The sequence below is a fragment of the Methylobacterium ajmalii genome, assembly GCF_036448855.1.
Classification (GTDB): domain Bacteria; phylum Pseudomonadota; class Alphaproteobacteria; order Rhizobiales; family Beijerinckiaceae; genus Methylobacterium; species Methylobacterium ajmalii.
Map to the genome: position 1 here is coordinate 57,106 of NZ_JAZFXT010000028.1, position 53,834 is coordinate 110,939.

Annotated in this window: 57 protein-coding genes, 1 tRNA gene and 1 pseudogene (1 of these 59 running past the window's edge); 28 read left to right on the forward strand and 31 right to left on the reverse strand. The window is 70.4% G+C overall.

Annotation, left to right across the window (positions count from 1 at the left end; translation table 11 throughout):
- Positions 1-131 carry the 5' end (the start) of a methyl-accepting chemotaxis protein gene (locus V3T34_RS13725; protein ID WP_060847000.1) on the reverse strand. Its footprint begins 1,351 nt before the window's first position, so the window shows 131 of its 1,482 coding nt (coding positions 1-131); the start codon lies at positions 129-131; the stop codon falls past the left edge of the window.
- A 210-nt stretch (positions 132-341) separates the two neighbouring features.
- On the opposite strand from V3T34_RS13725, the gene V3T34_RS13730 reads away from it, so the two are divergent.
- The 5 genes from V3T34_RS13730 (at position 342) to V3T34_RS13750 (ending at position 3,787) form a co-directional block, all read left to right on the forward strand.
- Positions 342-812 (forward strand): PAS domain-containing protein, encoded by a 471-nt coding sequence (locus tag V3T34_RS13730; protein ID WP_060849340.1) that lies wholly within the window; start codon positions 342-344, stop codon positions 810-812.
- Between the two features lie 114 nt (positions 813-926).
- Positions 927-1,919, forward strand: coding sequence for a DUF808 domain-containing protein (locus V3T34_RS13735; protein WP_091882106.1), 993 nt, complete (start codon positions 927-929; stop codon positions 1,917-1,919).
- 267 nt (positions 1,920-2,186) lie between these two features.
- Positions 2,187-2,450 (forward strand): hypothetical protein, encoded by a 264-nt coding sequence (locus V3T34_RS13740; protein ID WP_091881668.1) that lies wholly within the window; start codon positions 2,187-2,189, stop codon positions 2,448-2,450.
- Between the two features lie 9 nt (positions 2,451-2,459).
- The gene (locus tag V3T34_RS13745; RefSeq protein ID WP_305076953.1) at positions 2,460-3,170 is read left to right on the forward strand and encodes a DUF2169 domain-containing protein; all 711 of its coding nucleotides are present in this window, start codon (positions 2,460-2,462) and stop codon (positions 3,168-3,170) included.
- A complete protein-coding gene (locus tag V3T34_RS13750) occupies positions 3,167-3,787 on the forward strand; it encodes a hypothetical protein (protein WP_305076952.1) in 621 nt (206 codons plus the stop codon). The genes V3T34_RS13745 and V3T34_RS13750 overlap by 4 nt, the downstream gene beginning before the upstream one ends.
- Here V3T34_RS13750 and V3T34_RS13755 read toward each other — a convergent pair.
- Positions 3,784-4,014 (reverse strand): DUF6471 domain-containing protein, encoded by a 231-nt coding sequence (locus tag V3T34_RS13755; RefSeq protein WP_305076951.1) that lies wholly within the window; start codon positions 4,012-4,014, stop codon positions 3,784-3,786. The genes V3T34_RS13750 and V3T34_RS13755 overlap by 4 nt on opposite strands.
- A gap of 106 nt (positions 4,015-4,120) precedes the next feature.
- On the opposite strand from V3T34_RS13755, the pseudogene V3T34_RS13760 reads away from it, so the two are divergent.
- Positions 4,121-5,100 (forward strand): annotated as a pseudogene (locus V3T34_RS13760) (IS1595 family transposase).
- The gene (locus V3T34_RS13765) at positions 5,100-5,546 is read left to right on the forward strand and encodes a hypothetical protein (RefSeq protein WP_305076950.1); all 447 of its coding nucleotides are present in this window, start codon (positions 5,100-5,102) and stop codon (positions 5,544-5,546) included. Before V3T34_RS13760 ends, V3T34_RS13765 begins: the two are co-directional and overlap by 1 nt.
- A gap of 496 nt (positions 5,547-6,042) precedes the next feature.
- Here the strand turns inward: V3T34_RS13765 and V3T34_RS13770 are convergent, their stop codons facing one another.
- Together V3T34_RS13770 and V3T34_RS13775 are read right to left on the reverse strand one after the other, a co-directional pair.
- A complete protein-coding gene (locus tag V3T34_RS13770) occupies positions 6,043-6,444 on the reverse strand; it encodes a hypothetical protein (protein ID WP_305076949.1) in 402 nt (133 codons plus the stop codon).
- A 19-nt stretch (positions 6,445-6,463) separates the two neighbouring features.
- Positions 6,464-6,547 (reverse strand) — tRNA-Gly (locus V3T34_RS13775).
- 257 nt (positions 6,548-6,804) lie between these two features.
- Between V3T34_RS13775 and V3T34_RS28575 the strand changes: the two genes are divergently transcribed.
- The 5 genes from V3T34_RS28575 to hisN all read left to right on the forward strand — a co-directional run bounded on the left by V3T34_RS28575 (position 6,805) and on the right by hisN (position 13,339).
- Complete coding sequence (locus V3T34_RS28575) at positions 6,805-7,083, forward strand: DUF6881 domain-containing protein (RefSeq protein ID WP_407942708.1); 279 nt, start codon at positions 6,805-6,807, stop codon at positions 7,081-7,083.
- A gap of 4 nt (positions 7,084-7,087) precedes the next feature.
- Entirely contained in the window at positions 7,088-8,131 is a 1,044-nt protein-coding gene (locus V3T34_RS13780) for a hypothetical protein (protein WP_305076948.1), read from the forward strand.
- 111 nt (positions 8,132-8,242) lie between these two features.
- Entirely contained in the window at positions 8,243-10,279 is a 2,037-nt protein-coding gene (gene pbpC / locus V3T34_RS13785) for a penicillin-binding protein 1C (protein WP_305076947.1), read from the forward strand.
- 123 nt (positions 10,280-10,402) lie between these two features.
- On the forward strand, positions 10,403-12,469 hold the full coding sequence (locus tag V3T34_RS13790) for an AI-2E family transporter (protein ID WP_060846993.1): 2,067 nt from the start codon (positions 10,403-10,405) through the stop codon (positions 12,467-12,469).
- An 84-nt stretch (positions 12,470-12,553) separates the two neighbouring features.
- Complete coding sequence (gene hisN, locus V3T34_RS13795; RefSeq protein WP_060846992.1) at positions 12,554-13,339, forward strand: histidinol-phosphatase; 786 nt, start codon at positions 12,554-12,556, stop codon at positions 13,337-13,339.
- 35 nt (positions 13,340-13,374) lie between these two features.
- Here the strand turns inward: hisN and V3T34_RS13800 are convergent, their stop codons facing one another.
- Together V3T34_RS13800 and V3T34_RS13805 are read right to left on the reverse strand one after the other, a co-directional pair.
- Entirely contained in the window at positions 13,375-14,139 is a 765-nt protein-coding gene (locus tag V3T34_RS13800; RefSeq protein ID WP_091881646.1) for an HD-GYP domain-containing protein, read from the reverse strand.
- Positions 14,140-14,236: 97 nt separating this feature from the next.
- Positions 14,237-15,286 (reverse strand): alpha/beta hydrolase, encoded by a 1,050-nt coding sequence (locus V3T34_RS13805; protein ID WP_060846990.1) that lies wholly within the window; start codon positions 15,284-15,286, stop codon positions 14,237-14,239.
- 200 nt (positions 15,287-15,486) lie between these two features.
- Between V3T34_RS13805 and V3T34_RS13810 the strand changes: the two genes are divergently transcribed.
- Positions 15,487-15,951, forward strand: a complete 465-nt coding sequence (locus tag V3T34_RS13810; protein ID WP_060846989.1) for an Hsp20 family protein — start codon at positions 15,487-15,489, stop codon at positions 15,949-15,951.
- Between the two features lie 109 nt (positions 15,952-16,060).
- On the opposite strand, the gene V3T34_RS13815 is transcribed toward V3T34_RS13810, so the two are convergent.
- Positions 16,061-16,363: a carboxymuconolactone decarboxylase family protein gene (locus V3T34_RS13815; RefSeq protein WP_060846988.1), complete on the reverse strand. Its 303-nt coding sequence runs from the start codon at positions 16,361-16,363 to the stop codon at positions 16,061-16,063.
- A gap of 148 nt (positions 16,364-16,511) precedes the next feature.
- Positions 16,512-16,988, reverse strand: coding sequence for an RNA polymerase subunit sigma-70 (locus tag V3T34_RS13820; RefSeq protein WP_091881641.1), 477 nt, complete (start codon positions 16,986-16,988; stop codon positions 16,512-16,514).
- A 249-nt stretch (positions 16,989-17,237) separates the two neighbouring features.
- Here V3T34_RS13820 and V3T34_RS13825 point away from each other — a divergent pair, with 249 nt between their 5' ends.
- The 3 genes from V3T34_RS13825 (at position 17,238) to V3T34_RS13835 (ending at position 19,138) form a co-directional block, all read left to right on the forward strand.
- The gene (locus V3T34_RS13825) at positions 17,238-17,537 is read left to right on the forward strand and encodes an antibiotic biosynthesis monooxygenase family protein (RefSeq protein WP_060849338.1); all 300 of its coding nucleotides are present in this window, start codon (positions 17,238-17,240) and stop codon (positions 17,535-17,537) included.
- Between the two features lie 100 nt (positions 17,538-17,637).
- Positions 17,638-18,573 carry a hydroxymethylbilane synthase gene (gene hemC, locus V3T34_RS13830; RefSeq protein ID WP_305076945.1) on the forward strand — a complete coding sequence of 312 codons (936 nt, stop codon included), beginning with the start codon at positions 17,638-17,640 and terminating at the stop codon, positions 18,571-18,573.
- A gap of 127 nt (positions 18,574-18,700) precedes the next feature.
- On the forward strand, positions 18,701-19,138 hold the full coding sequence (locus V3T34_RS13835) for a DUF4174 domain-containing protein (RefSeq protein WP_305076944.1): 438 nt from the start codon (positions 18,701-18,703) through the stop codon (positions 19,136-19,138).
- Positions 19,139-19,206: 68 nt separating this feature from the next.
- On the opposite strand, the gene V3T34_RS13840 is transcribed toward V3T34_RS13835, so the two are convergent.
- On the reverse strand, positions 19,207-19,734 hold the full coding sequence (locus tag V3T34_RS13840; RefSeq protein ID WP_060846984.1) for a hypothetical protein: 528 nt from the start codon (positions 19,732-19,734) through the stop codon (positions 19,207-19,209).
- A 137-nt stretch (positions 19,735-19,871) separates the two neighbouring features.
- On the opposite strand from V3T34_RS13840, the gene V3T34_RS13845 reads away from it, so the two are divergent.
- The 5 genes from V3T34_RS13845 (at position 19,872) to V3T34_RS13865 (ending at position 22,742) form a co-directional block, all read left to right on the forward strand.
- On the forward strand, positions 19,872-20,666 hold the full coding sequence (locus V3T34_RS13845; protein ID WP_305076943.1) for a phosphodiester glycosidase family protein: 795 nt from the start codon (positions 19,872-19,874) through the stop codon (positions 20,664-20,666).
- A 73-nt stretch (positions 20,667-20,739) separates the two neighbouring features.
- Positions 20,740-21,243, forward strand: coding sequence for a pantetheine-phosphate adenylyltransferase (gene coaD, locus V3T34_RS13850; RefSeq protein WP_048430190.1), 504 nt, complete (start codon positions 20,740-20,742; stop codon positions 21,241-21,243).
- Between the two features lie 29 nt (positions 21,244-21,272).
- The gene (locus V3T34_RS13855) at positions 21,273-21,821 is read left to right on the forward strand and encodes a peptidylprolyl isomerase (RefSeq protein ID WP_060846983.1); all 549 of its coding nucleotides are present in this window, start codon (positions 21,273-21,275) and stop codon (positions 21,819-21,821) included.
- Positions 21,822-21,825: 4 nt separating this feature from the next.
- The gene (locus V3T34_RS13860; protein WP_305076942.1) at positions 21,826-22,290 is read left to right on the forward strand and encodes a hypothetical protein; all 465 of its coding nucleotides are present in this window, start codon (positions 21,826-21,828) and stop codon (positions 22,288-22,290) included.
- On the forward strand, positions 22,287-22,742 hold the full coding sequence (locus V3T34_RS13865; protein WP_203157461.1) for a peptidylprolyl isomerase: 456 nt from the start codon (positions 22,287-22,289) through the stop codon (positions 22,740-22,742). The genes V3T34_RS13860 and V3T34_RS13865 overlap by 4 nt, the downstream gene beginning before the upstream one ends.
- A gap of 55 nt (positions 22,743-22,797) precedes the next feature.
- Here V3T34_RS13865 and V3T34_RS13870 read toward each other — a convergent pair whose 3' ends face one another.
- From V3T34_RS13870 to V3T34_RS13900, 7 genes are all read right to left on the reverse strand, one after another.
- The gene (locus V3T34_RS13870) at positions 22,798-23,559 is read right to left on the reverse strand and encodes a hypothetical protein (RefSeq protein WP_305076941.1); all 762 of its coding nucleotides are present in this window, start codon (positions 23,557-23,559) and stop codon (positions 22,798-22,800) included.
- 169 nt (positions 23,560-23,728) lie between these two features.
- Complete coding sequence (gene mobA / locus V3T34_RS13875; RefSeq protein ID WP_305076940.1) at positions 23,729-24,328, reverse strand: molybdenum cofactor guanylyltransferase MobA; 600 nt, start codon at positions 24,326-24,328, stop codon at positions 23,729-23,731.
- A 35-nt stretch (positions 24,329-24,363) separates the two neighbouring features.
- Positions 24,364-25,497 carry an Mrp/NBP35 family ATP-binding protein gene (locus tag V3T34_RS13880; protein ID WP_060846981.1) on the reverse strand — a complete coding sequence of 378 codons (1,134 nt, stop codon included), beginning with the start codon at positions 25,495-25,497 and terminating at the stop codon, positions 24,364-24,366.
- Between the two features lie 324 nt (positions 25,498-25,821).
- A complete protein-coding gene (locus tag V3T34_RS13885) occupies positions 25,822-26,595 on the reverse strand; it encodes an ABC transporter ATP-binding protein (protein WP_305076939.1) in 774 nt (257 codons plus the stop codon).
- Positions 26,592-27,623 carry a FecCD family ABC transporter permease gene (locus tag V3T34_RS13890; RefSeq protein WP_305076938.1) on the reverse strand — a complete coding sequence of 344 codons (1,032 nt, stop codon included), beginning with the start codon at positions 27,621-27,623 and terminating at the stop codon, positions 26,592-26,594. Before V3T34_RS13890 ends, V3T34_RS13885 begins: the two co-directional genes overlap by 4 nt.
- Entirely contained in the window at positions 27,620-28,642 is a 1,023-nt protein-coding gene (locus V3T34_RS13895) for an iron ABC transporter substrate-binding protein (protein ID WP_407942704.1), read from the reverse strand. Before V3T34_RS13895 ends, V3T34_RS13890 begins: the two co-directional genes overlap by 4 nt.
- 238 nt (positions 28,643-28,880) lie before the next feature.
- Positions 28,881-29,090 carry a TOBE domain-containing protein gene (locus tag V3T34_RS13900; RefSeq protein WP_305076936.1) on the reverse strand — a complete coding sequence of 70 codons (210 nt, stop codon included), beginning with the start codon at positions 29,088-29,090 and terminating at the stop codon, positions 28,881-28,883.
- A gap of 218 nt (positions 29,091-29,308) precedes the next feature.
- Between V3T34_RS13900 and V3T34_RS13905 the strand changes: the two genes are divergently transcribed.
- The 3 genes from V3T34_RS13905 to V3T34_RS13915 all read left to right on the forward strand — a co-directional run bounded on the left by V3T34_RS13905 (position 29,309) and on the right by V3T34_RS13915 (position 32,476).
- Positions 29,309-29,818, forward strand: a complete 510-nt coding sequence (locus V3T34_RS13905) for a pyridoxamine 5'-phosphate oxidase family protein (protein ID WP_058619404.1) — start codon at positions 29,309-29,311, stop codon at positions 29,816-29,818.
- A gap of 144 nt (positions 29,819-29,962) precedes the next feature.
- Entirely contained in the window at positions 29,963-31,255 is a 1,293-nt protein-coding gene (gene pncB / locus V3T34_RS13910) for a nicotinate phosphoribosyltransferase (protein ID WP_060846978.1), read from the forward strand.
- 207 nt (positions 31,256-31,462) lie between these two features.
- Positions 31,463-32,476, forward strand: coding sequence for an NADP-dependent oxidoreductase (locus tag V3T34_RS13915; RefSeq protein ID WP_331369194.1), 1,014 nt, complete (start codon positions 31,463-31,465; stop codon positions 32,474-32,476).
- Between the two features lie 228 nt (positions 32,477-32,704).
- Here V3T34_RS13915 and V3T34_RS13920 read toward each other — a convergent pair whose 3' ends face one another.
- The gene (locus tag V3T34_RS13920; protein WP_305076934.1) at positions 32,705-33,451 is read right to left on the reverse strand and encodes an RNA methyltransferase; all 747 of its coding nucleotides are present in this window, start codon (positions 33,449-33,451) and stop codon (positions 32,705-32,707) included.
- A 291-nt stretch (positions 33,452-33,742) separates the two neighbouring features.
- On the opposite strand from V3T34_RS13920, the gene V3T34_RS13925 reads away from it, so the two are divergent.
- Both V3T34_RS13925 and V3T34_RS13930 read left to right on the forward strand, forming a co-directional pair.
- A complete protein-coding gene (locus V3T34_RS13925; RefSeq protein WP_058618808.1) occupies positions 33,743-34,957 on the forward strand; it encodes an NADP-dependent isocitrate dehydrogenase in 1,215 nt (404 codons plus the stop codon).
- A 96-nt stretch (positions 34,958-35,053) separates the two neighbouring features.
- Entirely contained in the window at positions 35,054-35,851 is a 798-nt protein-coding gene (locus tag V3T34_RS13930; RefSeq protein WP_305076933.1) for a DNA-binding transcriptional response regulator, read from the forward strand.
- Between the two features lie 282 nt (positions 35,852-36,133).
- On the opposite strand, the gene V3T34_RS13935 is transcribed toward V3T34_RS13930, so the two are convergent.
- From V3T34_RS13935 to glgX, 4 genes are all read right to left on the reverse strand, one after another.
- Entirely contained in the window at positions 36,134-37,750 is a 1,617-nt protein-coding gene (locus V3T34_RS13935) for a hybrid sensor histidine kinase/response regulator (protein ID WP_060846976.1), read from the reverse strand.
- Between the two features lie 371 nt (positions 37,751-38,121).
- A complete protein-coding gene (locus tag V3T34_RS13940) occupies positions 38,122-40,038 on the reverse strand; it encodes an AI-2E family transporter (RefSeq protein WP_305076932.1) in 1,917 nt (638 codons plus the stop codon).
- Between the two features lie 29 nt (positions 40,039-40,067).
- Positions 40,068-40,445, reverse strand: a complete 378-nt coding sequence (locus V3T34_RS13945; protein WP_060849333.1) for a response regulator — start codon at positions 40,443-40,445, stop codon at positions 40,068-40,070.
- Positions 40,446-40,606: 161 nt separating this feature from the next.
- Positions 40,607-42,892, reverse strand: coding sequence for a glycogen debranching protein GlgX (gene glgX, locus V3T34_RS13950; RefSeq protein ID WP_407942705.1), 2,286 nt, complete (start codon positions 42,890-42,892; stop codon positions 40,607-40,609).
- Between the two features lie 272 nt (positions 42,893-43,164).
- Between glgX and V3T34_RS13955 the strand changes: the two genes are divergently transcribed.
- Positions 43,165-43,569 (forward strand): CBS domain-containing protein, encoded by a 405-nt coding sequence (locus V3T34_RS13955; RefSeq protein ID WP_091882097.1) that lies wholly within the window; start codon positions 43,165-43,167, stop codon positions 43,567-43,569.
- On the opposite strand, the gene V3T34_RS13960 is transcribed toward V3T34_RS13955, so the two are convergent.
- From V3T34_RS13960 to cobD, 3 genes are all read right to left on the reverse strand, one after another.
- Positions 43,544-43,849, reverse strand: coding sequence for a hypothetical protein (locus tag V3T34_RS13960; protein WP_060846973.1), 306 nt, complete (start codon positions 43,847-43,849; stop codon positions 43,544-43,546). The two genes, V3T34_RS13955 and V3T34_RS13960, sit on opposite strands and share 26 nt — an antisense overlap.
- Positions 43,850-43,967: 118 nt before the next feature.
- Positions 43,968-45,272, reverse strand: coding sequence for a capsule biosynthesis protein (locus tag V3T34_RS13965; protein ID WP_305076929.1), 1,305 nt, complete (start codon positions 45,270-45,272; stop codon positions 43,968-43,970).
- Between the two features lie 93 nt (positions 45,273-45,365).
- On the reverse strand, positions 45,366-46,370 hold the full coding sequence (gene cobD / locus V3T34_RS13970) for a threonine-phosphate decarboxylase CobD (RefSeq protein ID WP_305076927.1): 1,005 nt from the start codon (positions 46,368-46,370) through the stop codon (positions 45,366-45,368).
- A 25-nt stretch (positions 46,371-46,395) separates the two neighbouring features.
- Between cobD and cbiB the strand changes: the two genes are divergently transcribed.
- Positions 46,396-47,388: an adenosylcobinamide-phosphate synthase CbiB gene (gene cbiB, locus V3T34_RS13975; protein WP_305076926.1), complete on the forward strand. Its 993-nt coding sequence runs from the start codon at positions 46,396-46,398 to the stop codon at positions 47,386-47,388.
- 110 nt (positions 47,389-47,498) lie between these two features.
- On the opposite strand, the gene V3T34_RS13980 is transcribed toward cbiB, so the two are convergent.
- The 7 genes from V3T34_RS13980 to V3T34_RS14010 all read right to left on the reverse strand — a co-directional run bounded on the left by V3T34_RS13980 (position 47,499) and on the right by V3T34_RS14010 (position 53,742).
- Positions 47,499-48,761 carry an MFS transporter gene (locus V3T34_RS13980; RefSeq protein ID WP_091882094.1) on the reverse strand — a complete coding sequence of 421 codons (1,263 nt, stop codon included), beginning with the start codon at positions 48,759-48,761 and terminating at the stop codon, positions 47,499-47,501.
- Between the two features lie 280 nt (positions 48,762-49,041).
- Positions 49,042-49,959 (reverse strand): efflux RND transporter periplasmic adaptor subunit, encoded by a 918-nt coding sequence (locus V3T34_RS13985; RefSeq protein ID WP_060846968.1) that lies wholly within the window; start codon positions 49,957-49,959, stop codon positions 49,042-49,044.
- A gap of 12 nt (positions 49,960-49,971) precedes the next feature.
- A complete protein-coding gene (locus V3T34_RS13990; RefSeq protein ID WP_091746708.1) occupies positions 49,972-50,175 on the reverse strand; it encodes a DUF1656 domain-containing protein in 204 nt (67 codons plus the stop codon).
- Positions 50,175-52,214 carry an FUSC family protein gene (locus V3T34_RS13995; protein WP_305076925.1) on the reverse strand — a complete coding sequence of 680 codons (2,040 nt, stop codon included), beginning with the start codon at positions 52,212-52,214 and terminating at the stop codon, positions 50,175-50,177. Before V3T34_RS13995 ends, V3T34_RS13990 begins: the two co-directional genes overlap by 1 nt.
- Positions 52,214-52,678: a MarR family winged helix-turn-helix transcriptional regulator gene (locus V3T34_RS14000; RefSeq protein WP_305076924.1), complete on the reverse strand. Its 465-nt coding sequence runs from the start codon at positions 52,676-52,678 to the stop codon at positions 52,214-52,216. The genes V3T34_RS13995 and V3T34_RS14000 overlap by 1 nt, the downstream gene beginning before the upstream one ends.
- 399 nt (positions 52,679-53,077) lie before the next feature.
- Positions 53,078-53,416 (reverse strand): hypothetical protein, encoded by a 339-nt coding sequence (locus tag V3T34_RS14005; RefSeq protein WP_305076923.1) that lies wholly within the window; start codon positions 53,414-53,416, stop codon positions 53,078-53,080.
- 95 nt (positions 53,417-53,511) lie between these two features.
- Positions 53,512-53,742 (reverse strand): hypothetical protein, encoded by a 231-nt coding sequence (locus tag V3T34_RS14010; RefSeq protein WP_060846960.1) that lies wholly within the window; start codon positions 53,740-53,742, stop codon positions 53,512-53,514.
- Positions 53,743-53,834 lie beyond the last annotated feature (92 nt).

Genomic DNA, 53,834 nt, shown 5'->3' on the forward strand with positions numbered 1-53,834 from the left:
CGGTGCAGCGCCGGGTTCATGTAGGTGATGTTCATCTCCGCGTCGGCGATCATCACGTTGGTGCGCAAGGCGGCGAGCGCCGCGATCTCCAGGCCGTTCTTGGTCGCCCCGCGCTTGAACAGCGATCTCATGACGCCTCGCCTCATCCCGATCATCACGTCGCGGGCGGACACGGTCTTCGATGCACGCCAGCCGATACTTGCGGACACTTGGCGGAAAAGCCTAACGATGTCCTAATTCGGGCCCCGGGGCCCGGGATGTCACGGTTATGGGCGGCCGCGCCCCGGTGAGGAGACGTTAACAAATCCTGATTATCGATGGTGCGCCACGGAGCCGGAGCCATGACCGTCGTCGATCTCGTCCGCCTGTTCGCCGAGAGCCTGGAGATCGGGGTGCTGCTGACCGATGCGCGGCTGGACCGCCCGGGGCCGTGCATCCTGTACGCCAATCCGGGCTTTGCCCGGATGAGCGGCTACGCGGCGTCGGAGGTGGTCGGCCTGACGCCGCGCCTCCTCCAGGGGCGGGGGACGAGCCGGGAGGGGACGCGCCAGGTGCAGCGGGCCCTGCGGGCGGAAGGCCGGTTCCTCGGCTGCCTGCAGAACTACCGCAAGGACGGCGAGGCCTACCTGTGCGAGATCGACGTGCGGGCGATCCGGCGGCTCGACGGCGCGCCGGAGGCCTACATCGCCTTCGAGCGCGAGGTCGTCCGCCGCCGCGGCCGCCCGACCCGCGGCGGGGCCGGCCGCTACCGGCCCGTCGCGGACGCGCCCTCCCCCGTCTTCCCGCCGGACGGGTCCGCCATCTTCGCGTGACGCCGCGACGGCGGGCCGGCCGGAGCTTGACGGCGGCGAGGATCGAAGACCACCCTGGCGCGTTTCCAGCGTCGCTGTCGGAAACAGCGGGAAACCACGGGCCCGGGGGAATTCGTGAGCGTCGGATTGTTGGCCCTGCTGGACGACGTCGCCTTCATGGTCAGGAGCGCGGCGGCCTCCCTCGACGACGTGGCGGCGCAGGCCGCGCGCGCCGGGACGAAGGCCGCCGGCGTCGTCATCGACGATGCGGCCGTGACGCCGCGCTACGTCGTCGGCTTCGCGGCCGAGCGCGAATTGCCGATCGTCGGCAAGATCGCGCTGGGATCGCTGCGCAACAAGCTGCTGTTCCTCTTGCCCGGCGCCCTCGCGCTGAGCGCCTTCGCGCCGTGGGCGATCACCCCGCTCCTGATGCTGGGCGGCGCCTATCTCTGCTACGAGGGCGCCGAGAAGGTCTACGAGGCCCTGTTCCCGCATGCGTCGCACGGGGACGAGGAGGCGCAGCCGGCCGGCACCGGGCACGACCCGGCCCTTGAGGAGCGCCGGGTGGCGGGCGCCATCAAGACCGATTTCATCCTGTCGGCCGAGATCATGGCGATCACCCTCGCGGCCCTGCCGGAGGGCAGCGTGTGGATGAAGGCGGCGGTCCTCGGAATCGTCGGCGTCGGCATCACGGTCGGGGTCTACGGCGCCGTCGCCCTCATCGTGAAGGCGGACGATGCCGGGCTCGCCCTCGCCCGCAGCCGGGCGGGCGCGCCCTTCGGCAACCTCATCCGGGGGATCGGCCGCTTCGTGGTCCGGGGCATGCCGGTCCTGCTCAAGGTGCTCGCCGTCGTCGGCACGGCGGCGATGGTCTGGGTCGGCGGCGGCATCCTGATGCACGGGCTCGAGGGCTACGGCCTGTCGGCCCCGGCGCACGCGGCGCATGCCGCGGCGGAAAGCCTGGGCGCGCTCCTTCCACCGGCCAGGGGCGCCATCGAATGGCTGGTGACGGCCGCGGCCTCGGGCCTCATCGGCCTCCTCGTCGGCGGGGTGCTGATCCCGGTGGTGAACGGCGTGTCGGGCCTGCTGCGCCGTCGCGACGCTTCCGCCGGGAAGCATCCGGCATAGACCGGGGCGTGATCGCCAGCGCGGCGGTCCGGCCCCCGACTTCGGCGGCTCGCCGTTCTCCTCCCGCGACGTCGCCGGAAGGCGTGGCGGCGGCGTCGCCAGGACATGGGCGTCGGCGAAGGGCCGGATCGGTCACGATCCGAGGCGATGGTCTTGCCTTCCTCTAGGTCCTTCAGGCTGTATCGACCTCCTCCCGCAGCGAATGTAGGTCGCAGCCTCGGCCGATCGACAGCCGTTGCGGCCGGCCGGAGGCGGGAGAGCACGGCCATGAACCAGATGCGCCACGACCTGGCGGGCGCGCATCCGCTCGACCCCGCCGGGGCGCCGCCCGGCGAGGCCCCGCCCGCCGATCTGGCGGCCCTCGCCCGGATGGTGCGCGTCGACGCCGCCACCGGCGACCTCGTCATCGCCAACGGCATCGCCCGGCTGGTGCTCAAGCGCGACGGCACCATCCGGGTCGACGGCGTGCGGATCGTCGGGACGGCCGACGAGACGATCGCGCTGCGCGCCGCCGTGATCGACCTGAACTGAGCCGCCGTCATGTGGGCGGTGGACAACCGCACCCCGTTCGCGGCGCAAGGCTCGTTCCTGCGCGATCGGCACGGGGTGGAGCACTGGGTGGTCGCGGTGCGCGCCTGCTTCTCGCTGCGCGCCGACGGCCTTCTGGACGTGGCGCCGGAGCCTCCACCGGTCCGGCTCGTGGGCGAGTACGTCGACGGGCAGGCCCGCGAGATGAAGGCCGCTGCCGACATCGCGCCGTTCCGGCCGGCGGCCGACATCCTGGTGCGGGGCATCGCCTGCGCCCCCGGCGAGGCGGTGCGACGGACCTGCGCCGTGCGCGTGCGCGTGGGCGCGATCGAGAAGCGCGCCCGCGTCAGCGGCCGGCGGGTGTTGCGGCGCACCGGGGGCCGCCGCGGCCGCCTGACCCTGGACGGCCCGGAGGACTTCGCCGGCGTGCGGCTGGTCTGGCGCGCCGCCCTCGGCGGGGTCGATCCGTTCGCGGAGCCCGGCAGCCCCGCCGCCGCGCCGCACCCGCACAACCCCGTCGGGCGGGGCTGGACGGCGCGATGGTCCGACCCGGCCTTATGGAGCAAATGCACCACAAACGATGGCATGGGTCGCCATCTGCGGTGCAATGCCTTCGTAGGGCCGGGTAGGAGACTATCTGGTGAAGTACGAAAGCACTACACACGAGCCGTCGCGGTCGGCATTGTGCCGAGATGCCGAAGCCCCGCACTCCGTTTTTCGTGACCCTGATCGCGAGCTTGATTGCTGCGATAGGCGTCAAGCTGATAGGCGCCGCAATAAAGGCGATATACGACGTAACCGTTCAAGACTTTTGGAAAGATACAATATCCCCATATCTCTCCCATCATGTCGGTCCGTGGAGTACCGCCATGATTGAGATGATTGGACCTTATTTGGCGGGATTTTGCTCTGCGCTTGCGCTTATGTTCGTTGTCGAAATGATCTTTGCAATTCGTAGGTCGAACAATGCAAAGCAGATTGAGAACATCAAGGATGCGTCGGAATACGCTCATCGTGCGTTAATTCGCTTGAGATTTTCTGGAAAACTTGAACCGCCGGACGCTATTTATTTAGAAAACATTCAAAGCTGGTTTACATACTGGTCGCCTGGCGTCGGAGTTAAGGACCAAGATGGGCGGATTTTGGTGGAAGCGCCGCCCTCTTGGGCCATCTTTCTTGTATTTGAGAAGCCTGTTGATTACAGTCAGATTTTGGCGAACTTCACTGGCGGATCACCGCAAGCTTGGCAGCCCCGACAAGCACTAAGAAATGTATGTGTTGTCACTATGGAAGGAAGTGTGCCAGCCTGTGAAATGGAGATAGTGACCAAGAAAATCTAGTCCAATTTTATTTCCCTTACACCAACTGCTGTCATGACTTGTACGAAGAATACCGCTGTAAATTTACCGCGCGCCAGCTTGTTGCGAATATTGGGTTCTGTATCTTTAACTCCGATTGCGTCCAGTTTTTCAACAAGCTGCGCGTAGGTGATCCCTTTGCGTTTAAGCTCAGCCTTAAGGATCCCCTTCACACGCGAGTCCCAAGCTTCTTCCACGCCCTCGGCCATGATGCACTCCATACGCTTGCGATTGTCATCATAAGCGATGCAATTTCCATTGAATACGATGCTGATTGCCATCATATGCGATGCATAGGCATCGGGCGCAATGGCAATGGCTCAACACTTCCTCCTCTCGGCCCAGGCCCGCACCCTCTCGCTCAAGGCGATCTACAAGGGTGGCGAAGACAAGGCTTACGCGACCTTCCGGCGCCTTCGCTGGCCCGAGACGGATGGCGAGCCCGCGTGCCCGCGCTGCGGCTGCCTGGACCACTACGACATTCCGACCCGCCGCCGCTTCAAGTGCGCTGGCTGCCGTCACCAGTACTCGGTGACGAGCGGGACGATTTTGCCTCACGCAAGCTCTCGTTCATGGACCTCTGTACTGGCATCGCGATCTTCGTGAACGCCGTAAAGGGCCTTTCAGCGCTCCAACTCGGCCGTGACCTCTCCGTCTCCTACAAGACGGCTTGGATCCTTGCGCACAAGCTGCGTGAGGCGCTGTCGGCTGAGATGAAGGGCTTCGGCCTAGAGGGCGAGGTTGAGATTGATGGCGCCTACTTCGGCGGCCACGTCCGGCCTGAGAACCGCAAGGAGGACCGCAAGGATCGTCGCCTCAAGGAGAACCAGAGCGAGGAGCGCCGGGTCGTCATCGTCATGCGCCAGCGTGCCGGCCGGACCCTGACGTTCGTTGAGCGCAAGGAGGCCGCTGGCGTAGCCCTGGCGGCTCAGTACGTCGCCCCGGGCTCCAAGGTGTTCGCCGACGAGGCGAGCCATTGGGATGCCCTCCACGGCCACTTCCCCGACGCGGGCCGCATCAACCACTCTCAGGCGTACTCAGAGGACGGCTGCAACACGAACCAAGCCGAGAGCTTCTTCGCCCGCCTGCGCCGCATGGTGAGCGGCCAGCACCACTTCGTCTCGGCCCGTTACCTCTACCAGTACGCCAACGAGGCGGCCTGGAAGGAGGATCACCGCCGCCTCGACAACGGCAAGGCGTTCTCTCGCATCCTGCGCCTCGCCATGGTGTCCGGTAAGTCGGCCAGCTTCCGCGGCTACTGGCAGCGCCACCGCCTGCCGAAGGGGGTGAAGTGATGGCTCTCCCTCAGGTCGTCACCAACCTCCGAGCCAAGCGGGATGAGATAGAAGCTCACATTGCCGAACTACGGCGGCAGCTCGCCGTTGCAGAGCGCGACCTGTCCAGCGTGACGGCCGTTCTCGCGCTCTATGACCTCTCTCCTACCACGCAGACGCGTTTCCCAGCCTACGCCCATCTCAACCGGCTGTTCGCATATGGCGAGATGTTCAATCTGTCCAAAGCTGCGCTTGAGGAAGCCGGGCGTCCGCTCTCAACGCGGGAGCTAGCTGCGGCTGTGATCCAAGCGAAACAGTGGGACGAAGGGGACGCCATGCTCCGGCGGGCTGGGGCCTACCGCCTTATCCAATCGCTCGGGAGGGCCGTGAAGCAGGGGCGAATTTTTGATGCCGGGCGACGGAAGGGCGTGCGGGTCTGGTCTGTCGTCGCCGTGAAGTTCACCTAAACGCCTGCCTGCGCTTCTGTTTTCATGTTCTCGCGCGACAGCGCAATTTGCTTTCCGATTGCGCAATTTGCAAACGCGGATGGACGTGCGGCAAAAAGGGCTTTGAATTCGTAAACGCTTTCGTACTCTTGGAGGTGGGATTGGTGACCTGTCCCGGGAAGGCGCCGCGAAAGCGGTCTGCGTCGCCAATGCCAAGACGGCCCGGAGCTTTCGCCCCGAGCCGCCCGGTCAATCAGTCGGTCTTAGGTATGTCTCGCTCTGGTTTCTTGCGAACACGGATGCGGAAAGCCTGAAGTCCGTACTGACTGGCAAAGATCCGTTTCCCGTTACGGAGGCGGATCGATCGGGTGAAGATGGTGTGCAGGGTTTCGTCCGGCATACCATTGCTCCTCTTTTCAGAGGCTGCACCGCTCCCTACGCATTCGGCCTGGAAAACTGTCTTGCGTAGGGAGCGGCCTTCAGTGGGGAGCGCCTGAATAGCTTGCTCCCATGAAGCTCAGTGGAGCAAATCGGCTACTGCATCGGCCGGCTGTGTTTTGGCGGCGCGAGACACTAAACGATAAACAGAGCCGTCATGGTTGACGACCCCATCGTTTTTGAGCCTGCTCAGAAGACTTGAAACTGTCGTTTTCTCCAAGGTGATGCCGCGGGACTGAGCCATATCAACAGCGATGCCAGGAGTAATTCCCAAATCAGGCCGCTCTTGCAGCAAGCCTATTACAATGCCTTTGACGTTCTGTCGTCTTTTACCGCCCGTGTCGACCTGCTGAGGGTCGGGCTCACCTTTTGCCTTGCGTATCATCCGTTCAATAGTTTGTATCTCATTGTCTAGTAGAGACCTTTTGAACCTGAGTTCTGACAACTCGTCTTCAAAATCACGGATTATCTTCCTAGACATATGCATCTCCTAAGATCGGTGACCTCGGTGGGGCTCGAACCCACACGCCCGGGAAGGCTACGGATTGGAAGTCCGCTGCGTCTGCCAATTTCGCCACGAGGCCCAGGCTAAAGCTCGCCTAGAGTAGCGGCGGAGTCAATCCGAGGACACTAAGACTCCGTAAAGGCGGAGCATTTGCATTCGTGCAAATGCCAAACCGGGCTCACTAATTTGGCATCCGCGACCGGAGGACCACGCACCGCTCAGCATACCGATTTTTCTAAGCTTGGCCTTAAATTGGCAAAAATATTTTGGAATTTTATTTTAATCGACTTCGGGAACCGTTTGATAAGTAAGAATATAATCCTTATCCATTCGATTATGCACCTCCGTCGCACGCATCTGATAAAGTTGCGAAAGTGGCGATATTGTTTGCAAGCGCCATCATCCGTGGTGCATCTGCTCCATAAGGCCGCACATTTCCCCGACAGGCGCATTGAGCGCGCCTCGGAAGAGACGGAGACGCGCGACACCCGACTCTCCGTCCCGACCCTCGACGAACTCCGTGCTCACGGCGCATCCGAGTGGACTGCCCGGTTAATCACCAAGGAAGAGTTCGAGGATCTCTGGACGGAGGCGTGCGCGCGCCAGACACGATAGCATCATGCCCACCGACCGCCTCCCCGCCATCCTCGCCGTCGGCCTGTGCAGCCCGCTCGGTGCCACGTTCGCCGAGACCGCCCGGCGCTACGCCGCGGGCGAGCGGGCACAGCGGTTCGAACGCGCCCTCGTCGGCGCGGACGGGCTGCCGCCGACGCTCGCCCAGGCGATCCCGATCGCCGAGTGCCGCGACTACGGTCGGCGGCTGCGGCGCCTGCTCGCCGCCGCGCTCGCCGATTGCGCCGGCCGGGTGCCGCCGCCGCCGGGCGGCTGGCTCCTGCGGCTCACGGTGCGGCCGGAGCTCTGCGAGCATCCCGACCGGGACGCGTTCCGCGCTTCCCTGCTGGAGCCGCATGCCGGCCTCCTACGCGACCTCGACCTCCTGCCGGGCGGGCCGGCCGAGGCCCTGTCCGACCTCGCCCACGCCGCCGTCGCGGTCCGGGACGGGGCCGAGGACCACGTCCTGGTCGGTGCCCTCGACAGCGCCATCCATCCGCTCCTGCTCGACCGCCTCGCGGTGGAGGAGCGGATCCTGATGCGCGGCAATCCCTGGGGCCTGATCCCCGGCGAGGCCGCTGTCGTGATGGCCCTCGGCCTCGAGACCGGGGAACCGGCCCACGGTCCCGGGCGCGGTGCCGTGCTCGGCGTCTTCCGCGGCGTCGAGGAGGAGGACGTGGCCGCGCCGCGGGGCCTGATCGGGCGGGGGCTCGCCAAGGCCTTCGCGCGCGGTGCCCGCTTCCTACCGCCGGACCGCCTGCTGGCCGACCTCACCGGCGAGCGCTGGCGGGCCGAGGAGTTCGGCGTCGCGGTCGCGCGCGCCGCCGCGCCCGAGGCCGGCATCGCCGCGCTCGCCGCCGATCCGGAGACGCCCGCGCTGCACCTCGGCGATTGCGGCACGGCGGCGGGCCTGCTGCTCCCCGCCCTCGCCCTGGCCGACCCGCCCCCCCGCGCCGCCGCCGGGCCGGTCGCGATGGTCTCGGTGAGCTCCCGGGAGACCGGCGCCCGCGCGGTCGGCTTCGTCGAGCGGTGCGGAGCGGGTGCCGCGTAGGGCCGGACCGGTCCCCTGCCGGCGGGGATTGCCCCGGCTCCGGCGCGGGGGCACAGTCGCGGCGGGGTCGGATTCCGCATGGCAGCAGGCAACGGGTCGACGGTGCGACGGATGGCATGGGGCTTGGTAGGCCTCGTCCTCGCGGCCGCCGTCTGGCTCGGGTCTGCCCTCGCGCATCTCCCGCCCCTCGACCTCGCCGCGGCGCAGGCCCGCTCGACCGTCGTCCTCGACCGGTCCGGGACCCTGCTGCGCCCCTTCTCCACCGCCGACGGGCGCTGGCGGCTGCCGCTCGAGCCGGCGGCGACCGATCCCCGCTTCCTCGCCCTGCTGACCGCCTACGAGGACCGGCGCTTCCGCGAGCATGCCGGCGTCGATCCGCGGGCGCTGCTGCGCGCCGCCGGGCAGTGGCTCGCGGCGGGGCGGATCGTGTCGGGGGCCTCCACCCTGTCGATGCAGGTGGCGCGCCTCGTCGAGCCGCGGGGCGAGCGCTCGCTCACGGCCAAGCTGCGCCAGATCGCTCGGGCGGTCGAATTGGAGCGGCGGTTGGGCAAGGACGGGGTCTTGCGGCTCTACCTCGCGCTCGCCCCCTATGGCGGGCCGGTCGAGGGCCTGCGGGCGGCGAGCCTCGCCTATTTCGGGCGCGAGCCGGCGCGGCTCACCCTCGCCGAGGCCGCCCTGCTGGTGGCGCTGCCCCAGGCGCCGGAGGCGCGCCGGCCCGACCGGTTCCCGGAGGCCGCTCGCCGGGCCCGCGACCGGGTGCTGGCGCTCGTGGCGGCCCGCGGCGCCATCCCGGCGGCCGAGGCCGAGGCGGCCCGGGCCGAGCCGGTGCCGCACGGGCGAAAACCCTTCCCGATGCTGGCCCCCCACGCCGCCGAGGCCGCCCTGGCGCAGGAGCCTGGCCGGGCGGTGCATCGCCTGACCCTCGATGCCCGGCTCCAGGCCCGGCTCGAGCCGCTGGCGGCCGAGCGGGCGGCGGCGCTCGGGCCCGGCCTGTCGGCGGCGCTCCTCGTCGTCGACAACGCCACCGGCGAGGTGCGGGCCCAGGTCGGCAGCGCCGGCTACCTCGATCCGGCCCGCGCCGGCGCCATCGACATGACCGGAGCCGTGCGCTCGCCGGGCTCGGCGCTCAAGCCGTTCGTCTACGCCATGGCGTTCGAGGCGGGCCTCGCCCATCCCGAGACCCTGATCGAGGACCGACCGTCCCGGTTCGGCGCGTCCTACGCACCGGAGAACTTCGACCTCACCTTCCAGGGCACGGTGACGGCGCGGCGCGCGCTGCAGCTCTCCCTCAACGTGCCGGCGGTGGCGCTGATGGAGGCGGTGGGCCCCGCCCGGTTCATCGCCCGCCTGCGCGGCGCCGGTGCCGCCATCGCCCTGCCGCGGGACGCCGCCCCCGGCCTGCCGGTGGCGCTCGGGGGACTGGGCATCACGCTCACCGACCTCGCGCGGCTCTATGCCGGGCTCGCCCGCGGCGGCGAGGTGCCGGTGCTGATCCGGCGCCTCGACGGGCCGGCGCCGCCCGAGGCGGTGCTCCCGCGCATCGCCGAGCCGGTGGCGGCCTGGTACGTCGCCGACACCCTGCGGGGCACGCCCCCGCCCGAGAGCGCCCTGCCCAACCGCCTCGCCTACAAGACCGGCACCTCCTACGGCTACCGCGACGCCTGGGCGGTGGGATTCGACCGCCGGGTCACCGTGGCGGTCTGGATCGGGCGGCCGGACGGGGCCGGGGTGCCGGGCCTCGTCGGGCGGGTCGCGGCCGCCCCCCTGCTGTTCGACGCCGTGGCGCGGATCGGGGGCGAGCCCGAGCCGGTGCCGCGCCCGCGCGACGCCCTGGTGGCGGCGACCTCCGCCCTGCCGCCGCCGCTGCGCCACCTCTCCCGCGAGGCCGGTCCCGTCGACCGCCTGCGCATCGCCTACCCGCCGGACGGGGCGCGGATCGACCTCGGCGCCGCGGAAGGCCCGCCCGCCGGCCTCGCCCTCAAGGCGCTCGGCGGCACCCCGCCGCTCACCTGGCTCGTCGGCGGCCTGCCGGTGACCGAATCCGACCGCCGCCAGGCCGAGTGGCAGCCCGACGGCGCCGGCTTCGTGCGGATCTCGGTGCTCGACGCGACGGGCGCGAGCGACAGCGTGATGGTGCGGATCGAGTAGCCCGATCACGTTTTCGACAGATTGGCCCAGGGTCAGCGGGGGATCGTTTCGCCCCCCGCCCCGTTCCCCCCTGGTGGAAGCGTGGCGGAGCGTGGGCGCCGCGTGGGGTTGGAGGCGCGTCGCATGGCGGATCGGCGAGACGATCGCACGCAGATCTTTCCGGTGAAGCCGGCCCGGGTCCAGGCCGCCGAGACCCCCGGGGACGGCCTGGCGGCGCCGCTCGTCATCGCGGCGGTGATCGTGGCGGCCCTGTATTTCGGCCGCGAGATCCTGATCCCGATCGCCATCGCGGTTCTGCTCAGCTTCGTGATCGGTCCGCTCGTGGCGCTGCTGCGCAAGCTGCGCCTCGGCCGGCTGCCCTCCGTCGGCGTCGCGGTGCTGCTGCTGCTCGCCGTGGTGGCGGGCTTAGGCGGGCTCATCGGCATGCAGCTCGCCGACCTCTCGACCGGGCTGCCGCGCTACCAGCGCACCATCGCCCAGAAGGCCGAGAACCTGAAGGCCGGCCCGCTCGGCGACGTCGCCGGGTATCTGCGCAGCATCAACCACCAGATCCAGCAGGCCGGCGCGCCGGAGCAGAAGCCGGAGGAGAAACCCGAGACCAAGCGCGCCGCGCCGCCCGCGGTGCAGAACCCCGACAAGCCGGTGCTGGTCGAGATGCGCGACCGCGAGCCCGGCCCGGTGGAACTGGCCGAGAAGGTGCTGGCGCCGGTGCTCTCGCCGCTCGCCACGCTGGGCATCGTCTTCGTGGTGCTGCTCTTCATCCTGGTCCAGCGCGAGGACCTGCGCGACCGGATGATCCGCCTCGTGGGATCGAGCGACCTGCACCGCACCACCGTGGCGATGGACGACGCGGCGCTGCGCCTGAGCCGGTTCTTCCTGGTCCAGCTCGCCCTGAACGCCGGGTTCGGCCTCGTCATCGGCGTCGGGCTGTGGCTGATCGGCGTGCCGAACCCGATCCTGTGGGGCATCTTCTCGGCGCTGATGCGCTTCGTGCCCTATATCGGCGCCTTCCTGTCGGCCCTGCTGCCGCTGGCGCTCGCCGCCGCGGTCGATCCGGGCTGGAACATGGTGCTGGCCACCGCCGCCCTGTTCATCGTGCTCGAGCCCCTGGTCGGCCAGTTCATCGAGCCGCTGCTCTACGGCCACTCGACCGGGCTGTCGCCCTTCGCGGTGCTGGTCTCGGCCCTGTTCTGGACCTGGCTGTGGGGACCGGTCGGGCTCCTCCTTTCGACGCCGCTCACCGTCTGCCTCGTCGTGCTCGGCCGCCACGTCGACAAGCTCGAATTCCTCGACGTGCTGTTCGGCGACCGCCCGGCCCTGACCCCGGTCGAGAACTTCTACCAGCGCATGCTGGCCGACGACCCCGACGAGGCGCAGGAGCTGGCCGAGGCGATCCTCGCCCAGTGCTCGCTCTCCTCCTACTACGACGAGGTGGCGCTGAAGGGCCTCCAGCTCGCCGCCACCGATGCCCGCCGCGGCGTGCTGACCGAGAGCCAGCTCGACCGCATCCGCGTCGGCATCGCCCAGCTGATCGAGGACCTGTCGGACCGCGACGACGCCGCGCCGGAAACGAAGCCGACGCTTGCCGGGCGCCTCCTGTCGGGAAGCCGCGACGAGGAAGTGCCGTGCGAGGCCGCCCCCGCGGTACCGGACGCGCCGGCCCCCGACGCCCTGCCGGAGGCGTGGGCGCGCGAGGGCGCGGTGCTCTGCATCGCCGGCCGCGGCCCCCTCGACGAGGCCGCCTCGATGATGCTGGCCCAGCTCCTGGGCAAACACGGCTTCGGCACCCGGGTGGTGCCGTTCGAGGACGTCACGCGCTCGCGGATCGGCACCCTCGACGCCGAGGGCGCCCAGATGGTCTGCATCTCCTACCTGGAGATCAGCGGCACGCCGGCCCATCTGCGCTACCTCGTCCAGCGGCTGCGCCGCCGCGCCCCGGAGGCGCAGGTGCTCGTCGGCCTGTGGCCGGCGGACGACGCGGTGCTGACCGATCCGGGCGCCCGCGCGGCGCTCGGGGCCGACCACTACGCCGTATCCCTGCGCGAGGGCGTCGAGGCCTGCCTGGAGGCGGTGCGGGACGCGCCGCGCTCCGCCGCCCCCGGCGAAGCGGCCCACGCGCCGCCCCATGCCGCGCCCCCCGGGGCCGCCCTGCCGGCTCCCGGCCGGGAGCCGGTGCCGGCCGAGGCCTGAGGGCTTGACGCCGGGGCCCCGGCACCCTTTCGATCCGGGGCATGCCGGCCCTCCGGGCCGGGCGAGCGGGAAGCGGGGACAAGCATGAGCGTGGTGGATTTCGCGCGGTTCGTGGACGAGCTCGCCACCCAGTCGGGCCAGGCCATCCTGCCCTTCTTCCGCGCCGCCTTCGCCACCGAGGACAAGGCCGCGGGCCATGCCGCGTTCGACCCGGTCACCGAGGCCGACCGGGCCGGCGAGGCGGTGATGCGCCGGCTGATCGCCGCCAGCTTCCCCGACCACGGCATCCTGGGCGAGGAATTCGGCGCCGAGCGCGCCGATGCGGACTACGTCTGGGTGCTCGATCCGATCGACGGCACCCGCGCCTTCATCGCCGGCCTGCCGACCTGGGGCACCCTGATCGGGCTCACCCGGGGCGGCGTGCCGTGCTACGGCCTGATGAACCAGCCCTTCACCGGCGAGCGCTTCTACGGCGACGGCGAGGCCGCGCATTGCCAGGGCCCGCACGGCACCCGCCGCCTGCTCACCCGGCGCAAGGGCGAGCTGTCGGAGGCGGTCCTGCACACCACCGACCCGCGTCTGTTCGGCCCCGGCGACCGGGAGGCCTACGACCGGGTCGAGGGCGCCGTCCGCCTCGCCCGCTACGGCGCCGACTGCTACGCCTACGCGATGCTGGCGGCGGGCCATATCGACCTCGTGGTCGAGGCCGGGCTGAAGCCCTACGACATCGTGGCGATGATCCCGGTGATCGAGGGCGCCGGAGGCGTCGTCACCACCTGGGAGGGCACCTCCGCCGCCAAGGGCGGGCGGATCGTGGCGGCCGGCGACAAGCGGCTGCACGCGGCGGCCCTGGCGCTCCTCAATTCCTGACGTTCGGTGGCGCGAGCGGGAGGCGCGCCGGCGGCTCACCAGCCGCCGTCGCGCGGATCGCTCCGCATGGTCGCCGGGGCGGCGGGGAACGCGCCTCCGCGCATCGCCTGCGGCGGCGCGAGCGAGGCCTCGAACGCGTCGACGAAATCCGGGTCCAGCCGGTCGGGCGCCATGCCCCGCAGGATTCCGAGCGCGTCGGCGTGGGGCATCGCCGGGCGGTAGGGTCGGTGCTCTGTCAGCGCCGCATAGATGTCGCAGACCGTCATCAGCCGGACGAGGTCCTTGACCGCCTCCTTGGCCAGGCGGTCGGGGTAGCCGGACCCGTCGAGCATCTCGTGGTGGTGGCGCGCCGCCTGCAGCACGACCGGATCGCGCATCCCGGAATCGCGCAGGATGTCGTAGCCGATCGCGGCGTGCCGGCGGACCAGGGCCATCTCGTCCTCGGTGAGCGCGCCGGGCTTGGCCAGGATCGCGGCCGGGATGCGGGCCTTGCCGATGTCGTGCAGCAGCCCGGCCCGGACCAGGGCGACGCAATCGCAGGCCGGCAGCCCGAGATGGTGGCCGAAATTGGCCGCGAGGCCGGCGACGTGCATCGCATGCTGGACGGCGTCCTGGCTCGGATGGCCGTGGACCAGGGCGAGCCAGGCCTGGACGCCGCCATCCTGGAGCACGCGCATGACCGGGTAGACGAGGTCGTCCACCGGAGCGAGGGCGATGCGTCCGCCGGCTGCCTCGTCGAACAGGCGTGACACCCCCGCCCGCGTCCGCTCGAAGATGCGGCCGAACAGTAAAGCGCTCATCCTGCAACTCCCCGAGGCGCCTGCGCGGTCTCCGTCGGCCGGTGGGCGCGATCCTAGATCGGCCCGTCGCGCATGGACAGCGGGTTCCGGGCCGCCGTCAGGCCACGGCGGCCCTCGGCTCGCCCTCGGTCTCCGGCGCCGTATCCGGCAGCGGGGCCGCCGTGCCCGGCACGAACGCGTCGAAGGCGGCCCAGAACTGGGCGCGGATCGCGTCGCGCTCCATCAGGATCTCGTGGCGGGCGCCGCGCAGGGTGATGGTGCGGCCGGCGGCGAGCCGGGCCGCGAAGCGCTCCGCCGCCGGGGTGCTGCAGACCGGATCGGCCCCGGCCGCCACCACCAGGACCGGCAGGCGGATGCCAAGGGCGTAGCGCGGATCCTCGAAGCGGCGCATCGCCCGGAAGGCGGCGGCGAGCCAGCCGACCGTGGGATCGCCGATGGCGCCGGCCCCGACCGCCAGCGCCGCGGCGGCGTTGCGGGCGTAGCGGACGGGATCGGCGGTGAGCCGGTTGTTCGGAAACGGCTTGGTGGCGATCGACACCGCCGAGCCGCCCGGCACGTAGCGACGGCCGAGGCCGAGGAGCCGCAAGGCGGCGGCGAGGCGCATCGCCGCCTTGGGCCACCGGATCATGCAGATCGCCACCATCGGGGCGAGGGCCACCAGCCGGTCGAAGGGCAGCCAGCCCTCCCGGGCGGCGGACAGGCAGATCGCGCCGCCCATCGAGTGGGCGAGGCCGAAGAACGGGCGCGGCATCCGCCCCTCGAGCACCTGCGCCTCCACCGCCGCGAGGTCGAGCCGGTACTCGGCGAAATCGTCGACGTGGCCCTTGTGCGGGTCCTCGACGGTGCGGTCGGAGCCGCCCTGCCCTCGCCAGTCGAAGGCGACGACGTGGAAGCCGCGCCCGCGCAGTTCCGCCACGGTCTCGAAGTACTTCTCGATGAACTCGGCCCGGCCCTGCACCAGGCAGACCGTGCCGTGCACCACCCGCGCCGTCGGCGCCCAGGTGGCGACCCGCAGGGACAGGCCGTCGGCGGTCCGCACCGACAGGAGCGTGGCGCCCGGCGGGATCGGGTTGTCGGGCGTGGCGAGCAGCGGCACTGTCACGAGAGGGCCTCTGAAGCTGTCATCCGCCGCATCCTGGCACGGCATCCCCTAATAAGTGGGGCAGAACCTGCGCCCGTCCGGGCCTCCCGAAAAAATTCGCGAAACCCAGTCGGCGCCGGCCTTGACCAGTCTAGAGGCCACCCCAATATGCGAGGGGCGCCGGCCGATACGGCGGCGCGCAGACCGGGACCGGCCCTCGCGGCGGTCCTTCAAGACTACATATTGCTTCAGACGGAGAATATGTCATGCGTCAGTTCGATCTCGCTCCCCTGTACCGCTCGACCGTCGGCTTCGACCGCCTGTTTTCGGCGCTCGACCAGTTCGTGACCTCGGATGCGGCCCCGACCTATCCGCCCTACAACATCGAGCGCACGGCCGAGAACGCCTACCGGATCACCCTCGCGGTGGCCGGCTTCACCGACCAGGACCTGTCGATCGAGACCCGCGAGAACGCGCTCACCGTGAAGGGCGAGCGCAAGGGCGAGGCCAAGCAGGCCGAGTTCCTGCACCAGGGCATCGCGGCCCGCGGCTTCGAGCGGCGTTTCCAGCTCGCCGACCACGTCCAGGTGACGGGTGCGGTGCTGGAGAACGGCCTGCTCCACGTCGACCTCGTCCGCGAGATCCCGGAGGCCAAGAAGCCGCGCCAGATCCAGATCGCCTCGGGCTCCCGCCCGCAGTCGATCGAGGGCAGCGTCCAGCAGGCGGCGTAAGCCGTCCCGCCCGCCGACAGGAGGAGCGCCCCGGCCGCCCGGCCGGGGCGCTTCGCCGTGTCCGCACTCCCGGCGCACGGAACCGCTCCGTCGTCCGGGACAACGTGCGTTAGGGCAGCAGGTGGGTGCCGTGGGTCAGCGCCGCGCCGGCCCGCAGGGCGACCGCGACGAATACCGTCTCGGCGATCTCCTGCTCGGTGGCCCCGGCCTTCTTGGCGGCCTCGCGGTGCACTTCGAGGCAGTACGGGCACTGGGTGGTCAGCGCCACCGCCAGCGCCATCAGTTCCTTGTACTTGCGCGGGATCGCGCCGTCGGCCAGCGCCGCCTTGTCGAGGGCCTCGAAGGCGCCCATCGCCTCGGGGGCGAGGCTCTTGAGGGCGGGCAGCTTCTTCAGGTTCGCGGCATCGTACATCGGCGTGCTCTCCTCCCGGCCTGCCGGGTCCGCCGGCCGCCCTCGATCGGGGCGGCTTCGGCACCGGAAGTGGTAGAGCATCGCGAGACCGCTGCCCAATGGGCTGCGGTCATGCCTGGCCTGCCGGGCCGGGGATCCTCTTTCGGGGTCAGAGGTCCCCGAAGGCGAGCTGGGCCGTCGCCGGGCGCTTGGAAGGCTTGCCGGTGCCCTTGTCCCCGCCCTTGCCCGCTCCCTTGGCGCTCCTGGCCGCGCCGCTCTTGGCCGCGGGCCGGCGCGCTCGCTTCGGCTCGGTGCCCTGGATGCGCGCCTTGCCCTTGTCGCGGGCCACCGCCTCGGGGGCGGCCTGGTCGCCCGAGAGCCACTTGCCGCGCTTGATCACCTCGTTCACCCGGCCCTGGTTGACGCCGAGCTTGAAGGCGATCTCCTGCTGGGTCATCTCCGTCGAGCCGTGCAGCTCGAGGATCTCGCGGGCCAGCTCCGGCGTCATCTTCTTGCCGACGATGCGGCGCCCCGGCTTCACCACGCGGTTGGCGCGGTCGCGCTCGCGCAGGCGCTCGAGAATCGCCAGCGCCATCTGCATGCCGTTCTCGCGCAGGGCTTCCTCGAATTCCTTCAGCGTCGCCATCAGGACCGAACTCCGCTGTCACGCTCCGGCAGGAAAACGGCGCCGGTCGGGGCTGGTTGCCACCGTGCACAGGTCATCCACGGTTTGTGCGCGTCCTGTTCCGGGTTGGCAACCGCCCGCCGGGGGCCATCCACCGCTCTCGCGCCGGCGGGTTGGACAAGGCCGGCGGCTTCGCGCATGGCTGTCGGCACCGGCGTTTTCGCGCATGGCCGCCGCATGCGGCCTTGGCACCGCGGCAAGGGGGACGGGATGGTTCTGGAGATCGCGCAGATCGAGGTGAAGGCCGGGCACGAGAGCGCCTTCGAGGCCGGCGTCGGCCGGGCGGCGGAGCTGTTCCGCCGCGCCAAGGGCTGCCGCGGCATGGAGCTGCAACGCTCGGTCGAGGTGCCGACCCGCTACCGGCTGATGGTCCGGTGGGAGACCCTGGAGAACCACACCGTCGACTTCCGCGAATCGGCCGACTTCCAGGCCTGGCGCGCCCTGGTCTCCGAGCATTTCGCCGCCCCGCCGCAGGTCGAGCACACGGTGCTGGCGGTCCAGGGCTTCTGAGGAAGCCGGCAGCCTGTGGGGGCCGTGACACGGCGGCCCCGACTCGCTACTCGCGGATGTGACGCTTCTCGTACCCACGGCACCCGAGATGGCCCGACCCATGGCTCGACGTCCCCTGCGCATCGGCACCCGCGGCAGCCCGATGGCGCTCGCCCAGACCGGGATGGTGCGCGACCGCATCGCGGCCGCCCATCCCGACCTCGCCGAGCCCGGCGCGATGGAGCTCGTCGTCGTCACCACGGTGGCCGACAAGGTGCTCGACCGGCCGCTCTCCGAGATCGGCGGCAAGGGCCTGTTCACCAAGGAGCTGGAGCAGGCGCTGCTCGCCGACGAGGTCGACATCGCCGTCCACTCGATGAAGGACGTCGAGACTTGGCTGCCGGACGGGCTCGTCATCGCCTGCATCCTGGAGCGGGACGACCCGCGGGACGCCTTCCTGTCGCCGCACGCCACGCGCCTCGCCGACCTCGCGCCGGGCAGCCGGGTCGGCACCTCGTCGCTGCGCCGCGGCGCCCAGGTGCTGATGCACCGGCCGGACCTCCGGATCGTGCCCCTGCGGGGCAATGCCAACACCCGGATGAAGCGGCTCGAGGAGGGCGCCTGCGAGGCCACCCTGCTGGCCATCGCGGGCCTGGAACGCCTCGGCCTCGCCGACCGGGCCCAGGAGATCCTGCCGGTGAGCGCGATGCTGCCGGCGGTGGCGCAGGGCGCGCTCGGCATCGAGTGCCGGGCCGGCGACAGCGCGGTGATCGAGCGGCTCCAGGCGGTCGCCTGCGCCCGCACCACCATCGCGGTCGGCGCCGAACGGGCCCTGCTCGCGGAGCTCGACGGCTCCTGCCGCACCCCGATCGCGGCGCTGGCCCAGATCGACGGCGACGCCCTCACCCTCGACGGGATCCTGTTCCTGCCCGACGGCAGCGCCCACTGGGCGACCCATCGCACCGGTGCGGTCGCCGACGCGCTGGCGATCGGGCGCGAGGCGGGCGCCGAGCTGAAGGCCAAGGCCGGCGAGACCTACCGGGCGAAGCTGCAATAGGCCGAGCCGGGGCTGCGGCGCGGACCGATCGCGTCCGGTCCGGGCACCGGCGGGGGCGGATCGTCGTTGGGTTCTCCTGAACGAGCCGGGCCCGTCGCCCGGCACCCCTTCGAGAAAGGCCCGGCCCATGCCCGCAATCCCGCGCCCCGTCCTGCTCCTCGCTCCCCTGCTCCTCGCTCCCCTTGTCCTCATCCCCGTTGTCCTGGCCGCCGCGACGGTGCCGGCCGGGGCCTCCGACCTCGACCGCTACCGCTGGAAGTCCCGGGTGCTGGTGATCGCCGCCGAGGACGGGGATCCCCGGGCGGCCGCGCAGGCGCGCATCGCCGAGGCCTCCGCGATGCGCGAGCGCGACCTCGTGGTGGTGCGGGCGATCGGGGACGGGAGGCAGGCCGCCGCCCTGCGCCGGCGCCTCGGCCTGCCGGCCACCGGGTTCCGGGCGGTGCTGGTCGGCAAGGACGGCGGGCAGAAGCTCGTCGCCGCGGAGCCGATCCCGGCCGAGACCCTGGTCGCCACCATCGACGCGATGCCGATGCGCCGCGAGGAGGCGGCGGGACGGCGCAACTGAGCCATGGCGACCGGCCGCACGAAAAAGGCCGCCCCGGCGGGCGGCCTTTCCGGTTCGAGTGATCCCGCTCAGTAGCAGCGGGTCACGAGGACGCGGCGGTAGCCGTAGGGCGTCCAGCGCACCCGGGGCACCTCGTAGCAGCCGCCGCCATAGCCGTAATCGTAGCCGCCATAGTAGCCGACCGGGGCGTAGCCGCCGCCGTAACCATAGCCGTAGCCGCCGTAATACGGGGCGGTGGCCGCCGCGAGGCCGAGCCCGACGCCGAGCCCGAGGCCCGCCGCGCCCCAGCCGAAGCCGCGGCGGTAGCCGTAGCCCCCGCGCCAGCCGCCGTATCCGCCGCGCCAGCCGCCATAGCCGCCGCGCCAGCCGCCGCCGAAGCCGGCCTGGCGGTAGCCGAAGCCGCCGCCGCGCCAGCCGCCGCCCGCGAACCCGCCGCGGAAGCCGCCGCCGCGGAACCCGCCGAACCCGCCGCCGTGGAAGCCCCCGCCGTGGAACCCGCCACCGCCGAAGCCGCCGAAGCCCCGCGCTTCCGCAGTGGCCGGCAGAGCCACCAGTGCACCCGCGAGGACTGCCGATGCCGCCAACATGACCTTCATGAGCCGATCTCCGTTCGCGTGAAGATGTCGAACCCCCAGGCCCACAGAACACCGCGGCGGGGTTTTCGGTTCATGCTGCAAAACGTCACGATCGCTCTATACCGGTAGCCGGATGTCGGCCGGACACGGAGAGGCTCATGGCGACGATCGGGGTGCGGGCGGGACGGATCGGGGCGCTGGTGGTCGGTGCGGGCCTGTGGCTCGGGCCCGCGCCCGCACCGGCGGCGCCCGCCACGCCGGCCGCCTCCGTGCCGGCCTCCCCCGCCGTCGCCTGCCGACCGCAGACCCATGAGGGCCAGGCCTATTCGGTCTGCACCGTCGATTTGCGCCGCGCCCGGGTGAAGTTGTTCTGGCGCGGGCCCGACGGGCTGCCCTACGGCTCGCTGTCGCGGCTCGCCGGCCAGCAGGGCGACAAGCTCGCCTTCGCGATGAATGCCGGCATGTACGATACCGGCCTCGGCCCCGTCGGCCTCTACGTCGAGGACGGGCGCGAGCTGAAGGCCGCCAACACCGCCAACGGCCCGGGCAACTTCCACCTGAAGCCGAACGGGGTGTTCTACGTGGCGGGCGACAAGGCGGGCGTGCTCGAGACCGGGCGCTACCTGAAGGCCCATCCCAAGGCCGAGTTCGCCACCCAGTCCGGCCCGATGCTGGTGATCAACAACCGCATCCACCCGAAGATCTCCGAGGACGGCCCGTCGCAGAAGATCCGCAACGGCGTCGGCGTGCGGCCGGACGGGCGCACCGCGGTCTTCGCGATCTCGGAGGCGCCGGTGACCTTCGGGGCCTTCGCGCGGCTGTTTCGCGACACGCTCGGCTGCCCCAACGCGCTCTTCCTGGACGGCAGCGTGTCGAGCCTCTACGCGCCGGCGCTCGGCCGGCAGGACCTGAGCCGGCCGCTCGGGCCGCTGGTCGGGGCCGTGACCAAATGAGGCCGGCGCAAGCGGGGCCGGCCCGGGGCCGGGCGGTTCCGTTGCGCCTAAAAATGCTCTACGTGGGGCCACGATGAACCGCACCGCGCTCTATGCCGGCTCCTTCGATCCGGTGACCAACGGCCATCTCGACGTGGTGCGCCAGGCCTGCCGCTTGGTCGGCCGCCTCGTCGTCGCGATCGGCGTGCATCCGGGCAAGACCCCGCTCTTCTCCGCCGAGGAGCGGGCGGACCTGATCCGCGCCACCTGCGGCCCGCTCGCCGCCGAGACCGGCACGGTGCTGGAGGTCGTCAGCTTCGCCGACCTCGCGGTGGCGGCGGCGCGGCGCCACGGCGCCAGCCTGTTCATCCGCGGTTTGCGCGACGGCACCGATCTCGATTACGAGATGCAGCTCGCCGGCATGAACGGCGCCATGGCGCCGGAGGTGCAGACCGTGTTCCTGCCGGCCTCGACCGGCGTGCGGCCGATCACCGCCACCCTGGTCCGCCAGATCGCCGCCATGGGCGGCGACGTGCGGCCCTTCGTGCCCGCGGCGGTGGCCGACCGCCTGAGCGCCCGCTTCGCCCCGTCCGCCTGACGCGGCCGATTTCCACCCAGGAGACCTCCATGATCCGCTGGCTCGCAGCCCTGGTGCTGTCCGTCGCCGCCCTCGGCATCGCCGCCCCGGCGAGCGCCGCGCCCGACCAGAACACCGTCTACCTCGACACAAAGGACGGCCGCGTCACCATCCAGCTGCGGCCCGACCTGGCGCCCAAGCACGTCCAGCAGATCAAGACGCTGACGAAGCGCGGCTTCTACAACGGCATCGTGTTCCACCGCGTGATCGACGGCTTCATGGCCCAGACCGGCGACCCGACCGGCACCGGCATGGGCAAGTCCGACCTGCCGAACATCCCGGCGGAGTTCTCCAAGACCCCGTTCAAGCGCGGCACCGTCGGCATGGCCCGCTCGCAGGATCCGAACTCGGCCAACTCGCAGTTCTTCATCTGCTTCGGCGACGCCTCGTTCCTCAACAACCAGTACACGGTGGTGGGCGAGGTGACCTCGGGCATGGACGTGGTCGACAAGATCAAGAAGGGCTCGTCGGCCCAGAACGGCACCGTGCAGAGCCCGGACAAGATCGTCCGGATGAGCCTCGCCCAGGACGGCCAGTAGGCCGTTGCGCGGCGGGCTCTCGCTGGCCGGCCTCGCGCTGGCGGTCTCGACCGCGCCCGCCGCCGCGCAGTTCGACGTCACCGACAACCCCTCGGTGCTCTCGCTGCCGACCACCCTGCGGGCGACCGTGCGGGTGCCGGTGACGCCGCCGCCCGAGGGCCCCGCCGACACCCTGGCGGACCTCTACCCCCGGCTCGCCGCCTGCTGGCGCGCACCGGCCGATCTCGGGGCCTCCGCCATCACCCTGCGCTTCGCGCTGAGGCGGGACGGGAGCCTCCAGGGCACCCCGCGGATCACCTTCACGCGCGTTCCGCCCCGGCGGCGGGATGCGCTCGCCGCCGAAACGCTCTCGTCGCTCGCCCGCTGCACCCCGGCGCGGCTGACGGCGGGGCTCGGCGGCGCCGTCGCGGGGCGTCCTATCGCCCTGCGTTTCGTCTACCCTGGTCCGAATCAAGGAGACCGACCATGACCGACAGCAACCGACTCGTGATGGAGACCAGCAAGGGCCGCGTGGTCATCCAGCTGCGCCCCGACCTCGCCCCCAACCACGTCGAGCGGATCACGACCCTCTCGGAGCAGGGCTTCTACGACGGCGTGCCGTTCCACCGCGTGATCGACGGCTTCATGGCCCAGACCGGCGACCCGACCGGCACCGGCACCGGCGGCTCCGAGCTGCCCGACCTGAAGGCCGAGTTCAACGCCGAGCCGCACGTCCGCGGCACCTGCTCGATGGCCCGCACCAACTTCCCGCACTCGGCCAACTCGCAGTTCTTCATCTGCTTCTCCGACGCCCGCTTCCTCGACAAGCAGTACACCGTGTGGGGCAAGGTGGTCGAAGGCATGGACGTGATCGACCAGATCAAGCGCGGCGAGCCCGTGCGCGATCCCGACACCATCAAGTCGATGCGTCTTGAGGCGTAAAGCTTGCGATAAATAACGAGAACGCTCGTTTTGCCAAACGAAACGAGCGTTCTCTTTATTTCGGCGCGGCATTGTATAAAAATGTACACACAGCATCTTCTTTCTTTGATAGTTTTACAAAAAACTTTAGCCCACCAATGTTGACGCGATAAGATTTTCCGACTTGCATAATTTCATGCGCTTTGCTGCCAGATGCGGTTTCTATGATGAGCTTGCATCGATTATTCCCAAATATCTTGTCGCTGATGCTATAATCATCGGGTTCTTCAACAGATATTTTCACTAGAAAATTGAATATACCTCTTTGCTGTCCAACGTGCATTTGGCTAATTGAGACTATATCATCCCATATCTGGGATTCATTAATGTTTTTGACTTTATTTTCGACTTCTTGGGCAGATATTTTCGCAGAACGAGCTTTGTTCGTGATGTTTTCGACGGTATGAGGTCTTTTTTCAGATGTGATTTGATTTGTCAACTTATCTATTTCTCGCTTTTTCTCGGCAAGTTCGCTATTAAATTGATTTTGAGCAAGCTTGTATGCTGTGTTTTCATACGATATTTTGCTATTTATTTGTTTCAATTGTTCAAAATCATCCTGTAACTTAGCCAATCGAGCCCTTTCTTCGGCGTGGATATAATTATGCCATAACGTATTTAATAAAATTCCGGATGTTAGCCCTAGTCCAAGACAGCTTATCACGATGCCAGGCCCAGTTTTTTCCATCCACCCTTTTATTGTCTGACTTTTATTAATTAAAAAATCTAAGAAGCCAATCACGGCAGACCCACCAGTTGAAGACGACAAGATTGACATGAGCTCACATGTTATGGACAGCTTAATATTATAAATAGCTGCCCGCACATGTTAGGGCTCAACGCCTATTGATAATTTAGTATATATCGAAAAATTCGATCTGCAATGTGTTTTACATAATTCGTAAAATATATGGATATCTATTATATCGTTTTTATAATATAAATAATTATAAGTATTTATCGTATCGCAAGCTGGCATACAAAAGTTCTTCTTGAGTATTTATATTTAAAAAGGGATCCAGAGAATCTATGTCCCACGCCGCTTCCGCTGCGTTGTGCCGGGCGATCCACATGCCCACCCGCCGCAGGCCCCGCTCGACCAGCGCCGTCCGTAGGTCGTGGCGCAGGCTCACCGCCCAGACCCCGTTCACGAAATGCAGCTGCCCGCCCGAGGCCGCGACCGCCATCGCGACGCCGTCGCGGGCGCGTGCCGCGTGCAGGCGGGCGACGAGATCGTGCGGCAGGAACGGCGTGTCGCCGGCCACACTCGCGACGTAAGCCACGTCCGGGTGATGGCTCGCGCAGAAATCGAGGGCGGCGAGCACGCCGGCGAGGGGCCCGGGGGCGTCGGGCAGCGAGTCCGGCACCACGAAGCCCGTGAAAGCACGGAAGCGCGCCGGATCGCCGTTGGCGTTGAGGATCAGGCCGGCGGAGCATTGCGGGCGTAAGCGCTCCGCCACCCGCTCGAGCAGGGTTTTCTCGCCGAGGCGCAGGAGCGGCTTGTCGCCGCCGCCCATCCGGCGGGAGAGCCCGCCGGCCAGGATCACCCCGAGGGTCGGGGGCACGCTCCCGTGCGCGACGCTCACTCGATCACGATCCGGGGCGCCGGGCGCGGGCCGGCGCCACCGCTCAGCCCGGCCCACAGGCCGGCGGCGATGGTCCGGTAGGCGGCGGCCTGCGGCCCGTCGGGATCGACCGCGACGACCGGCCGGCCGGAATCGGAGGATTCGCGGATCGTCATGTTCAGCGGCACCTCGCCGAGGAACGGCACGCCCAGGGTCTCGGCCTCGTGGCGCGCGCCGCCATGGCCGAAGATGTGCGAGGTGCCGCCGCAATGCGGGCAGACGAAGGTCGCCATGTTCTCGACCACGCCGAGGATCGGCACCTCGACCCGGCGGAACATCGTGACCGCGCGGCGCGCGTCGATCAGCGCGAGGTCCTGCGGCGTCGAGACGATCACCGCGCCGGCCAGCGGCGTCGCCTGCGCCAGCGTCAGCTGCGCGTCGCCGGTGCCGGGGGGCATGTCGACGATCAGCACGTCGAGTTCGCCCCAGGCGACCTCGCGCAGGAGCTGGGTCAGCGCCGATTGCACCATCGGGCCGCGCCAGATCATCGCCGTGTCGGCGGAGATCAGGAAGCCGATCGACATCACCGCCAGGCCGTAGCCGTTGAGCGGCACGATGCGTTGGCCCTGCGGCGTGTTGATCGTCTCGGGCTTGCGGTCGAGGCCGAAGAGTTTCGGCACCGAGGGGCCGTAGATGTCGGCATCGAGGAGCCCGACCTTCAGGCCTTGGGCGCGGAGCGCCAGGGCGAGGTTGCAGGCGGTGGTCGACTTGCCGACGCCGCCCTTGCCCGAGGCCACCGCCACGATATGGCGCACCCCCGGCAGGGCCGGGCCGGGCCGCGGCCCACCCTGGGGCGCGCCGCCCGGGGCGGCGGGACGGGGCGGGGCGCCGGCGCCGGGGCCGCGCTCGCCCGTGAGGCTCGCCAGCGCCGCGTTGACGCCCGGAATCTTCAGCACCGCGATCTCGGCCGCCTGCCGCACGGCCTCGAAGGCCTTGGCCTCCGGCGGCGCGATGCCGATCGAGAACACCACCCGGCCATTGGGGTCGATGACGATCTCCGACAGGCGGCCGGAGGCCGGCAGGCTGGTTCCCGCCGCATCGACCGTCACGCCCGCGAGCGCCTTCAGCACGTCGTCCCGGGTGATCGCCACGTCGTCTCGCTCCTGTCCGCACCGCGTATCCGTCCGGCGTCATGTAACCCCTGCGCCGGGAAACGCCAGCGCGACGGGGACGGCCATCGGTGGGGGGAGGCGCAGCGCGCCGTCATGAAGCGTCCCATGGTCGGCCGGTCGGCCGGACCGACGACCGTGCAGGTTTCTTCTCCATCCCACCCTCGACCTCATCCTGAGGTGTCGGCGATCGCAGATCGCACGCGATCGAAGATCGACTGACCTCGAAGGAGGGCTCCTTTCAGTCGCACCTCAGGATGAGATCGCGAACGAGACGGGCCTCCGTCGCCGGCGTCGAACGGACGTTCACCCTCCCGGCAGGAAGGCCCGCGCGCCGCTCTCCGTATCCCGCACCTCCTCGACCGGCGCGCCGTAGAGCCGGCTCAAGCTGGCGGCGTCCAGCACCTGCCCCACCGGGCCGGCGGCAAGGGGCCGGCCGGCCTGCAGGAGCAGCGCCCGGTCGGCGTAGCGGGCGGCCTGGTTGGGGTCGTGGGTGGTGAAGAGGAGGCCGAGCCCGTCGGCGCGCAGCCGCAGGATCTCGGCCATCACCCGGCCCTGGTTGCCGAAATCGAGGCTGGCGGTCGGCTCGTCGAGAACGACGATGCGGGGCTCCTGGGCGAGCGCCCGGGCGACCAGCACGAGCTGGCGCTCGCCGCCCGACAGCCGCGTCACCGGCCGCTCGGCGAGATGGGCGATGCCCATCCGGGCAAGGGCCCGTTCCGCCGCCGCGTGGTCGGCCCGGGACGGAGCTTGGAGCAGGCCGGTGCGGCTCGTGCGTCCCATCAGCACCACGGCGCGCGCCGTGAACGCGAAGGCGCTCGCGCCGGCCTGGGGCACGTAGGCCATCGCCCGCGCGCGCTCCCGGGCGGTGAGGTCGGCAAGCGGCCGGCCCTCGACCCGGATGGTGCCGGCGAGCGCCGGCAGGAGGCCCAGCAGGGTCTTGAGCAGCGTGGTCTTGCCGCCGCCGTTGGGCCCGAGCAGCGCCATCGCCTCGCCGGCGGCGAGATCCAGCGAGAGATCGCGGCCGATCTCCCGGCCGGGATATCCGAAGGCGAGGGCGTCGGCCTGGATCAGGGTCACGACCAGTCCCGCTCCGCCCGGGCGAGCAGCCAGAGGAACACCGGCGTACCGACGAAGGCGGTGAGGATGCCGAGCGGCACTTCCACCGGCGCCACCGTGCGGGCGAGCGTATCGATGGTGAGCAGCGTGCCGGCTCCCAGCAGCGCCGCCGTCGGGATCAGCCGGCCGAAGCCGGGGCCGACGAGGAAGCGGGCGAGGTGCGGCACCACCAGCCCGACCCAGCCGACGATGCCGGCAGTCGCCACACTCGCCGCGGTGACGAGGGTGGCGGCCGCCACCACCGCGACCCGCAGGGGACCGGTGGCGAGGCCGAGCGAGCGCGCCTCCTCGTCGGGCAGGGACAGGACGTCGAGGCGCCAGCGCAGGAGGAGGAGAAGGCCGGTGCCGAGGATCACGGGCCCGGCGAGCGGCAGGAGGTCGGCGGGATGCGTGCCCGACAGGCTGCCGAGCAGCCAGAAGGTCATCGCCGGGAGCTGGTTGTAGGGATCGGCGAGGTATTTGATCAGCCCGACCCCGGCGCCGAGGAGCGAGCCGATGACGATGCCGGCGAGCACCAGCACCAGCACCGGATCGCGCCCCGACAGGGCGGCGCCGAGCCCGTAGACGCAGGCCACCGCGAGCAGCCCTCCCGCGAAGGCCAGCCCCTGGATCGCCAGCACCCCCAGCGAGAGCCAGATGCCCGCGACCGCGCCGAGCGCCGCCCCCGAGGAGGCGCCGAGGATGTCGGGCGAGACCAGGGGATTGCGAAACAAACCCTGGAAGGCGGTACCGGCGACCGCCAGCGCCGCGCCGACCAGGATCGCCGCGGCGATGCGGGGGCCGCGGATCTGCAGGACCACCGCCTCGACGGCCGGCGCCACGTCCGGCGCGTGGCCGGTGAGCCGGCCGGCGAGGACGCGGGCGACGTCGAGGAGGGAGACCGGGTAGCGCCCGACCCCGAAGGCGAGGGCGGCGGCGAGCACCAGGGCGAGGAGCGCCAGCCAGGGCCCGCCGAGCCGGATCGCCCGGGCGCCCGCGACACCGCTCACCGCGTTTCCGCCAGCACGCGGTCGAGGGCCGGATCGTCCGGCGTGACGTGGTAGAGCTGGCCGTAGAGGTCGCGGGCGACCGCCCGGATATCCTCCGGGAAGAGCGCCGGGTACAGGACCTTGCCGAGCCACCACAGGCCGGCCAGCCGGTTGACCGAGGGCGGAAAATCGACCCAGCCGAAGGGCAGCGACGGGCTGACGTGCAGGCGGTTCGCCCGCAGGGCCGGGGTCGCCTGCCACAGCGGATCCTGGCGCGCGGCGGCCGCGAAGGCGGGATCGAGGGCGACGACGACGTCGGGCGCCCAGGCGACCACGTCCTCGGGCGAGACCTGCGCCAGGCCGCCGCCGGGACCGGCGACGTTGGCGGCGCCCATCAGCGCCAGCGCCTCGACGTTGATCGAGCCCGCCCGCGCGGTCTCGAGGCCGCGCGGGCCGCGGGCGAGGTAGACCCGGGGGCGCCTGTCTTCCGGCACCCTGGCGACGCGCTCGCGCATCGTCGCCAGGGTGCTCTGGCTGAGGGCGGCGAGGGGCTCGGCGTCGCGCCCGATCAGCCGGCCGAGGCTGCGATAGGTGGCCGGCGCGGAGGCGAGACGCCCGTCGAGGAGGGCATAGGGGATGCCGGTCTGGCCCTGCACCCGGTCGGCGAGCGAGCGGTAGGTCTCGGCGGTCGAGCCGACATCGAGGATCAGGTCCGGCTTGAGCGCCAGGACCGATTCGAGGTTGGCGGTGTTGCCGCGCCCGGTGAGCCGTCCGACCTCCGGCAGGTCGGCGGCCCGGGGCAGGAGATAGGGCTTCTCCGAGGGCCGGATCGCCCGCGGCCAGCCGAGCAGCAATTCGGGGGCGAGGGTGTAGAGCAGGATCGCCGCCGGGGGGCCGGCGGGAAACACCCGGGCGACGGGGGTGCGCAGGCCGTCGAGGGTCCGGCCGGCATCGTCCCGCGGGGGATCGGCGGCGCGGGCCGCGTTTGCCAGCGCGAAGGCTGCGGAGCCGGTCAAGAGGGAGCGTCGATCGAGCGGCATCGCCAAGGCACTCGGGGCGTGGTCGACTGGAATGCCGAATGTCATCCCACCCGATCCACCTCATCCTGAGGTGTTAGTCGATCAGCGATCGACTGACCTCGAAGGAGGGCTCCAGGGATCGCCGAGGCATCTGGAGCCCTCCTTCGAGGCCTCCGCTTTGCTCCGGCACCTCAGGACGAGGTCGCGGGTAGGATGAACGAGGCATCCGTGGAGCCGTTCGAATCAACGGAGCGGCGTCTCAATCCGTCGCGATCATCACGTCGCTGGACTTGATCACCGCCTTCACGGTCTTGCCGGGGGCGAGGCCCAGCTCGTCGGCGGATTCGTTGGTGATCGCCGCGGTGACGAACTGCCCGCCGGCGAGCTCGACCCGGACATGGGCGGTGGTGGCGCCCTTCTTCACCTCGACGACCTTGCCATCGAGCTGGTTGCGCGCACTGATCTTCATCGTCGCCTCTCCCCGGCGGCCCGCCGTGCAGGCGCCTTCCGCGGCACAGATAGGCGAGGCCGGCCGATCCGGCGAGCCGTACGATCGAGGATTTCATGGGGGGGGTTCATGGCCGAGTTTCGAGAGCGGGGAACCGAAACCAAAGCGGGCATCGTCCGTTGTCGTGCAGCTTCGAGCGGGCCCGCCCGCTCGTCCCGGACTTCAAGGGAGACCCACCGATGCACCAGGGCAGCCACCGCGACCACGAGGGCGCAAAGAAGCTCTTCGCGATGATCAAGGACGTGAAGGTCGCGATGATGACCACGGCCGATTCCGACGGCCAGCTGCGCAGCCGCCCGATGTGGAACCAGGACGCGGACGAGAACGGCGACCTCTGGTTCTTCGTCAAGCAGGACGCGCCGGTGACCAACGAGATCGGCCGCGACAACCAGGTCAACCTCTCGTATTCCGATCCGTCGAGCCAGAACTACGTCTCGGTGTCGGGCAAGGCCGAGATCGTACGCGACAAGGCGCATATCGACGCCAAGTGGAGCGAGAGCCTGAAGACCTGGTTCCCGGGCGGCAAGGACGACCCGTCGGTGGCGCTGATCCGCGTCCACCCCGAGAAGGGCGAGTACTGGGACAGCCCGAACTCGACGATGCTGCACCTCTACGGCTACGTGAAGGCCGCCGTCACCGGCGAGTCGCCGAAGACCGAGAAGAAGGCGGTCGACCTCGGCGCCCGCTGAGGTCCGTCCTCGCCGACTGGGGGCTGCGCGGGCCGGCGGCTTGACTCCGGCCCGCGAACCGTGCGGGCTTCGCGGCCTCCGCCGCCCCCGGGCGGCGTGCCGGCCGCTCGCAGGAGGCGGTCCCAAGTCAGGCAGGCACGGGCGATGCTCGATCTCGCGACCAGGGTCTACAACCACACCTGGAAGATCGATCCGATCATCCGCTCCGTGCTCGACACGGACTTCTACAAGCTCCTGATGGCGCAGACGATCTTCCGGCGCCACCGGGACGTCTCGGTCACCTTCGGGATCCAGAACCGCACCAGCCGCATCCGGCTCGCCGACCTGATCGATCCCGGCGAATTGCGCGAGCAGCTCGACCATTGCCGGTCTCTGCGGCTGACCCGGGGCGAATCGACCTGGCTGCGCGGCAACACCTTCTACGGAAGGCGCCAGATGTTCTCGCCGGACTTCATGGACTGGCTCGAGAACTTCCGCTTTCCCGACTACCTCCTGGAGAAGCAGGACGGGCAATACGTCCTCACCTTCCACGGCCCGTGGATCGAGACCACGATGTGGGAGGTGCCCGCACTCGCCATCCTCAACGAGCTGCGCTCGCGCGGCGTGCTCAAGGGCATGGGCAAGTTCGAGCTCCAGGTGCTCTACGCCCGGGCGATGACGCGGATCTGGGAGAAGATCGAGCGGCTCAAGAACCTGCCGGGCCTCTCCATCGCCGATTTCGGCACGCGGCGGCGCCACGGCTTCCTGTGGCAGGACTGGTGCGTCGAGGCGATGATCGAGGGGCTGGGCTCGAGCTTCCTCGGCACCTCGAACTGCCTGATCGCGCTGCGCCACGACATCGAGGCGGTGGGCACCAACGCCCACGAGCTGCCGATGGTCTACTCGGCGCTGGCCGAGACCGAGGAGGACCTCGCCCGCGCACCCTACTTGGTGCTGGCCGACTGGCAGCGCGATTATGCCGGCAACCTCCTGGTGATCCTGCCCGATACCTACGGCACCACCGGCTTCCTCGAGCGCGGCCCCGCCTGGATGGCCGACTGGACCGGCATCCGCATCGACTCGAAGGACCCGATCGAGGGCGGAGAGGAGGCCATCCGCTGGTGGACCCAGCACGGCCGCAATCCGCGCGAGAAGCTGGCGATCTTCTCCGACGGGCTCGACGTCGACGTGATCGAGCGGATCCACCGGCATTTCCACGGCCGCCTGCGCATCGGCTACGGCTGGGGCACGCTGCTCACCAACGACTTCCGCGGCCTGGCGCCGGACGGACGCCTCGACCCGATCTCGATCGTCTGCAAGGTGATCTCGGCCAACGGCCACCCGACCGTGAAGCTCTCCGACAACCCGACCAAGGCGCTCGGTCCCGAGGAGGAGGTCGAGCGCTACAAGCGGGTCTTCGGCGTCGGCACCCAGCAGGCGGTGCCGGTGCTGGTCTGAGGACCGACCTGAAGGCGTCGACCCGCCCTTCGAAGCTCTGACAATCTCCCGCCGGCGCGGCGTCGGCGCGCGGGACTCCCCTTTCCAAGCGGCGCCTTCCTTCCCAAGTGCGGTCTTTCCCCCGGTGCGGTCCTGTCGAAGCGCAACTGCACCGGTGCGCGGGCGCGGCCGCAAGGCCGCGCCCCAACCCCAAAGGAGGTCCCCCGCATGTCCGACGTGAACCGCCGCATCGTCCTGGCGTCCCGGCCCCACGGCGAGCCGACGCCGGCCCATTTTCGGCTCGAGCGCGGCACGGTGCCGGTGGCGCATGACGGCGAGGTGCTGCTGCGCAACCATTACCTCTCGCTCGACCCCTACATGCGCGGCCGGATGAGCGCGGCGAAGTCCTACGCCAAGCCGGTCGAGATCAACGACGTGATGGTCGGCGCCACGGTGTCGGAGGTCGTGGCCTCGCACCATCCGGGCTTCGCGGTCGGCGAGACCGTGCTGGCCTATGGCGGCTGGCAGGATTTTGCCGTGTCGAACGGCCAGGGCCTGCGCAAGCTCGATCCCTCGGCGGCGCCCGTCACCACCGCGCTCGGCGTGCTCGGCATGCCGGGCATGACCGCCTATACCGGGCTTCTCACCATCGGGGCGCCGAAGGCCGGCGAGACCGTGGTGGTGGCCGCCGCCACCGGCCCGGTCGGCTCGCTGGTCGGCCAGATCGCCAGGCTCAAAGGGGCCCGCACGGTCGGCATCGCCGGCGGGACCGACAAGTGCCGCCATCTCACCGAGGATCTCGGCTTCGACGCGGCGGTCGACCACCGGTCCGGCGACCTGCCGGCCGCGCTCGCGGCGGCCTGCCCGGACGGCATCGACGTCTATTTCGAGAATGTCGGCGGCGCGGTGTTCGACGCGGTGCTGCCGCTGCTGAACGACTTCGCCCGCATCCCGGTCTGCGGCCTCGTCGCCAACTACAACATGACCGAGCTGCCCCCCGGGCCCGACCGGGTGCCGGCGCTGATGCGCGCCGTCCTGAGCAAGCGCCTCACCTTCCGCGGCTTCATCGTGTCCGACTTCGCCGACCAGGGACCGGCCTTCCTCGAGGAGGTCGGCCAGTGGCTGCGCGAGGGTAAGATCCGCTACCGCGAGGACGTGGTCGAGGGGCTGGAGAGCGCGCCGGAGGCCTTCATCGGCCTGCTCAAGGGCCGCAACTTCGGGAAATTGATCGTGAAGCTATAGGACGCATTCGTTTTTCACAGATGAAAGCTACATCCTCCATCGTCATCCCGGGGCTCGTCGAAGACGAGAACCCGGGATCCATAAACGCCGACGATGCCGGACAAGGCGGCACCCGGCCCGACTGGTTCTGAAATCTCAGCGGTTATGGATCCCGGGTTCCGCTTTCGCGGCCCCGGGATGACGAAGAGGGGGGCAGACGCGCCGCGGGATCGATGAACCCGCGAAGACCTACTCGCCCTCCACCGGCCGCCGCGCCAGCGCCCGCAGCGCGCCCCGGAAGCTCTTCACGTCCTGCTCGGTCATCGCCATGCGGTGGAACATGTCGCGCATGTTGCGGATCATCCCGTCGCGCTTGGCCGGCGGGTAGTAGCCTGCGGCGTCGAGGTCGGCCTCCAGGCTCTCGAACAGCGAGATCAGGGCCTCCCGGGGCGCCGGGCCGGTGCGCATGGCGCCCGAGAAGGGCAGCACCGCCCGGCCCGCCGCCCGCCGCCACTCGTAGGCGACGAGGAGCACGCTCTGGGCGAGGTTGAGCGAGGCGTGATCGGGATCGACCGGGAAGGTGACGATGGCATCCGCCAGCGAGACCTCGTCGTTCGACAGCCCGACCCGCTCGCGGCCAAACAGGATGCCGACCCTCTCCCCCGCGGACAGCCGCCCGGCCGCCTCCGCCATGCCCTCGTCGGGCCCGAAGACCCGCTTCATCTGGCCCCGTTCCCGCGCCGTGGTGGCGAGCACGTAGTGGAGATCGCCCAGGGCCTCGGCGACGGTGGCGAAGGTCCTCGCGCCGTCGAGGACGTGGGTGGCGTTGGACGCCGTCTCGCGCACGCCCTTCATCGGCCAGCCGCCCTTCGGTGCGACGATCCGCAGGGCGTCGAGCCCGAAATTCCCCATCGCGCGGGCGGTCATGCCGATATTCTCGGCGAGTTGCGGCTCGACCAGGATGATGACGGGGCGGGGCGGGGATGCATCGGTCATGGGATAATCGGCGATCGGAAGGGGTGGCCGCCACATAGGGCCTGACGCCGCTTCCGCGAAGGGGCCTCGCGCGCGCCGGGAACCGACAGGGCCTGAGCGACGTTTGATAACCGGACCTCCTTTCAACCCCGGTGCCCCCGCGCCGGGGTTTTTTTCATGCCGGCCGACGACAGGTCTTCCGCCCCGGCGCTTCCCCCTGTTTGTGCAGCGCGCTATGACCGCGCCACGGCCGGCCGCTTAGCCAACGCGGGCATGGGGACGGCCCCCGGATCACGGAAGGCTGGATCAGACATGGCGAAGATCAAGGTGGCGAACCCCGTCGTCGAGCTCGACGGCGACGAGATGACCCGGATCATCTGGCAGTCCATCAAGGACAAGCTGATCCATCCCTACCTCGACGTTCCGCTCGAGTACTACGACCTCGGGGTCGAGCATCGCGACGCCACCAACGACAAGGTGACGATCGAGGCCGCCGAGGCGATCAAGAAGCACGGCGTCGGCGTCAAGTGCGCCACCATCACCCCGGACGAGGCCCGGGTGAAGGAGTTCAACCTCAAGGAGATGTGGAAGTCGCCGAACGGCACGATCCGCAACATCCTCGGCGGCGTGATCTTCCGCGAGCCGATCATCTGCAAGAACGTGCCGCGCCTGGTGCCGGGCTGGACCCAGCCGATCGTGGTGGGCCGCCATGCCTACGGCGACCAGTACCGCGCCACCGACTTCAAGGTGCCGGGCAAGGGCCGCATGACGGTCAAGTTCGAGGGCGACGACGGCACCGTCATCGAGCGCGAGGTGTTCAAATTCCCGGGCGCCGGCGTCGCCCTGTCGATGTACAACCTCGACGAGTCGATCCGCGACTTCGCCCGCGCGTCGATGAACTATGGCCTGGCCCGCAAGTTCCCGGTCTACCTCTCGACCAAGAACACCATCCTGAAGGCCTATGACGGTCGGTTCAAGGACATCTTCGAGGAGGTGTACGAGGCCGAGTTCAAGTCGCGGTTCCAGTCGGCCGGCATCACCTACGAGCACCGCCTGATCGACGACATGGTCGCCTCGGCCCTGAAGTGGTCGGGCGGCTACGTCTGGGCGTGCAAGAACTACGACGGCGACGTGCAGTCGGACACCGTGGCGCAGGGCTTCGGCTCGCTCGGCCTGATGACCTCGGTGCTGCTCACCCCCGACGGCCAGACCGTCGAGGCCGAGGCCGCCCACGGCACGGTGACCCGCCACTACCGCGAGCACCAGAAGGGCAAGGAGACCTCGACCAACTCGATCGCGTCGATCTTCGCCTGGACCCGCGGCCTGTCGCACCGCGCCAAGCTCGACTCGAACGCCGACCTCGCCAAGTTCGCCGAGACCCTCGAGAAGGTCTGCGTCGACACCGTCGAGGCCGGGTTCATGACCAAGGACCTCGCGCTCCTGGTCGGCCCCGACCAGAAGTGGCTCTCGACCACCGGCTTCCTCGACAAGATCGACGAGAACCTGAAGACCGCGATGGCGGTCTGAGGCGCAGCGTCAATCCATAAGTCGGGTTGAATTTCGCGCTTGCGCATCGAAGGCGCGCCTGCTCTGGTAGGCGCGCCTTCTTCTTTGGGATGACCCATGGCAATCGGTGAGATTGGTCCGGTTTCCGGATTCGCGAAATCTGCGGCCGGATTGTCCCGCAACCCTCTCGGCACCATCTCTCTCTTCGTCGTCCTGATCTACGCTTTCGCGGCTCTCGTCTCGGTCGGCGGATCGTTCACGCCTAACGAACGAATCATTCTCGTCAGCTTCATCGCTCTCTTCCCATTTGTTGTTATTTCAATATTCGCTTGGCTTGTCGCATATCACAGTAAAGATCTCTACAGTCCGGGAGATTTCGCGAATCAGGCGCACTACGTCGAGATGCACCTACAGTCGAAGCTCCGCGCCGCGGCGTCGCTGACAGCAGCCATTTCGAAGGATAGCGTTATGACGTCTCAGGCACAGATCAATGACGTCGTGAGGGCCGTACAAGCTTCGTCGACCATCGCCATCGAGTCAGAGGACTGGAGACGACGCATCCTGTGGGTCGACGATAGGCCGGACAATAACCGTTACGAGAGGAAAGCCTTCGAGGCGATGGGCATCGAGTTCGTTCTATCTGAAACGACGGATGATGCCCTCGCCCAACTCAAATCACATAGGTTCGCCGCCGTGATCTCGGACATGGGACGGCGCGAAGGGCCGCGCGAGGGATACGTGCTGCTCGACGCCCTGCGCATAGTCGACAAGACGACACCGTTGTTCTTTTACGCCTCATCGAACGCGAAAGAGCACAAGGAGGAGACGGCGCGGCATGGGGGACAAGGCTGCACTAACGACGGGCAAGAGCTGTTTCGGATGGTGATGAGCGCGATCGTTAAAAGAAAGTCGTGATACGAAAAACGGAAATATTTTTTAAGGTCCGACAAATTATTTTAATTTATCATTCGTAATCGTTTTACTCGATCACGACCTCATCCTAAGGTGTCAGCCAATTGAAAATCGGCTGACCTCGAAGGAGGGCTCCAGGGCTCACCGTGGTTTATGGAGCCCTCCTTCGAGGCTCCTTTCAGTCGCACCTCAGGATGAGGTCGTGGGAGGGATGGACGGAACAGCCGCGGGAGGCCGAGAGGCTCCCTGATCTCACGCGACGTCTCCGAACAGGGTGCGAGTTGCTCAAGTCACCCCCGTCGGCCCGTCGAGCACCGCCCGCACCCGGCGCGCCAGCTCCATGCGGCGGTAGGGCTTGTTGATGATCTCGAACTCGGTGCCGCCGGCATCGGTGCGCTCCAGCGAGGCCTCGGCGTAGCCGGTGGTGAGCAGCACCTTGAGGCGGGGCTGGCGGCGGCGCGCCTCGCGGGCGAGCATCACGCCGTTCATGCCGCCGGGCATGATCAGGTCGGAGAACAGGAGGTCGACCTTGTCGCCGCCGTCGAGGAGCTCGAGGGCCTGGCGCCCGTCGGTGGCCAGCAGCGTGGTGTAGCCGAAATCGCGCAGGATCGCCCGGGCGAGCTCGGCGACGTCGCGCCGGTCGTCGACGATCAGGATCGTCTCGGTGCCCGAGCGGCCCGCCCCTCGGGTATCGGGGCCCGGCGCCGGGCGCTCGTCGCTGTCGCTCATCGGGAAGTAGAGCCGCACGGTGGTGCCGTGGCCGGCGCGCGACTCGATCACGATCGTCCCGCCGGACTGCTTGGCGAAGCCGTACACCATGGCGAGGCCGAGACCCGTGCCGCGCCCCTCCTCCTTGGTGGTGAAGAACGGCTCCATCACCCGGGCCAGGATCTCGGGCGGCATGCCAGTGCCGGTGTCGGAGACCGCGACCGAGACGTAGCGCCCCGGCTGCGGCAGCCCGGAGGGCAGCTCGTCGGCGTCGAAGACGTGGTTCTCGGTGCGGATCGTCACCGTGCCGCGGCCCGGCAGGGCGTCGCGGGCGTTGACCAGGATGTTGAGGAGCGCGACCTCGGTCTGGGTCGGATCGATGCGGGCGTTCCAGAGCCCGTCGGCCAGCTCGGTCTCGACCGCGATCTCGTCCCCGAGGGTGCGGATCGCGAGGTCGCGCATGCCCTCGACGAGGTTGTTGAGATTCACCGAGCGTCCGTCGAGCCGCTGCTTGCGGGCGAAGGCGAGGAGCTGCTGGGTCAGGGTGGTGGCGCGCTCGGCGGCGTTGCGGATGTTGTCGACCGCCCGCACCATCCGGCGCGGGTCGGTCGCCGGGTCCTGCAGGCCCGAATGCAGGATGTCGACGTAGCCGACCACCACCTGCAGCAGGTTGTTGAAGTCGTGCGCGATGCCGCCGGTCAGCTGGCCCAGCGCCTCCATCTGCTGCGACTGGCGCAGGGCCTCCTCGGCGTCGCGCCGGCGCGACACGTCGAGCTGCGAGCCGAAGAAATAGACCAGGTCGCCCTTCTGGTCGTAGACCGGCGAGACGAACAGCGCGTTCCAGAACGTCGAGCCGTTCTTGCGGTAGTTCAGGATCTCGGTGGCGATCTCCTTGCGCTCGGCGATGGCGCGGCGCACCTCCGCCACCGTCTCGCGGTCGGTCTCGGGCCCCTGCAGGAAGCGGCAGTTGCGACCGACCAGCTCCTCGGGCGTGTAGCCGGTCATCGCCCGGAAGGCCTGGTTGGCGAAGATGATCGGGTTGTCCGGCTGGCGCGGATCGGTCACGATCATCGGCATCCGCGTCATCTCGACGGCGGCGAAGAAGATGTCGCTGTGGTGGTCCGCGACGTCGGTGGGCACGTCCGCCACGGTCGGCCGGGTCCCGAGTTCGGTCGGCGTTCGCTTCGCACTCATCGTCGTTCCGCTGGCTCCCGGCCTCGTATCCCTGGCCCTGCACCGGATCCTACACCCGGCCGATCCCTACAACGGCAAAAGCCGTCCCGAGGCGACCGCGACCGGGCGTCGCCCCGCAATCCGGACCGGTCGAGCCGAGGCCGCGGTGCAGTCGAGCGCGGTGTTGCCGGCTCGCCGTGACCATGCTCCACCAGGGCATGACCCCGTTCCACCGGGGAAGGCGCGGCGCAGGATGCGGGCACCCCGCGCAACACTCCCGCTCACCGGCCTCGTCCGCTACGACAACCTCGGCGCGCCGGACGTTTTGTCAAGGACACTGCGTCCGGCGCCCGCCCGATCCGCGATCGACTTCACGATGCAGCCGCCCGGGCTCACGCCACCTTGCGCCCGGCCCGATCGGCCGGCGCCGCGCCCGAGAGCGACAGGGCGGCGTCGAGGGCGTCGCTGATCGTGGTGACCACGATGTCGGCCGAGGTGGCTCGGCGCAGGCGGTCGCGCCCGGCCGCGTCGCGCTCGCGCCACACCGCCACCATGATCCGCACGCCGGGAATCGCCCGCCGGGCGAGGCGGGCGGCGAGCCGGATGTGCGAGGTGCTGATCGGCTCGATGTAGGACAGGCAGACCAGGGCGACGCCCTCCAGGTCCGGCCGTTCGCCCTTGTTCAGCGCGTCCTGGCTGGTGGTGCGGGCGTTGAGGCCGTGGCGCCCGAGCACCTGGGCCAGCATGCCGGCGGCGGCGGCGTCGAACGGCCCGCGGGCCGCCACCACCAGGACCGGCGCGGTCCCGCGCCAGGTCGGGCTCAGGTCCTCGCGCCGGCGCACGATCGCGGTCGAGGCCCGGTCTGGACCGAGGGCGGCGACCGCCGCCTCGGTCTCGGCGCTGCGCAGGGACGCGGCCTTCTTCGGCACCGGCATGGCGCCGAGCGTCGTCACCACGGTCTCGATCGCCTGCCCCACCGCCTGCTGGCGGTCGGCGGCGAGCGCCCCGCTCGCCCGGTCGTTCTGGGCGAGCCGCAGGCCGCCGAGCGCGATCTCGTCGTAGTAGGTCGCGAGCGCCCGCTCCTTCAGCACCTGGCGGGCCTTGTCGATCGCCTCGAGCGGGTCGCCGGCGAGCATGCGCTGGTAGAAGATCTCGGAGGGCGCCAGAGCCGGCCGGTCGCCCAGCATCACGTCGAGGAAGGTCAGGCGCTCGACGTGGCGGCCGAGCACGACCAGGCAGACGGTGATCGGGGTGGCGAGCACGAGGCCGACCGGCCCCCACAGGAAGGTCCAGAGGGTCGCCGCCAGGATCACCGCCACCGGCGACAGGCCGGTCGAGTGGCCGTAGAGCAGGGGCTCGACGACGTGGCCGGCGATCGGCTCGACGACCGCGAACAGCACGAGCGTCGCGATCAGCATCGACCAGCCCGGATCGACGGCCGCCGCCAGCAGCAGCGGGAAGGCCATGCCGATGACCGCGCCGATATAGGGCACGAAGCGCAGGATCGCCGCGAGCACGCCCCACAGGATCGGGCTCGGCACGCCGATGACCCACAGGCCCGCCGCCACCACCACCCCGAAGGCGAGGTTGAGGCCGGCCTGGGCGAGGAAGAAGCGCGAGAGGCGGGCCACCGCGTCGTCCATGGCGGCCGTGGTGGCGCGCAGGTCGCCCGAGCCGGCGAGCCGGATCGCGCGGTTGCGCAGGTCCTCGCGCTGGGCGAGGAAGAACAGGGTGAAGAGCAGGATCAGGCCGACCGTGGCGAGCGGGTGCAGCACCGGCGCCACGACGCTGCCGAGGGTGGAGAGGAGCCCCGCCTTCGCCTCGCGCACCTCGACCAGCATCGGCTTCTCGGGATCCGTGGGGCCCCGCGCCTTGGCGGGCTCGGGCGGCTGCAGGTCCTGGCTCAGGTCCTGCACCGCCTTGAACAGCCGCTCCAGGGTGGCGCCGCCGCCGGCGTTCGCCCGCAGGGCCCCGATCTTCTCGCGCATCGTCACGGTGTAGCGCGGCAGGTCGGAGGCGAGCTGCGAGGCCTCGTTGGCGATCAGGAGGCCGAGCCCCCCGATGCCCCCGAAGGTCGCCAGCACCACGACCAGCACGGCCAGCGAGCGCGGCAGGCGGCGGCGCTGCAGGCCCCGCACCGCGGGCGCCAGCACGAAGCTGAGCAGCACCGCGAGCGTGATCGGCATCAGCACGTCACGCCCGAGGGACAGGATCGCCCCGATGGCCAGCACCAGCAGGCAGGTGGCCAGCGCCGTGAACACCGGCATCGCGTCGCGCAGGCGGCGCGCCGTCACGGGATCGTCGATCATCAACCGCGTACCTGCCGGAAGTTCTGTCGTTACGGTGTGGCCGGCGTGCCGAGGGCGGCGCCGATCTGGGTCAGGAGCTTCGAGAAGTCGACCGGCTTCGGGTGGTAGTCGTCGCAGCCGGCCTGGATCACCTTCTCGCGGTCGCCCGACATGGCGTGGGCGGTGAGCGCGATGATCGGGATCCGGGCGGTGTCGGCGTCGGACTTGAGCGCGCGCGCCGCCGACCAGCCGTCGAGCACCGGCAGGTTCATGTCGAGCAGGATGATGTCCGGCCGGCTGGTGCGGGCCTTCATCACGCCCTCCTCGCCGTCATGGGCGAGCACCACCTCGTAGCCCCGCCGCTTGAGCCGCCGGGAGAGGAAATCCCAGATTTCCTCGTGGTCCTCGACGAGAAGGATCTTTGCCACCGCCCGCACTCCGCGCTCGCGTCGTCCCCGGCCGGGCCGCTCCGGCCCCGACCGAGGCACCACGCCTCATCGAAAGGTTCCCCGGCCATGCCCGTCCGCCGCCGGAGCGGTGGACGAAGCACGAATCGGGCCTTGTCAAAGTGGGCAGACCCGCCCGGATGTCACCCCTCGTGCGGCAACCCGAACGCGACGCTCTCGGATTCCGCCCGCTCGAAGGCCTGGATGACGTGCTGGTAGGAGCGCCAGGTCTCGCTGGCGTGGTCCAGGCCCGTCGGGCGCAGGACGAACATCAGCATCGAGCGGCCGGTGACCGCGTAGGTGTCGCCGACGGCGAAGCGGGCGAGGTCCTGGGTGTCGGGCAGGTTGGTGTCGAGCACCCGCATCCAGGCATCGCCCCCGACCACCTCCGGCAGGGTGAACTCCACCACGTCGTGGTGGGCGTTGAACAGCAGCATCAGGGTCGCCTCGCCGCCGCGGCGGTGGATGCCGCTCGACTGCGCACGCCCGTCGAGGACGACCGCGAGCGCGCGGGCGCCGCCGTCGTTCCAGTTCTCCGGAGTCATCTCGGTGCCCGAGGGCGTGAGCCAGCTCACGTCCTTGACGCCGAGCTCGGCGTCGTAGGCCCCGGTGAGAAACCGGCCGCGGCTCAGCATCGGCAGCGACTTGCGCAGGATCAGGAGGCGCTGGGTGAACTCGGCGAGGTCGCGTTCGTCCTCGCCGATCCCCTCCCAGTCGATCCAGGAGATCTCGTTGTCCTGGCAGTAGGCGTTGTTGTTGCCGCGCTGGGTGCGGGCGAACTCGTCGCCGGCAAGCAGCATCGGGGTGCCGCGCGACAGGAGCAGCGTCGCGAGCAGGTTGCGCATCTGGCGCAACCGCACGGCGCGGATCTCGGGATCGTCGGTCGGTCCCTCGGCGCCGTAATTGTAGGACAGGTTGTGCGAGTGGCCGTCGCGGTTGTCCTCGCCGTTCGCCGCGTTGTGCTTCTCGTTGTACGAGACCGTGTCGGCGAGGGTGAAGCCGTCATGGGCGGTGATGAAGTTCACCGAGGCCCAGGGGCGACGGCCGCGCTTGTTGAACTTGTCGGCCGAGCCGGTGAGCCGGGAGGCGAGGGCCGGAAGCAGGCCCTCGTCGCCCTTCCAGTAGCCGCGGACCTCGTCGCGGAAGCGGTCGTTCCACTCGGCCCAGCCGGGCGGGAAGCCGCCGACCTGATAGCCGCCCGGGCCGCAATCCCACGGCTCGGCGATCAGCTTGACCGAGGAGAGCACCGGATCCTGGCGGCAGGAATCGAGGAAGCCGCCGCCCTCGTCGAAGCCGTACGGCTCGCGGCCGAGGATCGTCGCGAGGTCGAAGCGGAAGCCGTCGACCCGCATCTCGGTCGCCCAGTAGCGCAACGAGTCCGTCACCATCTGCAGCACCCGCGGGTGCGAGAGGTTGACGGTGTTCCCGGTGCCGGTGTCGTTGATGTAGTAGCGCTTCTGGTCGGGCAGCAGCCGGTAGTACGAGGCGTTGTCGATGCCCTTGAACGACAGGGTCGGGCCCTTCTCGTTACCCTCGGCGGTGTGGTTGTAGACCACGTCGAGGATCACCTCGAGGCCGGCCCCGTGCATGCGGGCCACCATCTCCTTGAACTCGGAGAAGGCGAAGTCCGGCACCGCGGCGTAGCGGCGGGCGGGGGCGAAGAACGAGAGGGTGTTGTACCCCCAGTAGTTCACCAGGTCCTTCTCGAGCAGGTAGCTGTCGTTGACGAAGGAGTGGATCGGCAGGAGCTCGACCGAGGTGACGCCGAGGCTGCGGATATAGGCCAGCACCTCGGGGGTGCCGAGACCCGCATAGGTGCCGCGCAGGCGCTCGGGCACCGCCGGGTGCAGCTTGGTGAAGCCCTTGACGTGGGTCTCGTAGAAGACCGTCTTGTCCCACGGCACGTTCGGCTTCTGGTCGCGGCCCCAGGTGAAGGCGGGGTCGATCACCCGGCACTTGCGGGTGAAGGGCGCGCTGTCGCGGGTGTCGAAGGTGGTGTCGTCGCCGCTCTCCATCACGTAGCCGAACAGCGCCGGGTTCCAGGTCACGGAGCCGACCAGCGCCTTGGCGTACGGGTCGAGGAGCAGCTTGTTGGGGTTGAAGCGGTGGCCGGCCTCCGGCTCGTAGGGGCCGTGGACGCGGTAGCCGTAGATCGTGCCGGGGCGGGCGTCGGGCAGGTACCCGTGCCAGACCTCGTCGGTGTATTCGGGCAGCTCGATCCGCTCGATCTCGGTCTCGCCGGAATCGTCGAACAGGCACAGCTCGACCTTGGTGGCGTGCGCGGAGAACAGCGCGAAGTTGACGCCGAGGCCGTCCCAGGTGGCGCCGAGCGGGAAGGGCTGGCCCTCGCTGATGGTGCGGTTCGCCCGCACGAGGGGCGAGGCCGAGGGGGCGGCCGGGGCGGGCTTGGACGTGAGTTCCATGTTCATGGGGGCGTTCGACGATCCCGGAGGCGAGAAGCCTGACTGTGGGCTGAACGCGCCGGACCTCGCCCAAGCTCCCCTGTCGTCGCCAAAATTTCACGCCCGCGGCCGATTGGCGGGACGCGCGGTCGGGTACCGGGTGGGATCACGGCCCCGGGGACCCGATCCCGGGACCATGGGACCGATCCCGCCGCGGCGCGGCGGAGCCGCCCGCCGCCTTCGCGGGTTACCGGAGCGTGCAGACGGGGGATCGGATGGGCGCGACGGTCGCGGACGTGATGAGCAGGGACGTGGAGTTCATCGCCGGGGACGCCCCGGTCCCGGAGGCGGCGGTGCTGATGGGCGAGCTCGACGTCGGCGCCCTGCCGGTCGGCACGGTGGACGCCCTCGACGGGGTGATCACCGACCGGGACATCCTCTACCGGGTCGTCGCCCAGGGGCTCGATCCGCGCGCGGTCCGGGTGAGCGAGGCGATGTCGCGCCCGGTCGTGTCCTGCGCCGAGGGCGATCCCCTGCGCACCGCCCTCGACCTGATGGCCGCCCACCACGTTCGGCGCCTGCCGGTGCGGGACGCGGGTGGGCGCGTCACCGGCTGGGTGACGCTGGCGGACCTGTCGCGCGCGCTGCTGCTCGGCGGCGACGCGCTCCAGACCTCGCTCAAGCGTCTGACCGAGGAGGCGTGAGCGGCTCGGCCGCGGCCGCCGCGTTCGCCGCCGCGTTGGCGCGCTCGGCCTCCAGGATGGTCTGGCGGGCGAGGTAGCGGGTGACCAGCGCCTCGACGTCGCGGATCGTCTCCTCGACGAGGTGGGACTGGAGCAGGGCGCGGGGCTCGTCGGGGGCGAGGTTCTCGCGCTCCTGGAGCCGGCGCATCGCCTGCTTGACCACCTGGTAGACCGCCTCGCGCTCCTCGCGGCTCATCGCCGGGGAGACCGCCCGGGCGACCAGGTCCGTGAAATCGGACATCGGGGTGCTGCTCGTCCTTGCCTGCCGGGCGCGACCCGTCGCGCCCACGGCCCGCTTCATCGCACGCCGCGCGCCCGGACCGAAGCCCCGGGCGTCGAGCGGGTGCCGGGCCCCTGCCCTACATGTTGTGGTCCTTGACGCCGGCGATGAGCAGGCTGCTGCAGCCCCACATCACCACGAAGGCGAAGAACGCCACGAACAGGGCGTGGCCGCGCATCGGCACGGTGGACAGCTCGGGCCGGGTCGGCGGCACGAAGACCGCGAGGTAGACGTGCTGGCGGTTGGCCGCCACCCGGGCGCGGTCGAGCATCATGGTGGCGGAGTCGTTCAGCTTCTCGGCGATGGTGCGCTCGACCATCAGACCCTCGTATTCGAGGATTGCCTCCGACACCGGCCTGCCGCCCACCGCCACGCCGTCGCTGGTCAGCGTATCCTCGAGCTGCTTGATCTGCTGGTTGGTGGCGGTGAGGCTCGCCACGATGGTCTGGATCGAGCGGGACTTCTCGTCGAGGCCGGAGCCGCGCAGCACCTGGAGGTCGTTCTCCGACTTGATCTTGTCCTTGCGCAGGGAGAGCAGCGTGGTCATCGTCGCCTCCGCCGACTTCGCCGGATCGATGATGCCCCAGCGGTTGCGGAACTCGCGCAAAGCCAGGTGGGCCTTGCGCAGCCGCTCCTCGGTCGCCGCCAGATCGTCCTTGCTGTGCTTGAGCATGTCCTGCTGGGCGCGCGACGAGATCGCGTTGATCAGCGCCTCGGCGCGGGCGACGACGTGCTGGCCGATCGCCAGGGCGTCGTCCGGGGTGAAGGCCCGCACCGTCAGGGTCATCACGCCCGAGATCAGGTCGATATGGACCTGGACGCGCTTGCGCCAGTACTTCAGCAGCTCCTCGATCGGCTTGTCGCCGGAATAGCGCGTCCAGAAGTCGGCCTCGTCGCGGGTGAACATCCGCACGACATTCAGCTCTTTCTGGGCGCTCTCCAGCATCGGCTGGCTCTGGATGTACTCCTGGACGATGTAGCTGTCCTGGCTGTTGTTTTTCTGGATCAGCGAGGAGAACTCGCCGAGCGAGACGTTGCCCATCGGCTCGACCTCACCGCGGATGGCGAAGCGGGCCTCGACCACGTACTGGTCGGCGGCGAAGGCGAACAGGTAGATCCCGACCACCGCCGTCGGCAGCAGCACGAAGAGGCCGATGTTGCGCAGGAGCCGGGCCAGGACGCGGTTCTGGGTTCCCTCGCCGGGCACGAGCGGCAGGCGGGTCCAGCGCAGCGGGTTGAGCAGCGCCGGGAGCCGGCGGCGTCCGTCGGCGGGGGCGATCGGCTCGACCGTCTCGGCGTTGCGGCGCAGCTCGGGCACGGTGCGCCGCGCGAACGCGATCATGCTGCCGAGCCTGTCGCGCCGTTTGACCTCGTCCGCGTCCATTCTGCCTGCTTTCCCGTGCGGCGCCGGCCGCGTTCGTGACCCCGAGGGCCAGGGTTTCCGGATGCTGCGGTTTTCGGCCTTTTTAATGGCGCCTCACCGCTCCCGGAGCGCGGCGGCGAGGCGGCTCCAAGCCTGGGCGTCGGGCGGCAGGCCGAAGCGCAGGCGGGCCGGCGCGGCCTCGAAGCGGCGCACGAAGATCCCGGCGCGTCCGAGCCGGTCGAACAGGCCCGGCCCGTCGGGAAAGTCGGCGGTGCGAAACAGCCGCGTGCCGCCGACGATCCGGCCGCCGGCCCGCTCCAGCAGGGCGTCGAGCCGGGCGGCGTCCCGGCCGCGCGCCGCCACCGCCTCGTGCCGCCAGGCGGCGTCCGCGAGGGCGCACCGCCCGACCGCGATCGCCGGTCCCGACACCGCCCAGGGCCCGATCCCGCGGCGCAGGAGGCCGACGAGCGGCTCGCCCGCCACCGCGAAGCCGAGGCGCAGGCCGGCGAGCCCGTAGGTCTTGCCGAACGAGCGCAGCACCAGGCAGGCGGGCGGCACCGCCCCGCACAGGCTCTCGACGGGTTCGAGGTCGGCGAAGGCCTCGTCAACCACGAGCCAGCCGCCGCGCGCGGCGAGCCCGGCCGCGGCCGCCGCGAGGTCCGAAACGGGCACCACCCGGCCGTCCGGGTTGTTGGGGGTGACCACCACGGCCACGTCCGCCTCGCCGATGTCGCGCAGGTCCGCGACCGCCGCGACGGCGTGCCCGCCCCGGGCCCAGGCGGCCGCGTGCTCGGCGTAGGTGGGGCCGACCACGACGACGCGGCCGGACGGCCGCAGCCGCGGCAGCAGGTCGATGAGGGCTTGCGTGCCGGGTGCCGCGACGACCCGCTCCGGCGGGGCGCCGTAGGCCGCGGCCGCGGCGGCCTCGAGGGCGGCCAGCTCGGCCTTGGCCGGCAGCCGCGTGAAGGCGCTGGCCTCCGGGGCCGGCCACGGATAGGGGATCGGGTTGATCCCGGTCGAGAGGTCGATCCAGGGCTCGGGGGCCCGCGGAAACAGGAGGCTCGCCTCGCCGAGGTCGCCTCCGTGCCGGATCGCCCCGTCCGCCGTCTCGTCCGCCATCCCGCCCAACCGTCCGCCCCTCGCGATGACCGCCCTGACGCACCCGCCCGACAGCCTCGTGCTGCTCGTCCTCGCCCTCGCGATCGAGGCCGCCCTCGGCTACCCGGACCGCCTCTACAGGCTGGCCGGCCACCCTGTCACCTGGATCGGCGCCCTGATCGCCGCCCTCGACCGCCGCCTCAACCGCGAGGGCGATTCTGCGCCCCGCCGGCGCGCCGCAGGCGTGCTGGCCCTCGTCCTGGTGCTGGCGGCGACGGGCCTAACGGCGCTCGCCCTGTCGCTCGCCTGCGGGGCGCTGGGCGTGGCAGGCCTCCTCCCCTGCGCGCTCCTCGCCGCGAGCCTGCCGGCGCAGCGCAGCCTGCACGACCACGTCGCCCGGGTGGCGGCGGAGCTGGAGCGCGACGGGTTGTCCGGCGGGCGGCGCGCGGTGGCGATGATCGTCGGGCGCAACCCGGAGACCCTCGACGAGGCCGCGCTGTGCCGCGCCGCGATCGAGAGCCTGGCGGAGAACTTTTCCGACGGCATCGTGGCGCCGGCCGTCTGGCTCGGGGTGGGCGGCCTGCCCGGGGGGGCGCTCTACAAGGCGATCAACACCGCCGACAGCATGATCGGCCACCGCACGCCCCGGCACGAGGCCTTCGGCTGGGCCGCCGCCCGCCTCGACGACCTCGTCAACCTGCCGGCCTCTCGCCTCACGGCCGGGCTCATCGTGGCCGCCGCCGCCCTGACCCCGGGCGCCTCCGCCCGCGGGGGCCTGGCGGCGGTGCGGCGCGACGCCGGCCGCCACCGCTCGCCCAATGCCGGCTGGCCGGAAGCCGCGATGGCCGGGGCGCTCGGCCTGCGGCTCGCCGGCCCGCGGGTCTACGGTGCGACGCGGGTCGAGGATGCCTGGATGGGATCGGGCCGGGCCGAGGCCGGCGCCGGCGACATCGCCCGGGCGCTGGTCGTGTACCGCCGGGCCTGCCTGCTGCTGTGGGGGCTGGCGGCGGGGCTGGCGGGGATCGCGTTCCTCGCATGACGCCGACGGGAGGCCGCGCGCGACGCGCAGCCGCGCCACATGTCGTTGGATGATCAAGGCATTATCCCTTTCGGGGCCGGATCCGGCCCCGAAAGGGATAATCGTCGCGCTCAGCGCCGGACCGGGGCGAGCCCCCCGGCCTCGGCGAGGGTGCGGCGCTTCAGGATGCCCTGGACCACGAAGACCATCACGACGCCGACGAGGAGGCAGGCGGCGAGGAACAGCATCGGCACGAGCTTGCTGCCGCTGACGTCGCCGATCCACGGCACGACGTTCTGGGCGATGAAGCCGCCGAGGTTGCCGACCGAGTTGATCATCGCGATGCCGGCCGCCGCGGTGGCGCCGCGCAGGAAGGTCGGGGGAAGCGACCAGAAGACCGGCTGGCCCGAGAAGATGCCGGCGGCGGCCACGCACAGGCAGGCGAACTTCACCGCGTCGCCCGGCAGCACCACGCTGAGGATCAGCCCCAGCGCCCCGACCAGCGCCGGGCCGGCGATGTGCCAGGTGGTCTCTCCGGTGCGCGCCGCGTGCCGGGGCACCCACCACAGGGCCAGCGCCACGCAGATCCACGGGATGATGTTGATGAAGCCGTTCATGGTGTTCGAGACGCCGAACCCCTTCACCACCGTCGGCAGCCAGTAGCTCAGGCCGTAGGCGGCGAGCGGGAAGGCGACGTAGAGCAGCGCCAGCAGCACCACGCGGGTGTCGGCCAGCACCCGGAACGGGTTGCCGTGGTCGGTGTGGGTGGCCCCGCCCTCCTCCCGCGCCAGGGTGTCGGCGAGCCACTTCTTCTGGCCGGCATCGAGCCAGGGCGCCTTCTCGGGCCGGTCGGGCAGGATCAGGAACACCACGGCGGCGAGCAGCACCGCCGGCACGCCGGTGGCGATGAACACCCATTGCCAGCCGCGGTAGCCCATCGTCCCGTCGAGATCGAGGAGCGCGCCGCCGATCGCCGCGCCGACGGCGTTGGCCACCGCGCTCGCGATCATGAACCAGCCGACCATCCGGCCGCGATAGGCCTGCGGGAACCACAGGGTGAGGGCGTAGAGCACGCCGGGGAAGAACCCGGCCTCCGCCGCGCCCAGGAGGAAGCGCAGCACGTAGAACATCACCGGCCCGGTCGAGAAGCCGAGCAGGATGGTGATGATCCCCCAGGTCGCCATGATGCGGGTGAACCACACCCGGGCGCCGACCCGCTCCAGGATCACGTTCGAGGGCACCTCGAAGAGGAAGTAGGCGAGGAAGAACAGCGAGGCGCCGAAGCCGTAGGCCGCCTCGCTCAACCCGAGGTCGCCGACCATCTGGAGCTTGGCGTACGAGACGTTCTGCCGATCGATGTAGGCGATCAGGTACATCAGGCCGAGGAGCGGCATCAGCCGCAGGGTGATCGTCCTGATGGTGCCGATGCCCAGGGCATCGGTGGCGGTGCCGAGCGCACCGGCGCCGGACGCGTCCTGTCGTGGGTCTGCCATGGGGCCTCCTCCCGGCCTCGTCGAACTTCGCGTTCTGGTGGCGCTCCATAATCCCGCCCCGGCCGGGGCGAAAGTGTTATCGGTACCACACCCGGGAGGTCGTCGATCAAGGTCGTTAGCTCCTGGCCGCCGCCAGGCGGGTCTCCAGCGCCTCCCAACCCTGCCCGGGCCGGCGCAGCCCCTAGAAGAGCCGGCGCAGCCCCTGGAAGGGTCGGACCTCCGGCCGCTCGCCGCCGGGATGGACCACCACGGTGGCGGTGCGCCCGACGGTGAGGCGGTCGCGATCGACGGAGGGGTCGAGGGCGACCCGCACCGGCACGCGCTGGGCGAGGCGCACCCAGGCGAAGGTCGGGTTGACGTTGGCGAGCAGGCTGGCGCTCGCCCCGCGCTCGCGGTCCTCGATGCCGGCGGCGATGCTCTCGACCCGGCCGGTGATGGGCCGGTCCTCGCCCATCAGCTGCACGGTGACGGGATCGCCCGGGTGGATGCGGCCGAGCTTCGTCTCCTCGAAGTAGCCCTGGACGTGCAGGGTCTCGCCGTCGACGAGCGCCATCACCGGCTTGCCGACCGCCACGTAGGCGCCGGGACGCAATTCGAGGTTGCTGATCCGGCCGCCGACCGAGGCGCGCACCTCGGAGCGGGCGAGGTTGAGCCTCGCGAGGTCGCGGTCGGCCACCGCCTGGTCGTGGGCGGCCCGGGCGCTCTGCTCGGTGGCGAGCGCGGCTTCGAGCTTCTGCTGCGACACGACGTTGTCGCTGAGCTGGCGGTAGCGGGCGAGGTCGGCCTCGGCCTGGACCAGGCTCGCCTTGCGGCCGGCCACCACGGCCTCGGCCTGGCGCAGCGCGAGGGCGAAGCGGTCGGGGTCGATGCGGAAGAGCACGTCGCCGCGCTTGACCTCCTGGTTGTCGTGCACCTCGACGTCGCGCACCAGCCCCGAGACGTCGGGGGCGACGCCGACCACCTCGGCCCGCACCCGCCCGTCGCGGGTCCAGGGGGCCTCGAGGTAGTAGTCCCAGAGCGCCGTCCCGACGACGAAGGCGAGGGCGAGCAGGGCGGCGGTGACGGCGAAGCGGCCGAGGAAGGCGAGCGCGCGGGTCATGATCTCGAATCTTCAGGTCAGGCGGCCGGCGAGCGTGACGACGCCGCCGAGGCACACGAGGTAGAGGCAGAGGTCGAACAGCGCCCGGTGCCAGACCAGGCGGTAGAGCCCGAGCGCGCCGATCAGCCGGCGCAGGACGAGGTTGACGAGGAGCGCGACGACCGCCCAGACCAGCAGGGCCGGCACGAAGACGCCGTAGAGGTCGATGTCGGCCATCAGGCGGCCTCCCTCGCGAGCAGAGGAGGGGCGCCGGCGGGCGGCGCCCCGGGAAAGAGCGCGCGGCGCAGGCCGGCGAGCCCGAGCAACGCCTCGCGCCGACCCTCGGCCGTATCCACGGCGCCGATCGCGAGAAGCGCCGCGTCGATGACGGCGAGCAGGGACGCGCAGGCCGGGCCGCGCGGCCGCTCGTAATGCTCCGCCACCGCGTCGAGGGCGGCGTCCAGCGCCGCGACCGCGCCGGGGGGCAGGCCGTGGCGAGCCCGGCGCAGGGAAACGAGGTTCATGCCCACCCGCAGCGCCGCCAGGGTGTCGATCCGCGACAGGTCGCTGTCGGGCCCGGCGGCGGCCAGCCGCGGCACCAGGAGGCCGAGGCGGTCGAGCATCAGGTGGGCGAAGGCGGCCCGGTCGCCCCGCCCGCGCCGGCGCGCCGCCCGGGCGAGGTCGGCCCGGCTCGCCGCGACGAGGCGGCGGGCACCGTGCTCGGCCCCGACCGAGCGCACCAGCCGGGTCACCACCGCGGCGAGGACGATGCCGACGACGAGCGCCAGGGCCGAGTTGACGTAGGCGCCGAATTCCGAGGCGTAGCGGTCCTGGATCGCCAGGAGGGCGTTGCCGTTGACCCCGAGCGCCAGCCCCACCGGCATGGTGCGGGGAAACGTCATCAAGAGGCCGCACAGGATCAGGGGCGGGGCCAGCACCATCACCAGGGTGGCGAAGTCGTGGACCTGCGGCAGGATGCCGAACAGCAGCACGCCGATCGCCGCCGCCGCGACCGCCGTCCAGGTGGCAAAGCCCAGGATCGCCGGAGCCGGGTCGTCCTGGGTGGCGAAGAGGCAGCACAGGACCGCCCCCATCATCGCCGCGGTGGCGCCGTCGGGCCAGGCGGTGGCGATCCAGGCCGCCACGCAGGCGAGGATGGCGAGACACACGCCGAGGGCCGAGCGCAGGGCCATGCCGTGGTCGCGGTGGCGCGGGGCGCGTCCGCCGAACTCGCCCGCGTAGGCGAGGGCACGGCGCGGCGCGCTCTCGCCGCGGGCGATGCCGTCCTGCAGCGCCCGGCAGTCGCGGCCGATCGCCACCAGCTCGCGCAGGCGGTCGAGGAGGCTCGCCCGCACCAGCGCGGTCCAGAAGCCGGGCGAGGTCGAGGGGAGGCTGGATTCGTCGGCGGCGGCGATGCGGGCGAGCAGCGCGTCGGCCTCGGTCGCCGGGGCGCCGGCCTCCGACCACGTCGCGACGTCGGCCAGCAGCGCCTTCACCGCCGGATCGAGGCCCGCGAGGTCGCGCAAAGCCGCGATCCGGTCGGCCAGGGAGGAGAGGACCGGCAGCAGCATCAGCATCCGGCCGCGCAGGAGCTGGACCAGCGGCACCGCCCGGCTCTGCGCCGAGGCGTCGTAGGCGAGATGGGTGGCGAGCGCGTCGATCTCCGCGGCTTCGGCCGCGAGGCGCAGGCGCCGGGCCCGGACCGCCGGCGCCTCAATGGCGCCCGACAGCACGTCGGCGGTCCAGCGCCCGGTCTCGCCGAGCCAGGCCCCGACCCGCGCCGCCAGCACCGGCCCGACGGATTCCGGCAGGACGAGGCCCGCCACCAGGGCGGCGCAGAGGATGCCGAGCGTGATCTCCTCGGCCCGCGACACCGCGGTCTCGAAGATGGTGTCGGGCGCCGTCACCGCCGGGAAGCCGATCAGCGCCGCGGTGTAGCCGGCGAGCATGAACAGGTAGGCCCGCGGCGAGCGGTCGAGGAGCGAGAGGTAGAGGCAGGCGGCGGTCCAGAGCGCCAGCGCCAGGGTCAGCATCTCGGGCGCGTCGACGAGGGGCGGCACCAGCACGACCGCCATCGAGACGCCCGCCACCGTGCCGATCACCCGGTACAGCGCCTTCGAGCGGGTGGCGCCGGAGAGCGGCTGCATGGTGATGTAGACGGTCGCCATCGCCCAGTAGGGCCGCGGCAGGTCGAGCCACAGGGCGAGGCCGAGCGCGAGGAGGGCCGCGCCCGCGATCTTCAGGGCGAACAGCCACTGGCGCCAGCCGGGCAGCATCAGGCGCGCCCTCCGGCGGCAGGCGGGCAGGTGCCCTTCGGACCCTGGGCCTGGAGCGCACGCAGGACCCGCAGGGCCGCCCGCAGGTCGTCGTCGCCGAGGTCGCCGAACACCGCCTCGCGCAAGCTCTCGAACCGGGCCTCGATGGCGGCGGCGCGGGCCTGCCCCTCCGGGGTGAGCGCCAGCACCTTGGCGCGGCGGTCGGTCGGATCCTCCCGGCGGGTGACGAGGCCGGCCTCCCCGAGCTGGTCGAGGAGACGCACCAGGCTCGGCCCCTCGACGCCGAGGGCGTCCGCGAGCGCAGTCTGGCGCAGGTCGCCGCCGAGCCGCCCGATCAGCAGCAGCGGCAGCGCCGTCGCCTCGGTCAGCCCGTAGGCGGTCACCACCTCGTCGGCGGCCCGGCGCCAGACGCGGCCGGACTGGAGCAGGGTGAGGGTAAGGGCTTGCAGGAGGTCGCGGCGCATCCGGTCGCCTCGCCGTCGCGGCGGTTGGTTGATCGTCCTCATTGATAGGATGCTAACGATTAGGGGAGAAGCGCTCCGGGTGCGAGGCGGCCATGCGCGCGGAGACAGGCCATCGAACGGATTCCGGCCGCCGCGGGGCGCTCCCGTTGCCGCGCCCGCGTAGGTCGCCGCGTGCACGAGGGGCGGGCCTGCGGCGTTGGCCCTGTTTTCGGGAACCGAGCGATGAAATCTCGCCGGCGCATGCCCGACCCCATCGAGCGTCGTCACGATGCTCGATGCCGTGGACGGTGGCAGGCTCTTCGTGGATGTCGCGAATTTTGGCTTCTGTCACAGGCTCGAAATCCGCCCGACATCACGCACAGCCCTGTGCAGGAGCGAGCCGATCGCGGCCTGACGCCCTCAAGGCCTGGCGGCGGAATCGCGCTCCGGGGTCCAGTCGACCTCGACCACCCGCTGTCCGTCCTCGCGGTTGTAGCGGAGCGCCGTCAGCCGCATCGCCAGCAGGGCCTTGGCGTCCTCGGCCCGCGGGCACTGGACGGGATCGTGGGCGCGATGGGTCCGGTCGAGCATCTGCGCGAAGGCGGCGTCGAGGGCCGGCATCGCCGCGACGGTGGAGAACGGGGCCGAGAGGTACACGGTGCGGCCGGGCCCGCGGGCGAGGCAGTAGCGCCAGTCGGCGACGGCCGGCGTAGCGGCCAGCACGGCACCCGCCAGGGCGCCGAGACGGAGGATTCTCATCGGGTCGATACGCTCGCAACGGGCCGCGGGGCGGCCCCGATGCACGCGCCCTGCGGCCTCAGCAAGGCAGGATCGACACGACGCGCGAGCCTGGGTCAGGCCCGGGCGATCTCCGCCTCCGCCGCCTCGAGGCTCAGGCTCCAGACCCGGGCGCCGTCCTCGGCGACGAGCCAGGCCTCGCCGGTCCGGTCCCCGAACATCTCGTCGGCCCGCCCGAGCACCCGCGCCGCGGCGTGGCGCACCGTCGGCGCCTGGATCGGCAGGTCGTGCAGCGGACGAACCCTGCCGCGTTCGCGAACGATGGAGCGCAATCGATAGACGGGCATGAGGAACGAACTCCGTAAGACGGGCGGGGTTCTGGCGAACCCGGATGTCCGGCGTGAGCGGCAGCCTGGCTATTTCGAACCCTTCCTCGCGC

What these genes read in the sequence shown, in the direction of transcription:
- V3T34_RS13920 (WP_305076934.1), bottom strand. Translation starts at nt 33,451, where the DNA reads ATGACCGATGCATCCCCGCCCCGCCCCGTCATCATCCTGGTCGAGCCG.
- hemC (WP_305076945.1), top strand. Translation starts at nt 17,638, where the DNA reads ATGGCTCGACGTCCCCTGCGCATCGGCACCCGCGGCAGCCCGATGGCG.
- V3T34_RS13865 (WP_203157461.1), top strand. Translation starts at nt 22,287, where the DNA reads ATGACCGACAGCAACCGACTCGTGATGGAGACCAGCAAGGGCCGCGTG.
- V3T34_RS13755 (WP_305076951.1), bottom strand. Translation starts at nt 4,014, where the DNA reads ATGGCCGAGGGCGTGGAAGAAGCTTGGGACTCGCGTGTGAAGGGGATC.
- V3T34_RS13805 (WP_060846990.1), bottom strand. Translation starts at nt 15,286, where the DNA reads ATGCCGTGCCAGGATGCGGCGGATGACAGCTTCAGAGGCCCTCTCGTG.
- V3T34_RS13870 (WP_305076941.1), bottom strand. Translation starts at nt 23,559, where the DNA reads ATGTCAATCTTGTCGTCTTCAACTGGTGGGTCTGCCGTGATTGGCTTC.
- pncB (WP_060846978.1), top strand. Translation starts at nt 29,963, where the DNA reads ATGCTCGATCTCGCGACCAGGGTCTACAACCACACCTGGAAGATCGAT.
- V3T34_RS13845 (WP_305076943.1), top strand. Translation starts at nt 19,872, where the DNA reads ATGGCGACGATCGGGGTGCGGGCGGGACGGATCGGGGCGCTGGTGGTC.
- V3T34_RS13915 (WP_331369194.1), top strand. Translation starts at nt 31,463, where the DNA reads ATGTCCGACGTGAACCGCCGCATCGTCCTGGCGTCCCGGCCCCACGGC.
- V3T34_RS13995 (WP_305076925.1), bottom strand. Translation starts at nt 52,214, where the DNA reads ATGCTGCCCGGCTGGCGCCAGTGGCTGTTCGCCCTGAAGATCGCGGGC.
- V3T34_RS13825 (WP_060849338.1), top strand. Translation starts at nt 17,238, where the DNA reads ATGGTTCTGGAGATCGCGCAGATCGAGGTGAAGGCCGGGCACGAGAGC.
- V3T34_RS13905 (WP_058619404.1), top strand. Translation starts at nt 29,309, where the DNA reads ATGCACCAGGGCAGCCACCGCGACCACGAGGGCGCAAAGAAGCTCTTC.
- pbpC (WP_305076947.1), top strand. Translation starts at nt 8,243, where the DNA reads ATGGCATGGGGCTTGGTAGGCCTCGTCCTCGCGGCCGCCGTCTGGCTC.
- coaD (WP_048430190.1), top strand. Translation starts at nt 20,740, where the DNA reads ATGAACCGCACCGCGCTCTATGCCGGCTCCTTCGATCCGGTGACCAAC.
- V3T34_RS13815 (WP_060846988.1), bottom strand. Translation starts at nt 16,363, where the DNA reads ATGTACGATGCCGCGAACCTGAAGAAGCTGCCCGCCCTCAAGAGCCTC.
- V3T34_RS13960 (WP_060846973.1), bottom strand. Translation starts at nt 43,849, where the DNA reads ATGTCCGATTTCACGGACCTGGTCGCCCGGGCGGTCTCCCCGGCGATG.
- V3T34_RS14010 (WP_060846960.1), bottom strand. Translation starts at nt 53,742, where the DNA reads ATGCCCGTCTATCGATTGCGCTCCATCGTTCGCGAACGCGGCAGGGTT.
- V3T34_RS13820 (WP_091881641.1), bottom strand. Translation starts at nt 16,988, where the DNA reads ATGGCGACGCTGAAGGAATTCGAGGAAGCCCTGCGCGAGAACGGCATG.
- V3T34_RS13800 (WP_091881646.1), bottom strand. Translation starts at nt 14,139, where the DNA reads ATGAGCGCTTTACTGTTCGGCCGCATCTTCGAGCGGACGCGGGCGGGG.
- V3T34_RS13730 (WP_060849340.1), top strand. Translation starts at nt 342, where the DNA reads ATGACCGTCGTCGATCTCGTCCGCCTGTTCGCCGAGAGCCTGGAGATC.
- V3T34_RS14000 (WP_305076924.1), bottom strand. Translation starts at nt 52,678, where the DNA reads ATGCGCCGCGACCTCCTGCAAGCCCTTACCCTCACCCTGCTCCAGTCC.
- V3T34_RS13900 (WP_305076936.1), bottom strand. Translation starts at nt 29,090, where the DNA reads ATGAAGATCAGTGCGCGCAACCAGCTCGATGGCAAGGTCGTCGAGGTG.
- V3T34_RS13790 (WP_060846993.1), top strand. Translation starts at nt 10,403, where the DNA reads ATGGCGGATCGGCGAGACGATCGCACGCAGATCTTTCCGGTGAAGCCG.
- V3T34_RS13940 (WP_305076932.1), bottom strand. Translation starts at nt 40,038, where the DNA reads ATGATCGACGATCCCGTGACGGCGCGCCGCCTGCGCGACGCGATGCCG.
- V3T34_RS13780 (WP_305076948.1), top strand. Translation starts at nt 7,088, where the DNA reads ATGCCCACCGACCGCCTCCCCGCCATCCTCGCCGTCGGCCTGTGCAGC.
- V3T34_RS14005 (WP_305076923.1), bottom strand. Translation starts at nt 53,416, where the DNA reads ATGAGAATCCTCCGTCTCGGCGCCCTGGCGGGTGCCGTGCTGGCCGCT.
- V3T34_RS13835 (WP_305076944.1), top strand. Translation starts at nt 18,701, where the DNA reads ATGCCCGCAATCCCGCGCCCCGTCCTGCTCCTCGCTCCCCTGCTCCTC.
- V3T34_RS13765 (WP_305076950.1), top strand. Translation starts at nt 5,100, where the DNA reads ATGGCTCTCCCTCAGGTCGTCACCAACCTCCGAGCCAAGCGGGATGAG.
- V3T34_RS13990 (WP_091746708.1), bottom strand. Translation starts at nt 50,175, where the DNA reads ATGGCCGACATCGACCTCTACGGCGTCTTCGTGCCGGCCCTGCTGGTC.
- V3T34_RS13925 (WP_058618808.1), top strand. Translation starts at nt 33,743, where the DNA reads ATGGCGAAGATCAAGGTGGCGAACCCCGTCGTCGAGCTCGACGGCGAC.
- V3T34_RS13985 (WP_060846968.1), bottom strand. Translation starts at nt 49,959, where the DNA reads ATGACCCGCGCGCTCGCCTTCCTCGGCCGCTTCGCCGTCACCGCCGCC.
- glgX (WP_407942705.1), bottom strand. Translation starts at nt 42,892, where the DNA reads ATGAACATGGAACTCACGTCCAAGCCCGCCCCGGCCGCCCCCTCGGCC.
- V3T34_RS13965 (WP_305076929.1), bottom strand. Translation starts at nt 45,272, where the DNA reads ATGGACGCGGACGAGGTCAAACGGCGCGACAGGCTCGGCAGCATGATC.
- V3T34_RS13840 (WP_060846984.1), bottom strand. Translation starts at nt 19,734, where the DNA reads ATGAAGGTCATGTTGGCGGCATCGGCAGTCCTCGCGGGTGCACTGGTG.
- V3T34_RS13895 (WP_407942704.1), bottom strand. Translation starts at nt 28,642, where the DNA reads ATGCCGCTCGATCGACGCTCCCTCTTGACCGGCTCCGCAGCCTTCGCG.
- V3T34_RS13955 (WP_091882097.1), top strand. Translation starts at nt 43,165, where the DNA reads ATGAGCAGGGACGTGGAGTTCATCGCCGGGGACGCCCCGGTCCCGGAG.
- hisN (WP_060846992.1), top strand. Translation starts at nt 12,554, where the DNA reads ATGAGCGTGGTGGATTTCGCGCGGTTCGTGGACGAGCTCGCCACCCAG.
- V3T34_RS13740 (WP_091881668.1), top strand. Translation starts at nt 2,187, where the DNA reads ATGAACCAGATGCGCCACGACCTGGCGGGCGCGCATCCGCTCGACCCC.
- V3T34_RS28575 (WP_407942708.1), top strand. Translation starts at nt 6,805, where the DNA reads ATGCACCTCCGTCGCACGCATCTGATAAAGTTGCGAAAGTGGCGATAT.
- V3T34_RS13935 (WP_060846976.1), bottom strand. Translation starts at nt 37,750, where the DNA reads ATGAGTGCGAAGCGAACGCCGACCGAACTCGGGACCCGGCCGACCGTG.
- V3T34_RS13980 (WP_091882094.1), bottom strand. Translation starts at nt 48,761, where the DNA reads ATGCCGCTCCTCGGCCTGATGTACCTGATCGCCTACATCGATCGGCAG.
- V3T34_RS13770 (WP_305076949.1), bottom strand. Translation starts at nt 6,444, where the DNA reads ATGTCTAGGAAGATAATCCGTGATTTTGAAGACGAGTTGTCAGAACTC.
- V3T34_RS13810 (WP_060846989.1), top strand. Translation starts at nt 15,487, where the DNA reads ATGCGTCAGTTCGATCTCGCTCCCCTGTACCGCTCGACCGTCGGCTTC.
- V3T34_RS13930 (WP_305076933.1), top strand. Translation starts at nt 35,054, where the DNA reads ATGGCAATCGGTGAGATTGGTCCGGTTTCCGGATTCGCGAAATCTGCG.
- cobD (WP_305076927.1), bottom strand. Translation starts at nt 46,370, where the DNA reads ATGGCGGACGAGACGGCGGACGGGGCGATCCGGCACGGAGGCGACCTC.
- cbiB (WP_305076926.1), top strand. Translation starts at nt 46,396, where the DNA reads ATGACCGCCCTGACGCACCCGCCCGACAGCCTCGTGCTGCTCGTCCTC.
- V3T34_RS13855 (WP_060846983.1), top strand. Translation starts at nt 21,273, where the DNA reads ATGATCCGCTGGCTCGCAGCCCTGGTGCTGTCCGTCGCCGCCCTCGGC.
- V3T34_RS13745 (WP_305076953.1), top strand. Translation starts at nt 2,460, where the DNA reads ATGTGGGCGGTGGACAACCGCACCCCGTTCGCGGCGCAAGGCTCGTTC.